We start from the raw sequence: 57,671 nt of genomic DNA, 5'->3' as shown, positions 1-57,671 counted from the left end.
TTCCACGACTTCATAATGCCCCGTAGTTCCCGTTTTCACTTCCTCGTAAGTCGGGTTTTCAACATGTCCTCCCGTATAACCGGATACGATTCCCCCAATACCCGGTTGTTCTTCAAATGGTGTCACCATGCACCAGAAACAGCCTCCAGCAAATGTAGCCTTTTGCATAATGGTCATCCTCTTTCCTTATGTAATAGAAATTAATATACCATATTTCAATCCTGACACTGTGCTTTTTTGATTTGCAAAACCTCCAGGGATTTACGCTTTGTTCAATCTTTTGACCAGCCCTTCTCCTTGAATCTTACGATCGCTTCAACGCGGTTGCTTACATCCAATTTATCAAGGATGACTGATATATAATTACGGACCGTTCCATTGGTCAGATAAAGCTGGCTTGCGATTTCCTTTGTGGTCTTACCATCTGCGATCAATTTGAGCACTTGACTCTCTCTTTCAGTCAAAGGGTTTTCTTCTTCGAATGCCATATCCACCAGTTCGGGAGCATAAATGCGCCGCCCATCCATGATGACACGGATCGAGTTCGCCAGTTCCTCACTAGGGCTATCCTTGAGAAGATATCCGCCTACCTCGGCCTTTCTTGCTCTTTCAAAATACCCAGGACGTGCAAAGGTGGTCAAAATGATGACCTTGCATTGGTGGCCCTGTTCCTTGATCTCCTCCGCTACATCGAGCCCAGTTTTAACTGGCATTTCAATATCGGTTATGCAGATATCCGGCTTTAATTGATTGACGAGATTCATTGCTTCTTCCCCATTGCTCGCTTTCCCTACAACTTCCATGTCACTTTCCAAATCAAGGATGGAACCTAGCGCGCCAAGCAGCATTCGCTGATCTTCGGCAATTACGATTCGAATCAAGGTTAATCCCACCTATCCATTATTTTTTATAGCATTCGGAACCCTTATATAAAGTGTCGTTCCCTCTGTTGATTGAATATCCAGGCTGCCATTAACGAATTCCAGCCTTTCTTTCATTCCTTGAAGTCCATTGCCTTTAATATACTCTGATCGGTTTGAAAGCCCCACTCCATTATCCTGTACTGTAATCGTCACTCCTGTTTGTAATTCTTCGATGACGATATTACAGCAGTCGGCACCGCTATGTTTGACGATATTGGTCACAGCTTCCTTCAGGCACATGCTCAAAACCGTTTCTACAAGCAATGGGGTATCTCGCAATTCCACGGTGCCTTCCAACTTGAATTCTATCTCTGCCGCTTTCAATATTTGCTTGACCCGGATGATTTCATCGCTTAGCTTGGACCCACGCATTTCCGACACCATTTCACGTACTTCCTTGAGTGCCGTCCTTGCCGTTTGACGGATATCCTTGATTTCCTTCTTGGCCGTCTCCGGATTCAAATCGATCAATTTCCCTGCAAGGTCACTTTTCAAGCCAATCAAAGACAGCTTTTGTCCAAGTGTATCATGTAAATCACGGGCAATCCGCTGACGTTCTTCCATTTTGCCAAGCTCTGATATTCGTTTATGGGCGTCCTCCAATTGTTCTTCCAGCATGCCCCGTTTGTTCCGATTATACGTGTTGAAAGGGAGAAGGATCACGCCTACCACACAAATGAGCATAAAGGGAAATTGCGAAAAGAAGGTAGGGTCTTTCATGATGAAACCTATATTGACAGACACGATGGTAGCCAATAGCTGGATTGAATATAATACGAAAAAGCCAACCTTATTTTGAACATTCCCAATAAAGAATGCCAAAAAGAGTGAAAAGTAAATGTAGCTGAAAAATATGGTCATCGATATGGAAATGATTATTTGTATCGCCGTCCACACGTATACGGGCCATCCCTTCGAAACGAATGAGAGACCATATGATATGAAAAACAAAATGATCATGACGATTCCAAAGACTATCTCCAGCATCGAAGAGGATTTGAAGATGAAATAAAAAGGAAGGATACAAAAAATGATCCAGACATAAGGGCTCAGCCCTGTGTTTTTCGGAAAGATATGATACCAACTTTGCATGGCGCCGCCTCTATTTCTTTTTATCCTAGTATATACTAATGAGTTTCATCAAAAAACCATCCAATGGGAATCGAATGGTTTTTTAATGAACTATTTATTTTTCTTGAAGACTTGGACGTTTATTATTGATTTCCACCTTGGATTTTGTTTCATTTAGACGTTCCTTAATCTCTTTAAAACTTACAAACGTCTTGTTTTCTCCATCATAAAGGCGGAAGCGAAGCGATCTTAAACTTGAACTAAGGGTGATTGTCGTTGCCTGCTGCAATGGCAGGGTGGACTCATGGACTTTTTCCAAGTTATAGTTTGGCACTCTTGGACTAAGATGATGCACGTGGTGGAAACCGATATTACCAGTTACCCATTGCAAAACCTTTGGGAGTTTATAATAAGAACTTCCATCAATGGCAGCCTTCACGTAATCCCATTCAGATTCCTCTTCGAAATAAGAATCTTCGAACTGATGCTGTACATAAAACAGCCAGATGCCCAGAGATCCCGTTACAAAAAGCATCGGTACCTGAATCATCAGGAATGCCTGCCATCCGATAGCCAAGCATAAAAGACCATAAATGGCCACGATTGCAGCATTTGTCAAATACGTATTCATTCGTTCTTTCTTTTTAGCGCCCTTTTTATTCAGGCGGTTCGATATAAGAAATAGATAAAATGGACCCAATCCAAACATGACGATCGGATTTCTATATAAACGGTAAGCAAGACGCCCCCAGAATGAAGCGGCGATATATTCATCAACGGTCATGATCCAAATGTCCCCTGTACCGCGTTTGTTTAAATTACTGCTAGTTGCATGATGTATGGAGTGGCTATGCTTCCATTGCTCATACGGAAATAATGTAACGATCCCACTGATTGTCCCCAGGATGCTATTCGCTTTCCTGCTTTTGAAAAACGATTGATGACAGCAATCATGGAAAATGATGAAAATCCTGACTACGAATCCTGAAGCAAGAACGGCCAATGCAAGTGTCAGCCAGTATGAAATGGTTAAGCTTTGATAAGCTAAAAACCATAACAGGAAAAATGGCGGAAATGTATTTATGAGCTGTTTCACGCTTGATTTAGTATTGGATTTTTCAAAAGGGGCAATATCTTTTCTCAATTGTTTTTGATTATGATTATGATTACTCATGATTTCCTCCTCATAATATATAGGAATGGATTGGTTATGCTTACATCTCTTCTTTAAGTATAGGAATTATAACCGATTTTCTATAGTCATAAACGTCAATTCCCTGCCATGACACTTGTCATATACTTGTCTGCATCAAAACTTTTCACACGTATTTTTTCCCCATTCATCATTTTTAAACTGCAAAAAAAACGTGAATTCCCCATCAATCTAATTCCAAGAAATCGCCTGCATTTATTCGATCAAATAAAAAAAGATCCGCCTTTGGCGAACCCATTATATCTTGATGGCATATACCCGTTCAGGTCGTCCTACCGTGCCATATGTTAAATCGGCATCAATTTTTTCCTCTGACATCAAGTGCTCCAGATACCGCCTTGCCGTTGTCCTGCTCACCCCGATTTCCTTCGCCACTATTTCTGCAGTTAACCCCAGGGAGGATTTCCCCAACACAACCATCACCTTCTCCAAAGTCATCCGATCGATTCCTTTTGGCAGTGAAGTTTGTTCCCTCTCTTTTTCTTTCATTTCCTTTCGCAAAAGCTTGTCCACCTGTTGCTGCGTTACAGGAAAATTACCCTTTTCCAATTCAGACAGTTTAATGTGATACTCTTGGTACCGGCATAAGGATTGCTTGAAACGTTCAAATGCGACAGGCTTGATTATATAATCAAATATGCCGATCTTGATGGCTTCCTGGACTTTTTCGATTTCTTTAGCCGCCGTTATCATGATGACATCCATTTGTTTGCTTTGCTGCTTGATTTCTTTCAGGATATCTAGACCATTCATATCCGGAAAATACATATCGAGCAGCAATAGATCCGGCTGCATGATTTCAATGAAGCTTTTAGCCTCGTCATAGCTTGATGCGATCCCGATCGTTTGAAACCCCTCAAGCTTTTCGATGAATAGCTTTTGTATCTCGGCAATCCGAAGGTCATCTTCGACGATCAGAACTTCTATAGCGCGATGGGCCATCATTTAATCCCCCCTCTGTTTTTTGGTATGGCTACGGTAAAAATCGTATATTCCCCTTCTTTCGTAGAAAAAGTGATATATCCCCCTAATCCATCAATTGCTTCCTGAACAAGGCTCAAACCTATACCCGAATTGGTTTGATGGCTTTTCGTCGTAAAACCGTTCCGGAAAATCAGTTCGGTAACATTTGAGCTCATCCCTTTTCCATTATCTTCGACCTCCATGATCAACTCTTTACCCAAGTCCGTGACGAACAATGATACCCTTTTTTCCTTCCTTTCGTTTTCCCGTACAGCTTCGAAGGCATTATTGATGAGATTGCCAATGATCGTCACTAATAAATCGCGATCTATTTCGGACGGAATATCTTTAAAACTGCTTTCTCTATCGATGGTAAAATCAATTTTCAGCTCGCTGGCTAAACTCACCTTCCCTAGGATGAACCCCGCAATGATCGGATCGGGCACTTCCTTCATCAGAAAGTGAATGAAGCCTTGGGTGACATCGACTTCCGTCGATATGAAATCCATTGCTTCTTTATATGAACCTAGTTGGATCAAGCCTAGCAGTGTATAGAGCCGATTGGAATATTCATGTGTCTGGGCCCTCAGCCCTTCTGCATACGCCTTAACATGTGACAGTTCTTGAAGGAGATTGGATAGTTCCGATTTATTTCTCAAACTCGCAACTGCACCGATGATTTCACCCTGTCCATTCAAAATGGGGATCCGGCTTGCCAAAAAAACTTCACCGTCAATCATGAATTCCTGGTCATATTCGGCCCGTGCCGTGCTTACTACATCAAGCAAATGTGTATGCGTTAGGACTTCTTCGATTTTTTGTCCGCGAAGCATGACGTCTTTAGGGATATGAAGGAATTTATGCGCCGTTTCATTGACGACCGTGATCTTCCCATGAACATCAATGGCAATGATGCCTTCATGAATGGATTCCAAAATGGCATGCTTCTCTTGAAACATCCAGGCGATCTCTTTCGGCTCCAGACCCAATATCGCCTTTTTTATATTGAATGAAATGAAAAAGGCCACCAACAAACCGCCGATTAATATCAAAGAGATGATCAAGACGATCTTTCTTTGTATACTGGACACTTCTTTTTCAATATCATCCTGTAGGTAGCCAACGGAGACGACACCAATGACCTTTTCATTGGCGATTATCGGGGATTTCCCCCTTATGGAAGGTCCCAATGTTCCAGTGGATTCCGTGATGATGGATTTCCCATCCCAAACCTCGGCGTTGTCTCCCCCTACCATTTTCCTCCCGATCATGTCGGGATTTGGATGAGACAGCCGTGTTTCATTCTCATCTCCTATTACTATGAATTCCGCATCGATCTGCCTGCGGATTCTTTCCGCGATGGGCTGGATGATTACAGAAGGATGATCCGTTCGAAAAGCTTGTTTAATTTCAGGCAGCAAAGAAATGGTCTGGGCAACCGACAATGCTTTTTCCCCCGTTTCCTGCTTCAGGTTATTTTCCAGGATATTTATGAAAATAACTTCAAAGATTCCACCCATTAAGATGATTAACGTACAGATGCCCAGCATCAACTTGGTGTGTAAACGCATTCAATCACCCCTAATTACATCATATAAAAAATAACCCCTTTAAAAAAGGGGTTATTTCGCAACATTCAGAAAATATCGATTAACCTTCAATATTGATGACAACATCCTTCCCTCTCTTCTTAAGTAATACCGGAATGAGCAGCCATAATGCCGTTACGATCAGGAAGGTCAGCGAAAGCGGCCGAGTGAAAAACAAACTGTAATCCCCATCGGATATCGTCAGTGCCCTGCGCATATTGTTTTCTATCATCGGTCCTAACACCAGTCCTAATACCAACGGGGCAATTGGATAATCATTTTTACTTAAGAAGTATCCCAAGATCCCGCACCCTAGTAATAGCAATAAATCATAAGTCGATACTTGTACCGCATAAACACCAAAAATGGAAATCGCGATAATGATCGGAATCAAATATTTCTTTGGCGTTTCAATGATTTTCGCAAAAACCTTAACGAGCGGGAGATTAAGGATGAGGAGCATCAGATTCCCGATGAACATACTGGCGATAAGTCCCCAAGCCACCTGAGGATGGTCCTCGAATAATAATGGACCTGGCTGAACATTGTACATCATGAGCGCACCCATTAAAATCGCCGTTGTACCGGAACCCGGAATTCCCAGCGTCAATAATGGAATCATCGCTCCGCCAGAAGCCGCGTTATTGGCCGTTTCAGGACCAGCCACACCAGCGATCGCCCCTGTACCGAATCTCCCAGGTTTTTTTGAAATCCGTTTTTCCATAAGGTATGAGAAGAAGGAAGCTAGAGTGGCCCCGGCACCCGGCAGGATTCCTACAAAGAAACCTAAGAGCGATCCCCTCGCAATCGGCCCCGCAGATTCCTTGAATTCCTCTTTGGAAGGAATCAAATTATTGATCTTTGCAATTTCCCCATCACCCTCGTCCTTTTCCAAGATTGTCTTGAATACTTCCCCAAGGGCGAATAGACCAACAGCTATCGTCAGGAATTCGACCCCTTGATACAGCCAAGGAATGTCGAATGTAAAACGGGCGATCCCGGAAACATTATCAATGCCTATCGTCCCGATCAGCAAACCGCAAACCGTCATGATCAGTGCTTTGGTTACGGATTTTCCCGCAAGGCCGCTGACTGCCGCCAACCCTAGAAGCATGAGTGAAAAATATTCCGCGGGACCGAATTTAATGGCAATCGTCGATAATGGCTGAGCCAAGGCAATCATGGCGATAAGGGTGACGATCCCACCGACGAAGGAACCGATCGCCGAAATGGATAAAGCACTCCCGGCTCTTCCCTTCTTGGCCATTTGGTAGCCATCCAATGTGGTGACGACAGAAGAAGATTCGCCAGGTGTATTCAATAGGATTGAAGTTGTCGATCCTCCATACATCGCTCCATAATAAACACCTGCAAGTAAAATGATGGCGCTTGTTGCTGCTTGCTCTGGAGGAAGGCCACCTGTAATCGAAGCGGTTACCGGTATTAAAAGAGCCACACCGCTCATCGGCCCGATCCCCGGCAAAACGCCGACCGCCGTACCGATCAATACCCCGACAAACGCAAATAGTATGTTATACCAAGTTAGTGCCGTTTCAAATCCATGCATTAAATAATCAAAAGTGCCCACTTCACATCCCCCTTCCTTTTATGAAAACCAGATTGGCCAACCCGGCAATGTTCCCTTTAACACATTCACGAATAAATAATAGATGATTCCGGAAAAACCTGCGGAAATGATGAGCGAATTCACCCACTTATTCCGTTCCATCGTTTGAAAGCAAACAAACAAAAACAGAAAGGTCGTAATGACGTATCCTATCGTTTCCATTGTCAAAATATAAATCAAGGTGGAGAGAAGAATGATGATAAATGGTTTATATTGAAGCTTTTCTTTACGTGATTCCTGCCCCTTGCCCCGAAATGCCTCATAGAACAGGCGAATACTTAAAAGAGAAAGAACGAGCCCCAATACAAAAGGGAAAATGTCCGGTCCTACCGAACTTCCATATGAAGAACTGGCCAGTTTCCTGCTTCCTATCATAAACAGCACTCCGACAGCCAGAAAGGCTGCAGAAGCAAAGCGATCAAATTTAACATCCATCACAATCCCCCCATTTCAGAAAATAAGAAGAAGGTGAAAGCACCCCCTTCTTCTCGATTATTTTTCCATGCCTAAAGCTTTCAATAATTGCTGCACCTGTTTCTCCTGTTCTACTAAAAACTTGCTGAATTCTTCACTATTTTTGTATTCTTGTTCCCATCCCTGCACTTCCACTTCCTTTTTCCATTCAGAAGTTTCAACTAGCTTCTCAATGGTTCCGTCCCAAAAGGCTTTCGCTTCACCAGACATATTCTGCGGTCCAAAAACGCCTCTCCAAATCGTGAATTCAGCATCGACCCCTTGTTCCTTTGCCGTAGGTATGTCTTTAAGATCCCCACCTAAACGTTCATTCGAGGTTACGGCCAACACTCTAATCTTTCCTGCTTTTAAAAATTCCCTGACACTGGATGCATCCGTTCCGATCACATCCGCATTTCCGCCAAGCAATGCCGTAATCGCTTCCCCGCCACCGTCGTAAGAAACGTATTTAAGTTCGGTTGGATTCAAGCCATATTCATAGGCTGGAAGAATGGAAATCAAATGATCCATGGATCCCGGTGCAGATCCCCCTGCAAAGGTCAGCTTACGCGGATCTTTCTTCACCGCTTCCAGCACTGATTTCAAATCCTTGAATTCAGAATCCGCCTTTACCACTATCGCCCCATAATCCTTTGTCAGCTGCGCCAAAGGTGTCGTATTTTTATATCCATAAGGACTATTGCCTTCTTTTTTAAGGTTATTGATGATGACAGGCGGTGAATTAACGAACAGCATGTCATTATTATCCGCTTGCTGTGTTGCATAGTCCGCCATGAAGACAGCGCCCCCGCCGCCGGGTTTGTTTTCGACGGTCAATGGCTGGTTCACCAGTTTTGTCTCACTCAAGACCTTTGTAAATGAACGGGCGGTTAAATCCCATCCACCGCCTGCGCCCGATGGAGCAACGACCGTTATCGCTTTTTTCGGATAGCCTGTACTTTCTTTCTTTTCTCCTGATGTATCCGAACTGCTGCATGCACCTAAACTTAAAGCTAACGAACCTGCCAATAGTACCGCTGAAATCTTTTTACGAGAAAACATCGTAATCCCCCTTTGAAAGCGTTTTCTTAATTCTACAAAAATATCTTCGCTTTCAATGATTACCCAACTAAAATGCATAAATTCCAAAACCCTCATAATGTTCATAAAGTTTTATCGCAGGAAAAAGGGAAAAGACTGCTCCTTCAGAGCAGTCCCTGTTTGCAGACAAAAGGGGTTCTATCTAAATAAAACAAAGCGATTGAGACTCCTGCAGGAAAAGCGTGTCCTAGGGACACCCCGCAGGCGTAAAGAACGCCGAGGGGGGACTGCCCGCGGGAAGCGCGGTTCGATTTTACAAACACTTTAAACTGAAGTTTGAGCAGCCCTGCTAGAATAGTATTTTTGATAGATATACGACCATCGTTACCGTTATGCTGCTGAATAAAGTCGACATCAAAACCGCCTGTGCCGCATACTCCGGATGGTTATCATATTCCAAAGCGAATAATGCGCTGTTTCTTGATGTGGGAAATGAGCTTGCGATAAACAACCCTTGGGCGACAGTCCCTTCCAGGCCCAGCATGAGAATGATCAGGAAAGCGATGGATGGCGAGAGTATTAACCGCCCCGCCAAGCTAAGGATCAGAGGAAGCGGGAAATGCGTTATTTTCAAATAGGCACTCTGTGCACCCAATGTAATCAATGCAATGGCAATGAAGGCACTCGCGATATTATCAATCGGGGTCCATAAGAACAGAGGGATTTCGAAAGAAGCTGCCTGTAATATTAAACCAAGCAATAATGCATAAATGACGGGGTTCTTCAAGAACTCGCGAATGGCACCCTTTGCACTTTTTGTATGGACGGAAACCGAATTCATCAATCCATAGGTATAGGTCAACAGATTCTGAAAAATGATCACGATGACTTGGATCGACAGGCCAAGGGGATTACCATTAAAAACCATCTGACTGACAGGTAACCCGAAATTGGCCGAGTTATTCAGGACTACACTATTTTTAAACGTGGCCGAAAGACTTTGGTCAAACCTGGCTAGTTTAGCTACCACTGTACTCACGATGATGAGACTTACTGCTTGAAGAGCAAGGAAGCTGAATATCTGGACGATCATCCCCCCGCCCAATTTGCTTTGATAGATATTGACAAAGCTAATGGCGGGCATGAGCAGGAAGTGATTCAATTTAGAGAGCGTATTCATATCCAACTTGAATTTACGATGCAGAATGGCCCCCGCCCCTATAAGGAAAAAAACCGGTACAATGACATTCAATACGATCAAAAACAGGACACTCACTTAACTTCCTCTCCATTCCTTAGGCAAATTCCTGATGATTTACATCTCCCATCTATCATAATGCCGGGATGGCCATAATTAAAATACCAATAAATTATCGTTATCCATTCAAAAAAGGAATGATAAAAAAGCACAGAGGTTTCTGCGCTTCTCGTTAAATATCCCTCATGAAATCGACGCCTTTGACGAATTCGACAAACTCTTTGACCAGTTTTAATTCCAGCGACTTTTCATGATATAACATCCATGTATTCCTGATAAGGGGATTACCTTGCTTGTCCTTAAGGTCCATTTGACGGAGGTTTTGGTCTTTCTCCAATAAAACACTGGGGAGGATGCCATATCCCAGGCCATTCTTGACCATTTCCTTGCATGTATCCCCTTTGTCCACTTCCATCCCCACCAAAGGAGGCCCGGAAAAATTGTCTCTCCACCAATTATCGATCATTGTCTTCAAAAGGGCATCTGTCCCATAATCGATCCTCGGCAGGAAAGGCAGGTTCCGGACATCGATTTCTTCCTTGGAAGCAATACAAATCGTTTCCTCAAAAAGATGATGCCTTGATCCTGACCATTGATAGTCCCCCCGAACAATCCCGACATGCACTTCTTCCTTATAAATGAGGTTCAGCACTTCTTTACTCCAGCCAGTTGTCACATGGAAATCCACTTTAGGAAATCGCTCGCGAAATATTTTCAGCAGGCCTGGCAACTTATGCAGCGTAATATAGTTGGAAACACCCAGCCGTAATGTTCCACTGATCTCCTGCCCCATATTGAACGCTGTCTCTTTTATCTGCCGGAGCCTGATCAGCATCTCATCTGCACAGATGGCCAAATATTCACCTTGAGGGGTGAACTGCACTCCCCTAGTTCCCCGCTCCACAATCTTCAGATTGAATTCCTTCTCCATTTGTTGAATCCTTTTCGTTAAAGAAGGTTGCGAGATATATAAACTTTGCGCCGTTTTAGTAATATTCCTGTGTTCATGCAACACTTTTAAAATATGCCAATCCCTTTCGTTCATACCTCTTCCCCCGATACGAATTCCCTTGAATGTTTTATAAAAACTGTACCATAAAAGGCCTGCTTGATATATCCTTTTACAAATACAAAAAAGCCCAGGCCAAACCGCCTGTACTTTCCGATAAGCATCCTTCCAGCGAAGGATGCTCAGTCATTCAATAGAATCCTTTCAGGACATGTGTAGATATTCAGCGATTCATTGCGAATGAACCCGACCGTCGTGATTCCCAATCCTTCAGCCAACTCCAAAGCCAATTCTGTTGGAGCGGACTTCGAGAGTATCAGTTCACAGCCGATTTTCGCCACTTTCAAAAGAATTTCCGATGAAATCCTGCCGCTGAACACGATGGCCTTCCCTTCCATCGAAATGCCATTTTTCAAGCAATGCCCGTATATTTTGTCCAAGGCATTATGCCTTCCGATGTCCATCCTGCTTAATACGAGGCCGCCGGCATCACATAAAGCGGCATTGTGGACTCCGCCCGTGTTCTGGAAGGTGACAGCAGAATTTTGTAAATCCTTCATCAAGCGGAAGCAGTCCTCAGGAGTCAGTTTCACCGAAACATCATCCATTTTCTTGGCAGTCAATGCATCATTTACAAAGACGAAACCTTGTCTGCTCATTCCGCAGCATGATGTAATATACCGCTTATTTTGAAAGTCCTGGAAGTAGGGATTCACTTTATCCGTCTTCACATGAACAAAGCCTTCTTTTTCCTGGACCCAGATTTCTTTTATCTCATCATATTTTTTGATGATGCCTTCCGAAGCCAAATAACCAGTCACCATATCCTCGATGTATTCCGGTGTACAAACCATCGTGACGAATTCCTGGCCATTTATTTTGACAGTAACGGGATACTCCGTTACGATCGCATCTTCCGTCCGCTCGATGTTACCTTTGGTTATCCGGATGATGTCCCTCTTGATTTCAATCGCTTTCATGTTCCCACTCCTTTTACTATCCAGGAGCCAATTGACCAAATGTTAAGGAACATGGTCAATGCCCGTTGAGTTTGTCCGCTATATTCTTATCAAATACGAATACGGAAATCGCTATGTTCTCTTTGATTTTAATGTCTGAAAACAAATGGAGCAGTTTAGCTCCAACCAGATCTTCCATTCCATCAGGAGGACTCTCCGAATAAACATCCTGAACCATTTTGGTTCGTGCAGAATGGACCATATCCCTTCCTTCCTCCGATCTTGATATGAACATTTCCGTAGGAGTCAAATTTCCATATAACGTAGAAACGGCCATATTTTCCACGAAAACCGTGTGTATACGTTCTGGTCCTTTACCGAATAGTTCCTTGCGCAGCTTACGAATCATATCATTGAATTCATGGATAACTTTTGACATCGTTGCGTCACTCCATTTCAAGAAAATTAAGTTCTCAATTTTCTTATCATAAATCAACGCGAAGAAAAACGAAAGGAATTTGGGAATGATACCCTCTTTCCAGGATTGTTTCTTTTCAAGATAAAAGGTATAATATCAATGATGAAAGTTGGGAGCATAATAGTGTACTGTTGTGCCCTATCTTTCTTTAATATGATCCAATATGGTATGGATTGGTATATTGGCAAGCTTTGCTATTAAACTATTCCACCATGACCTACATTTCCGTTCAGAGACTGAGGTGTAATCATGGTGGTTTTTTTGCGTCTTTTTGGCTATAAAAAGGGGGAAATATAATGAGCGATTCGAACATCACCATCACAATCAACGGGAAGGCTTATACCGCTAATGAAGGTGCGACAATACTTGAGGTCATCAACCAAAATGAGATGGCCCATCCACAGATTTGTTATGTTCCCGAGGTGGACCCGATCCAAACATGCGACACATGCATCGTCGAAGTTAATGGGAAACTCGTCCGGTCATGTTCGACAAAAGCAGTGGGCGGCATGGATATAGCCTTGGACTCAAGCAAGGCAAAAGAAGCCCAAACCGAGGCCATGGACCGAATCCTGGAAAACCATTCTTTATACTGTACTGTATGTGATAATAATAACGGAAATTGCAAGCTGCATAACACGGCAGAATTAATGGAAATTGAACACCAAAAATATCCCTACACACCAAAAGTGGAATTGGGCGCCGTCGATATGTCCCATCCATTTTACCGCTATGATGCCAATCAATGCATCGCATGCGGGCAATGTGTTGAAGTGTGCCAAAACCTTCAGGTCAACGAGACGCTGTCCATCGACTGGGAAGCAGAACGCCCTCGGGTAATATGGGATGAAGGAACGGAAATCAATAACTCATCTTGTGTAGGCTGCGGACAGTGTGTAACGATTTGTCCCTGTAATGCATTAATGGAAAAATCGATGCTTGGCGAAGCTGGTTTCATGTCAGGCTTGAAAAACGATATGCTGGAACCGATGATAGACCTTGTCAAAGAAGTGGAACCTGGATACAGCGGGATTTTTGCCATTTCGGAGATTGAAGCGGCAATGCGGGAGACACGGACGAAGAAGACAAAAACGGTCTGTACGTTCTGTGGGGTAGGATGCACATTCGAAGTCTGGACAAAAGGCCGTAAAATCCTTAAAGTCCAACCTACTCATGAAGCGCCTGTCAATGCGATATCCACATGTGTCAAAGGGAAATTCGGTTGGGACTTCGTAAACTCGGAAGAACGTTTGACAAAGCCCCTGATTCGGAAAAACGGAAGATTCGTTGAATCAAGCTGGGATGAAGCACTTGATTTGGTTGCGTCCAGACTGGGTTCGATCAAACAGCAATACGGCGGAAATTCAGTAGGCTTCATTTCCTCATCCAAGATCACGAATGAAGAAAACTATGTCATTCAAAAACTGGCACGGCAAATGTTCGAAACGAATAACGTCGACAACTGCTCCCGTTACTGTCAATCCCCGGCAACAGACGGACTGTTCCGTACAGTAGGCATGGGCGGAGATGCTGGTACGATCAAGGATATCGCCGCAGCAGGACTTGTCATCATCGTTGGGGCCAACCCGGCAGAAGGCCATCCCGTGCTGGCGACACGCGTTAAACGGGCACATAAGCTTCACGGACAAAAACTGATTGTAGCTGACATCCGCAAAAACGAAATGGCCGAACGTTCCGACATCCATATCAGCCCAAAACAAGGAACGGACCAAGTCTGGTTGATGGCGGTTACAAAATATTTGATCGATCAAGGCTGGCATGATCAAGAATTCATCAATGAAAATGTTAACTTCTTCGACGATTATAAAGAAGTGCTTGAGAAATATACCCTGGAATATGCAGAAACACACACAGGCATTTCAAGAGAAACATTGATCCAAATCGCTGAGACCATTCGCGATGCAGACGGAACGTGCATTCTTTGGGGAATGGGCGTTACCCAAAACACCGGTGCTTCCGATACTTCGGCGGCAATCTCCAACCTGCTATTGGCTACGGGCAACTACCGCCGCCCAGGAGCGGGAGCCTATCCGCTTCGCGGCCATAACAATGTACAGGGCGCTTGCGATATGGGTACCCTTCCAACATGGCTTCCGGGATATCAGCATGTTACCGATGACGCGGCACGTGCTAAATTCGAAAAAGCTTATGGAGTGAAAATCGCTGGCCAACCAGGCTTGAACAATATTGAAATGCTTAAAGCGATAGAAAAAGGCGACATGAAGGCGATGTATCTTGTAGGTGAAGATATGGCACTTGTTGACGCGGATGCCAACCATGTTGATAAAGTGTTATCGGGATTGGACTTCTTTGTTGTCCAGGATATTTTCCTTTCAAGGACAGCCCAATATGCCGACGTGGTATTGCCCGGAGCTCCATCTCTTGAAAAAGACGGAACGTTCACCAATACGGAGCGCCGTGTACAGCGATTATATAAAGCCCTTCCCACTATGGGAGATTCTAAGGCGGACTGGGAAATCACTCAAGAAATCGCCAACCGCTTAGGTGCGAATTGGAACTACTCTCATCCTAGTGAAATCTATGACGAGATGGCAAGCCTTTCACCGATATTCAGCCAAGCGAATTACGAAGTGCTGGAAGGATGGAACAGCTTCCTCTGGGGGAGCCATGATGGATCAAGCACGCCGCTTCTTTATGTGGATGGCTTCAACTTCCCTGATAAAAAAGCGCGCTTTGCACTGGCTGACTGGGTGGAACCTCATAAATTCCCGGAAGAATATGACCTTCATATCAATAATGGACGCATGCTGGAGCATTTCCATGAAGGCAATATGACGAACAAGTCCAATGGAATCCAATCGAAGGTACCTGATATTTTCGTCGAGGTTTCACCAGAACTTGCCAAAGAGCGTAAAGTCAGTGATGGCGGACTCGTTCGCTTAGTGTCTCCATTCGGGGCCGTTAAATTAAAAGCATTGATTACAGACCGCGTTAAAAATAATGAGCTATTTTTACCGATGAACTCCGTCGATAAAGACTCTTCCATTAACTTCCTGACCGGTCCCATCTATGATCGGCGCACAAGCACGCCTGCTTACAAACAGACGATGGTCCGCATGGAGGTATTAAGCGCAAGCGGAGACATTCCATTACCGGGTACCAATCCACGGAACAAAAAACGTCATCCTCAAAATGGTGTCGAGGTTGAACGTAAGTGGGCCCGTCCAGGGTATGTTCACTTAACGGATAAATAAACAAGGAGGGTGAAGATCATGGCAGCTCCTATAACGGAAATCCATAATCCCATTACTGAGGAAGAAATAAAGATACAAAAAATGGAAGAACTGAAAACGCTGATCACCGATAATGAAGATGCCTTGAACAATATGTTTAAAATCGTCAATGAACTGAATGACTCGGGAGTATTCGAAGCCGCGACCTCCATGCTTCAAGGAAAAGAACAAATTGCGAAAATCGCACTTCAACAAATCACAAGGCAACCTGTAACAAACCTGATCAATACCCTTATGGGAGCCACAGGAGCCTTGATGAACGCCGATGCCGCACAATCCACGAAACTGCTGAACAGTGCACTTGCAGGAATCGATGAAGGAAACAAATTCCTTCAGGCCGAAAAGAAGATCGGCGTTCTGGAATTAATGAAAACATTGAATGACCCAGACATAAACCGGGCAATCGGCTTTGGCGTTCACTTCCTCAAGGGAATGGGCAAGGAATTAAAAGAATAGAAACGGAACAAAGACTCAAGAGAAGTTTCTTTTGAGTCTTTGTTCTATCATAGGGCTTAGTTGCTGCAAAACTGCAGAAAGTGCAGCGTTGGATTGGAGGATTTAATCAATGAAGAAGAAAAAAATTCCCAAAATGTTGATGTGAATATATATAGTCACTCATCAAAATTCAGTCTGTACACCCTTCCCTTATTCACGCCGCTGCTTGTCAGATTCAATGATTGCAAAATCCGTGTTGCACTGGAAGAAGAGGAAATGCTTAAAAAATCCCTCAACTGCCGATTCGTTATAGTCGAGCCAATTAGATAAAAATAATCTCGTAAAGCATGGATATGTGCTGTTTTACTGGATTGTTGGCATTGATTGCAAAGCCATGTGCCATGCCTTCTAAATAGCTGACTGCCCTTGCAATTCTCACATATCACCCCTTGTATCAGGTCCTTTTCAGTAAGATTGTATCGTCCCAGGATGGAAAAGTCCGCATCGATATGGTGTTTATTCATTACACGGACTGCTTTCTTCAAATGTTTTTCACTAAAACTGGGTTCTGTTATGGAATGCTCCATTTGATTAATTTTAGCGGGAAGTGCATCGCGATGGATAACTTTATAGTGGAGTTTATGGTTTTCAGGAGCTGTACGGATGATTGTTTGGGGATTACTGATGACAATCAATGAAAGGATGGGCAGTGAGGGAAAACTGTTTTTCAAGAACCAATTGGTCAATTGTGATTCCTGGCGGCTGACTTGCATGATCATGATTGGGATCTGGAAAGGCCGTTTCTTTTCCTTCTATCGTTCGAATGAGCTGATTGAAATGAGGATCGAAATAAAGCGACCCTGCCATGTTCTTCACTTCAATGATAAGTGCAAATTTCTTGGAGATTAATAAGGTATCCAGCTGAAAAAATCGGGATTGATCCTGCAGCCTTAAATCGTGGAAGATTAAATAGTTTTTCGGTTCAAGAAAGCTTAATGGAAAATCAATCGAACATTCCCCTTTATAGCCCGCTTCCCTTTTTTTGAGATCATTCATGATTAAGGGAACTTTAGGGTGATTCGGAGGAAGCCTGCACGCTAATGCACGTAATTTGCGGATGGCAAGAGGAACTTTTCGCTTTTTTACAATCAATTTCATCGCTCCAATCCTATTTCTCCAAAAGGATTCTACAGCAAAAGATGGAAATTGTACAGTTTATCTGCGATATCGGGAATATATCTTCGAAAATGGAGATATATCTGCGAATTATTCGATTTATCGATTTTTCGACAAAAACGACCAAATAAAAAACCACCAATATATGTATTGGTGGAGACGGTGGGAGTCGAACCCACGTCCAGACATAACGGCACTTAAGCTTCTACGAGTGTAGTCGATATATTCGCATTTCGCGAACTCATTAGCCTATCGACAGGCGGCAGAGCAGCTAGTCTGATTGGTCTCTTCCTTCATCCTCAGACGGTGGATTCCGGCGTATCCCACTTAGAGTGAGTCCCTTACCCTACCACGTGGGCCATGGAGGGAGGAACAGCTATCGACTGTTATTAAGCAGCGAAAGCTAGGTTGTTGTTTTGTTTGCCAGTTATAGGCGTTGACGTTTTAACGAGGCCGATCCCCTCGACTCGCAACTTAAGCTCGAACTATCCCTGTCGAATCCGTAACGTCCCCATGATATAAATGGAGCGTACGAGAGAAGAATAGTCAGCAAGTTGGCTGATATTCAATTGTCATCGGTACAGGATTAATTATAACAGATTGGTTCAAAAAATCAATTGTAAGGTCTTGGCAGTTCTACATCTTCTGACGATCACGGAAAGCACGTTCAATATCACGCTTAGCTTCCTTCTTCTTCAGGTCATCACGCTTGTCATATTGTTTCTTCCCTTTTCCAAGTCCGATTAAAACTTTGGCAAAGCCATTCTTCAAATACATTTTCAACGGGACGATGGTGTAACCTGTTACCTTGGTCTCCCCGATAAGTTTACTGATTTCTTTCTTATGCAAAAGAAGCTTCCGGGTCCGCAACGGGTCATGGTTAAACTGGTTTCCCTGCTCATAAGGGCTGACGTGCATATTATGAAGATAAATTTCGCCATTTTCTATTTTAGCGAAGGCATCCTTCAAATTCACCCGGGCCGCACGGATTGCTTTGATTTCGGTCCCTTTTAAAACGATTCCCGCTTCAAACGTTTGTTCAATAAAGAAATCATGATACGCTTTTTTATTTTGTGCTAGTTGTTTACCTGAGCCTTTTGGCATCTAACTCTCCCCTTTTTACATCCAATCGCGGCGAGAGGATGAAAAAATCATCCCCCGCCTCAATCTTTATCTCTTTTTAGGTTTTCTCTTGCGCTTGGCAGCTGGCGCATTTTCAAAGAATTTCTTCTTCTTTTTCGGTTTTCTTCCAGCAGAAGGAGAATCTCCATTACGGCCGCCGCCTTTTCCTTCATTACGTCCTCCATTGGCGCCTCGGCCGCGTTTGCGTTCACCTGAATTGGCTTTGAATATTTTCTTCTCGCCGGATGGACGCGGACGGCTTACCTTCATTCCGATAATTTCAAAATCGATGGCGCGTTCCTCTTTATTGACGTTGGAAACACGTACGTCGATCTCATCGCCAATCCGGAATACATTACCGGTACGTTCCCCGATCATTGCTAGCTGACGCTCATCGAAGCGATAATAATCATCCGTCATGAAGCTGACATGGACAAGTCCTTCAATCGTGTTCGGCAGCTCGACGAACATCCCGAAATTCGTGACTGAACCAATGATTCCGGTATATTCTTCGCCGATTTTATCCAGCATATATTCCGCTTTTTTCAGATCATCCGTTTCCCGCTCGGCATCGACTGAGCGACGCTCACGTTTCGATGTATGATCGGCAATCTCAGGTAAATTGGCATTCCACTTCTCCTTCGTGGCTTCATCCAGTTTACCTTCCACCAAGTAGGTCCTGATCAACCTGTGCACGATCAAATCCGGATAACGGCGAATCGGCGATGTGAAATGTGTATAAAACTCAGCAGATAAACCAAAGTGGCCTAAGCTCTCCGGATCATATTTCGCCTGTTGCATGGAACGAAGCATGACGGTGGATATGACCGTTTCTTCCGGCTTACCGGCAACCGCCTCAATGATTTCCTGTAACGCCTTAGGATGGACGTCATTGGCCGATCCCCTTACAATGTATCCGAAGTTCGTAATGAATTCGAAGAAACGCTGCAGTTTTTCCGGCTTGGGATCTTCATGAATACGGTAAATGAACGGCACGTCAAGACGGTGGAAATGCTCAGCAACGGTTTCATTGGCTGCAAGCATGAACTCTTCAATCAGCTTTTCCGCAACCGACCTTTCACGTAAAACCACATCAGTCGGATGGCCCTCTTCATCAACGATGACTCTCGCTTCATTGAAATCAAAGTCGATCGCTCCGCGGTTCATCCGGTTCTTGCGAAGGATGGCCGCTAGCTTCTCCATGTCCTGGAACATCGGCACCAGCGCTTCATAGCGTTCAAGCTGTTCTTCATCTTTATCGACAAGGATTTTATTCACATTGCCATATGTCATACGTTCCGTCGTCTTGATGACACTTTCAAAAATGTCATGGTTGACAACCTTGCCATCTGGCGTGATTTCCATTTCACATGAGAGTGTAAAACGATCGACTTGTGGGTTCAAGGAACAAATGCCATTCGATAAACGATGCGGGATCATCGGGATGACCCTGTCCACCAAATACACGCTCGTCCCTCTTTCCAGGGCTTCCTTATCGATTGGAGATCCTTCCTTCACGTAATGACTGACATCAGCAATATGAACGCCCAGCTTGTAATGGCCATTTTCAAGCTTGGAAACAGTGACGGCATCATCCAGATCCTTTGCATCCGCTCCATCAATCGTGACCAAAACATCATTACGCAAGTCCCTGCGGTTGCCGATTTCACTTTCTTGAATGGTATCGGAAACGGCATTGGCCTGCTCCATGACGTCATCCGGGAACTCCATCGGCAAACCGTACTTATGGATCACGGAAAGAATATCCACACCAGGATCATTTTTATGGCCAAGAATCTCGATGACTTCACCTTCGGCACTTATGCGTCCTTCAGGATAAGAAGTAAGCTTGACGACAACCTTATGTCCCTCTACCGCTCCATGTGAAGCATGCTGTGGAATGAAGATATCGTTTGCGATCTTTTTATCATCAGGGATGACGAAACCAAAACTTTTACTTTCGGAGTATGTACCGACCACTTGTGTAATTCCGCGTTCAAGTATTCTGATGACCGTGCCTTCTTGCCTTGAGCCCGATGTTTCCGAAGATACCCGTACCATGACGACATCTCCATGCATCGCTGTGCCCGTTTCATTTGGCGGAATGAAAATATCATCCATTCCCGGGTTGTCTTCAGGTGTGACAAAGGCAAACCCCTTTGCGTGCCCCGTTAATTTACCGCGGAACAGATTCATTTTTTGCGGCAGGCCGTAACGATTGCTTCTCGTCCTGACCACCAATCCCTTTTCTTCCATCTTTACTAAAGCCTTAACGAAATTCTTGAAATCTGCCGAGTCTTCGATTTTCAAAGCCTCTTCCAGTTCTTGTACCGTTAACGGCTTATACGCTTCATCCGTCATGTATGTCAGAAGCTTATTAATATGTTCTTGAATGTTATCTTCCATGAAAACCCTCCTATTCAGGGTATATTTTTGTTATTCGGACCAATCCAGGCTTTCTAAAAATTCCAATACATCTTCATGCAGCTCGTCTTTTTCTTTATCAAGGGTTATGACATGACCGGATTCTTCATACCACTTGATTTTTTTGACCGGTGATTCAATGGAATCAATAATAATATCGGCACTTTTTGGATTGATAACATCATCATGCCGGCCCTGCACGACAAATGTCGGAGCGTAAATAAGATCGACGTGCTCCCGTACATCCGTTATCAATTCCTGAAGGGCTTTCAATGTATTCATCGGTTTATCGGCAAGGAGGTCCATTTCAAGCTCTATTTGCTCTTGAGTTTTTCCTTCATACTTCTTAAATTCTCTGGCGTACTCCAATACTCCTTTAAACATCATTTCTTCACTTTTGATATACATAGGCGCACACATTGATACGATACCCTTTATAGGTACAGTGTAACCTAATTTAAGAGAAAATACGCCTCCTAATGAGAGACCGGCAACAGCAATTTCTTCATGGCCTTTGCTTTTCAGGAAATCGTAGCCCATCATGACATCTTTCCACCAATCTTCCGGACCTGTTTTCACCAGCTCCTCTGGGGGAACGCCATGTCCTTCATAGTGCGGGGCATGGCAGGTGTATCCCTGTTTCTCCAAGTAACGGCCCAGCATCCGTACATCCGCTGAATTCCCCGTGAATCCATGTAAAAGTAAGACAGCCCTTTTTCCGCCTTCAAAAGTAAAGGGCTGCTGCAGCTTGATTTTCATGACCTTAAACTCCTTTATCAGTAAATAGAATTTTTAAAAATCCCTATCCTATAATTAAGTACTAAAATCACTATATCTATTCATCCAACTATTGTGCAAAGAAAAAAGCCCAGCTATTTAGCTAGACTCATTTTTGATCCATTACACATCAAAGTATGCAACAAGTAAAGTTAAAGCAAAGAATAGAATCGCCAATACTATTGTCGCACGATGTAAAACCAGGTCCAAACCGCGTGCCTTTTGCTTTCCGAATAACTGCTCAGCACCGCCGGCAATCGCACCTGATAAACCTGCACTCTTACCTGATTGAAGCAATACCGTCACAATGAGGGCGATACTGACAATCACTAAAAGCGTTATGAGAAATGCATGCATGCAATTACACCTCCTGAAGAACCAATAAACAATTACTTTAACTTTACCACACCCAATAAATATCCACAATCTTTGTTATACTATGATGGTAAGAATTCCTAAAAACCCATAGCCATTTATTTCTTTTTGAATCAAATTTTGAGATAATTTGCATAAATAGAGGAAGAGGTGTCAACATGTTTAAGTCCATACTGCGGATTCTTGATCTCCTGACCATCCTATTCTCGGCAGTTGCCGGCTATTCTTTATGGACAGGCGGAAGCAATTTCATCAGCGTCCTATTAATCATCCTATCACCGCTTTTATTGCTGCTGGCAAAGTATCACGGAAATCGATACTTATTATTTGCTGCATATATCACGACAACCGTTTATTTTACTGCTATTATTTATAATGGACTTTCCAATAGCGGTATCGACTTTTTCCAATCAAGCTTCAATGTCCTCCTGATCGGGGCAGCAGCCGCCTTGCTGAGCGTCATAGCGGCGGTCATTGGGTTCGGGACCAATACCCTTACGATCCTTTGGTTATCGCTTCACGCCCTTGTCACATTCGAGACAATCAGGAAGTCATCCGGTTTCCTTTCCAGCTTTTGGTCTGATCCCGTCGTGGAAACCGCAATCCGTAACGATTATCCATTTTTATTGATGGTCGTCTGGATTGGCTTATTTCTTGATAAATATCAAAGTGAATTAACAAGGGATTACTTATCACGATAATTTTTCAAAACTACTTTTATTGGAAATCTTATATTAAAAGCAAGGGGCCTTTCATATGTTAAAACCTATATTTGCAGCAACCGCTCTATCATCTTTCATTCTGATGGCAGGCTGTTCATCCGACCTGACAAGCGAGAATAAAAAAGAGCAGAAAGAAGAACAACCGAGCTCCCAGGAGACTGAGAAGGAGACTGAGACCGACAAGAATACTGATTCAAAAGAATCGGCCCAGCGCCAGGTGGCAGTTGATGAAACGGCCAAACCCGGACAAGCTGGCCTTCAGACGTTAGCCCATCCGGAAAGCATACCTGTTCTTGTCAATAAACAATACAGCCTGCCTGAAGATTACAAACCTGCTGACCTTATCTACCCAAATGTGGATTTCATCTTTGAAGATAAAATCGAAAAAAGAATGATGCGCGAAGAAGCGGGAAAGGCTCTTGAATTAATGTTCCAAGCTGCCGAAAAAGAGAATATGCACTTTGCCGGCGTTTCCGCTTACCGCTCTCACCAAAGACAGATCGAGGTCTTCAATAACTATGTGGCTAAGGACGGGGAAGAAAAAGCGAAAACCTACAGTGCAATGCCTGGGACAAGCGAGCATGAAACTGGCTTGGCGATTGATGTCACGACCCACGATGGGGCATGCGCTGCCCAAGACTGCTTCGGTGATACGAATGAAGCGGCCTGGCTTGCTGAACATGCACATGAATACGGATTTATCATCCGCTACCCTGAAGGCAAGGAAAACATCACAGGTTATAAATACGAACCCTGGCATATCCGCTATGTTGGTGTCGATACCGCAACTGAAATCTTTGAAGCGAAGATTACTTTGGAAGAATACTATAATGCCGTACCAGTGGAAGCTGTATCGGATAAATGAAAAAAGGTGCCCGGATGCGGCACCTTTTTTTTATTAATCAAACGTTTGATTAAATGGTCTTATCTATCTTGAATCCAGCTGGAATCATGTCTAAGATGTAACAATCCCCATCTTTTCTAAAGGAGAATGATGTAACTTTAAGGTTTAATAACAGTTCGAAATGAACCGGAGGGGACTGTACTTTCATAGTCACTTTCGCTGACTTCATAAGGTTTGGGTAAAGCAATAACCTGAAAATTCGAATCATGCTTTACCTTTGGAAGCTTATATTCAAACACTTTTCTTTCACCGGGGTTAACTGCCACATTTCCTACTAACTGATCATTTTCCAACGGAATCTGCTGCCATTGATTTAATGCAATGATATTGTAATTTTCCTTTTTTTCACCAACATTCCCAACAGATATGAAAACATGTTCACCACTTCTTGCTGCAGACAGGATATTCAGTTCCTCTTTTTGCTTGCTGACAAATATGGTATCGTTTGGGCCTTTTTTAATCGTGTCATCTGGAATTAAACCAGCAGCTGCTTTTGGATTGTCCCCGTTGCTCTTAACCATATAACGCATAGGTAACACTTCTTGCAATGTATGCATTCTTGATATATCTAATTTATCTATTAAATAATTTGGTTTTTTAATTATAAGATAATCTATTTCTTTTGTACTATTGTTAGTGGTAACACTCAGATTAAACTCAATACTTTTATTTGGCTTGGCATTAAAAGTATAAACACTGTATTGCTTTCCTTCAACTGTGAAGGGTGTTTGTTCAAAGTTACTAAGGACTATTAAGGCATATTCTCTTTCCACTTCTATAAAATTTGAGAGAGAAAGAGTATACTCGAGCTTATTATTTTTCGGTTCTAGAGCACTTCCATTATTCATTACTTTTCCATCCGCATCTAACAAGCCGTAGGAGATGGTATTGGAGCCTTCCTTAAAACTAGGCTGTACACCTTTTGTGTTTTCATCAGACATTTTATTGTAAAAAATCCATCCTGAGATTCCAATCAATAAAAGGGACATTGCTATCAAAAGCTGTTTTTTCATATCATCATTGCTCCTAAATAAAGTTAAGGCTAACATCAGTTAGCCTTAACTTTTCTTATATTTAAAATTTATCCTTAGTTTCATGTACTACTGTTTTATAACTCTTCTTTACATAAGTATGATTGCCAAAAGCAGTTGCAGGAATATTATTAGATTTATCAGTATAGGTAGCTCCAGCATATGTTGAATTTTTCTGAGAATCTGTTTTTTGTCCTTTTAATCCTCCCTTACTGCTATATACCCTAACTTTAGCAGAGATAGTATCTTCTTTTACTGCTGCTGATGAAGTAGCGGTTGCGCTTAGAGAACCAAATATTGGATTTCTCGCCTTTACTTTGGAACTACATTTAATTTTTTTACCTGATGTTTCACCTGAAATGCCTGAGGTTAGGCTGCTGACTTCTGATAAACTAGATATGTTAGTAACGGTCGTTTCTGATTCTATTTCTGCTGCAATTGTACTATTTCCAATTGATAAACTAGCAAAAACTGTACCCACGACAAATAATTTCTTAAGCAAAATTATTTGTCATCTCCTTTAATATGTAATAGTAGTTTCATCAACCTATACTTGGTTTATGAAATATTTACCAATATATTTATATTATACCATTTTAATTATATATTGAAATTAAAACTTAATAGTCTTGACATATTATTGTTTTATCCATGCAAGCACATTATAGTAAAAGACTGTATCTCACCCATATTGAATGCACACTTCCCCCTCATAAACATAAAAAAACCTCCCATTCACATTGAATGGGAGGTGAAAAGAAATTACTGTGCAGAATCCATCTTCTCGTCAGAAGCGGAATCCCAAGATAATTACTTCTTCAAATTATAGAAAGATTTCAAGCCGCCATATACAGCCAAGTCACCAAGCTGATCTTCGATGCGAAGAAGTTGGTTGTATTTAGCGATACGGTCCGTACGGGACATGGAACCGGTTTTGATTTGTCCTGCGTTTGTTGCAACGGCGATATCAGCGATCGTTGCATCTTCCGTTTCACCTGAACGGTGGGAAACGACTGCCGTGTAGCCTGCGCGTTTAGCCATTTCGATTGCATCAAACGTTTCGGTCAGTGTACCAATTTGGTTCACTTTGATCAGGATGGAGTTACCGATGCCTTTTTCGATGCCTTCAGCCAATTTTTTCGTGTTCGTTACGAAAAGATCGTCACCAACAAGCTGAACTTTAGATCCGATGCGTTCCGTTAAAAGCTTGTGGCCATCCCAGTCATTTTCATCCAGGCCGTCTTCGATGGAGATAATAGGGAATTCATTCACTAGCTCTTCATAGAAAGCAACCATTTCTTCGGATGTAACACCATTGCGGCCTTCGCCTGCAAGATCATATTTGCCTGTTTCTTTGTTATAGAATTCAGATGAAGCCACGTCCATGCCAAGGTAGATATCTTCGCCTGCTTTGTAGCCAGCTTTTTCAATTGCCTCGATGATGACTTGAAGCGCTTCACGGTTTGAACCGAGGTTTGGCGCAAAGCCGCCTTCATCGCCGACTGCCGTATTCAAGCCTTTGGCTGAAAGGACGGATTTCAAGGCATGGAATACTTCTGCACCCATACGAACTGCTTCTTTGAAGCTAGGAGCTCCTACAGGAAGGATCATGAATTCCTGGAAGTCAACATTGTTATCGGCATGTGATCCGCCGTTAATGATGTTCATCATTGGAGTCGGAAGTTGTTTCGCATTGAACCCACCAAGGTAACGATACAATGGTAATCCAGAAAATTCCGCAGCGGCATGGGCAGCAGCCATTGATACGCCAAGGATTGCATTAGCTCCCAAGTTACCTTTGTTTTCAGTGCCATCCAATTCAATCATAGTAAGGTCAAGGCCTGCTTGGTTCGTTACATCCAAACCGATGACAGCTTCAGCAATGATATCATTTACATTATCGACTGCTTTTTGTACCCCTTTACCCAGGTAGCGAGATTTATCCCCGTCACGAAGCTCAACCGCTTCGTGTTCTCCTGTTGAAGCACCTGATGGTACGATTGCACGTCCGAAGTATCCGGACTCTGTTTGGATTTCTACTTCTATTGTTGGGTTACCACGTGAATCTAGCACTTCGCGTGCATATACATGTTCGATGTACGGCATTATAAATCTCTCCTTTTCCTATTCACAATTTTATTTAGATAATAGGGATTCCCCTGTCATTTCAACAGGTTTTTCGACTCCAAGCAAATCAAGCATCGTTGGAGCTAAATCGCCTAAGATACCACCTGTTCTTAATGTTACCTGATTTTTAGTGATAATGACAGGAACGGGATTCGTAGTATGGGCTGTCATCGGGTTGCCTTCTAGCGTTACCACTTCATCAGCATTCCCATGGTCAGCGGTGATGATCGCTGTACCGCCTTTTGAGACGATTAAATCGACAATCCTGCCTAGGCATTCATCCACTGTTTCAATCGCTTTAATGGTAGGCTCAAGCATCCCTGAATGACCGACCATATCCGGGTTGGCAAAATTCAAGAGAATGGCATCAAAACGGTCAGCCTCAATTTGTTCCACCAATGCATCCGTCACTTCATAAGCACTCATTTCCGGTTGTAAATCATATGTAGCGACTTTCGGAGAATTAATTAAAATCCTCTCTTCACCAGGAAACTTCTCTTCACGTCCGCCGCTCATGAAAAACGTCACATGCGGATATTTTTCAGTTTCAGCGATACGAAGCTGGGTAAGCTGGTTTTGGGAAAGTACTTCCCCTAATGTATTATCAAGATTTGTCGGATTAAATGCAACATATCCGTCAACTGTTTCTGAAAAATGTGTCAAGCAGACAAAATGGAGATGCTTCGGATGTCCAGGACCGCGGTCAAATGAGCGGAAATCCTCATTCGTGAATGTATTGGAAATCTGGATCGCCCGGTCTGGACGGAAGTTATAAAAGATTACGGCATCTTCATCTTTAATCGTTGCCACCGGTTTACCGTCTTCCGCCGTTATGACTGAAGGTATCACGAACTCGTCGAAAATTCCATGTTCATACGAATCCTCGACACACTCCATCGCAGAAGAGTAAGCAGGGCCATCACCATACACCATCGAACGGTAGGATTTCTCCACACGTTCCCAGCGCTTATCACGGTCCATCGAATAATATCTTCCGGAAATGGTCGCAAACTGACCAACACCGATTTCCTTCATTTTCGCTTCCGCTTCCTTAATATAACCCTGTGCCGTTTTCGGTCCGACATCACGGCCATCTAAAAATGCATGTACATATACATTTTTAACTCCTTCTTTAGCAGCCAATTTCAAAAGGGCATACATATGATCGATATGACTATGCACGCCGCCATCTGAAAGAAGACCGAAAAGATGAAGGTCCGTGCCTTTTTTCTTGGTATGGCTCATGGCATCGACCAAAGTTGGGTTTTGTGCAAACTCACCTTCACGGATTGCCAGGTTCACACGGGTCAGGCTTTGATAAACGATCCGTCCTGCCCCGATATTCAAATGGCCCACTTCCGAGTTCCCCATTTGACCGGCAGGCAAGCCTACCGCTTCCCCGCTTGCAGTTAAATGGGAGTGCGGATACTGTTCCCAATATCGGTCAAAGTTCGGTTTTTTCGCATAAAAAACAGCATTACCCTTTTCTTCGTTACGGCAGCCAAAACCGTCTAAGATGATAAGTGCCACAGGCGACTTACTCATAGTGACCAGCCTCCAGCAATTGTAAAAACGAATCGGATTTCAAGCTAGCACCGCCAACCAATGCACCGTCTATATCAGGTTGTGCCATGTACTCTTTAATATTCTCAGGTTTTACACTGCCACCGTACTGAATGCGGATGGCTGCAGCTGCTTCATTTGAAAATTTGTCGGCAACGACTGAGCGGATATGCGCACAAACTTCGTTAGCATCTTGAGCAGATGACGATTTTCCAGTACCAATCGCCCAAATCGGCTCATAAGCAATAACGGCTTGTTTCAATTGATCGTCAGATAATCCTGCTAGGCCTTTCTCAATCTGGCTGCCTACGAAATCATTCGTTTCGCCAGCTTCCCTTTGTTCAAGTGTTTCACCGCAGCAAACGATCGGGGTCAATTGGTGGGCAAAAGCGGCATGAGCTTTTTTATTAACGGCTTCGTCCGTTTCATTGAACATTTCCCTGCGCTCAGAATGACCAAGTATGACGTAGGATACCCCAAGATCCGCCAATGAGATTGGGCTGATTTCTCCTGTGAAAGCACCGCTTTCTTCAAAGTGCATGTTCTGTGCCCCGATTTTCACATCGGTTCCTTTTGCCGCTTGAACGAGCTGATCCAAAAATAAAGCTGGAGCACATACAACCGTATCGATTACATCTTGCTTCGGAATCAAATTGCTCACTTCTTCTAAAAAGGCAGTCGCTTCAGATAGTGTTTTATTCATTTTCCAGTTTCCTGCAATAATCGGTTTACGCATTTGGTTTCTCATCCCTTCTAATGTTGAAATATGTAACGGTTTAATCTTATTTATCGTTCAAGGCTACAACGCCAGGCAACTCTTTGCCTTCCATGAACTCAAGAGATGCACCGCCGCCAGTTGAAATATGGGACATCTTTTCTGCCAGGCCAAACTTTTCTGCAGCCGCGGCCGAATCCCCTCCGCCAACAATGCTGTACGTATCGTTTGCTTCCGCCAAGGCCCTGGCAACGGTTCTCGTTCCATTCGCAAATTTATCGAACTCGAAGACACCCATTGGTCCATTCCAAATGACAAGCTTGGAACTTTTGATTACATCCGCAAATAATTCACTTGTTTTTGGTCCGATATCAAGAGCCATTTTATCATTTGGAATAGCATCGATATCGACATTATCCGTCTCTGCATCAGGTGAAAATTCAGCAGTTACGACTGCATCGATAGGCAAATGAAGTTTTACGCCTTTTTCTTTTGCACTTTCGATGAAAGATTTGGCCAATTCTATTTTGTCTTCTTCCAATAAAGAATTACCGATTTCATGACCTTGCGCTTTAATGAATGTGTAACCCAATCCACCACCAATGATCAAGTGATCGACTTTTTCCAAAAGGTTTTCGATGACGCCTATCTTATCCTTTACTTTTGCTCCGCCAATTATAGCTGTAAAAGGACGTTCTGGGTTGGATAGGGCTTTTCCAAGTACAGAAAGCTCTTTTTCCATCAGCAATCCTGCAACGGCCGGGAGATGGTGAGCTATTCCTTCAGTTGAAGCATGTGCACGGTGCGCAGCTCCGAATGCATCGTTAACATAAACATCAGCCAGTGCCGCAAATGACTTCGCCAATTCTTGATCGTTCTTCTCTTCTCCTGGATAGAAACGAACGTTTTCCAACAACAGGATCTCGCCATTTTGCATGTTTTCAATGATTGATTGAACGGTCTCGCCGTATGCTTCTTCTGCCTTTTGCACATCTTTGCCGCTAAGTTCGCTTAGTCTTTCCGCAACAGGTGCCAAACGCAATTCTTCTACGACTTGTCCTTTAGGACGGCCAAGATGGCTGGCTAAGATGACTTTTGCGCCTTGTTCGGTCAAATAGGAAATCGTCGGCAGTGCAGCCTTGATTCTCGTATCATCCGAAATCTTTCCGTCCTGCATCGGCACGTTGAAATCAACACGGCAAAATACGCGTTTCCCCTTTAATTCAATATCTTTAATCGACTTTTTATTCATAATCCAAGAACCTCCTTAGATATTGTTATCATATTTTTGATTCTTTTAGCCAAAAAGGGAGAGGGTAATTTTCCCAACTCCCCTTTTCTCTTTTTCATTATAGTCGGTTTCCAGGAAATTATCCAAAAACAAGAAATGTAAACGCTTGACTGATTAATGACTTACTAATAATATCATCTTCTGCCAAGTTTTTTTAGAGCTGTGATAAAAAAAACCTCACCTTGGTGAGGTTTTTTATTATTCTAATTACAATCCTTTTTTAGCCAAATAGTCGATCAAGTCAACAACACGGCTTGAATATCCTGTTTCATTATCATACCAAGATAATACTTTAACCATGTTTCCTTCCATTACCATCGTGGAAAGGGCATCGATTGTAGATGATGATGGGTTACCGTTATAGTCAGTTGATACTAGCGGAAGTTCGCTGTACTCAAGGATTCCTTTTAATTCACCTTCAGAAGCCTTTTTGAATGCTGCATTAACTTCTTCAACTGTTGTGTCTTTTTCAAGTTCAGCAACAAGGTCGACAACAGACACGTTTGGAGTAGGTACACGCATTGCCATACCATTCAATTTCCCTTTAAGTTCAGGAAGGACAAGTGCAACAGCTTTTGCTGCCCCAGTTGTTGTAGGAATGATATTCTCGGCAGCTGCACGTGCACGACGGTAATCTTTATGAGGCAAATCAAGGATTTGCTGATCATTTGTATAAGAGTGAACAGTAGTCATCATACCGCGTTTGATTCCGAATTGTTCATGAAGCACTTTAGCAAATGGAGCTAAGCAGTTCGTTGTACAAGAAGCATTAGAGATTACATGATGGTTTGCTGCATCATATTTGTCTTCGTTTACACCCATGACGATCGTGATATCTTCATCAGATGCAGGAGCAGAGATGATTACTTTTTTCGCGCCAGCTTCTAAATGCTTAGCTGCATCCGCACGTTTTGTGAAACGCCCTGTAGATTCCACAACTACTTCTACTCCCAGTTCACCCCATGCCAATTGTGCAGGATCACGTTCAGCCAATACTTTCACTTTGTGACCATCAACAACAAGGTAATCCCCATCAACTGTTACTTTTTCATTAAGTGATCCATGAATTGTATCGTATTGAAGAAGGTGCGCTAACATATTAGCATCCGTTAAGTCGTTAATAGCAACAATCTCTACCCCAGGATTACTCAATGCTGCACGAAATACATTACGTCCAATACGTCCAAAACCATTAATACCAACTTTTACTGCCATGAAAAATTCCTCCTTTTAAGTTCGCAAATATATTAAGGGGTGTAATTCCCCTGAATTAACTCTTGTGCCGCAGCTTCATCCGTGATCAAAACGGTCGATGAAGGTGCGCCTTTCATGTAGGAACGGATAGCCTTTGCTTTAGTTTTGCCACCTGCCACAGTTATCACTCGCTTTTCAGGGCTAAGATCATCTAACTGGATGCCGACCGTCAAAACTTTATGAACAACTTTGCCGTTTTCATCGTAATAATAACCGAATGCCTCTCCTACAGCATTTCCATCTAACAGCTTCTTTAACATTTCTGGCGAAGAATTTCTTCTCTCTGCCATCGCCATGGCATCACCGATTCCATGAATGATCATATCGGCAGACTTGATCTGGGAAATCACTTCTTTAATTGCAGGTTCCTTCTGAAAAGATGCATAAACCTCACCGCTTAATTGATCGGGTACATATAACACTCTGTATGAGGCTTGAGCCTTCTGTGCCATTTTTTCGACAATCGTATTGGCCTGATTCTGCACCGCTTCACCAATTCCCCCGCGGGCTGGGACAAATGTCAATTTCCTGGATGCTTCATCAGGTGACAACGAATTAGCCACTTCGGCCATTGTCGATCCGCCAGTAACCGCAATGATATTCTTTGAGTTCCATTCTCGTTTCATACGGTTTGCACAAGCTTTACCCAATTCTTTTTTCACCCATGGGGTTTCATCACAATTTCCTGAGACAATTATGACTTCATCCACTTGTAACAAATCCTGCAATTGCTTTTCCATTATGTCTATACCCATTACTTCACGCATTATTCCTTCTAACTTATCCAGGATTTCAATCCCTTCATCAGTCAGCGTCATGCCAGAGCTGAAGATGTTAACCAGGTTCTGACTTTTCAGAAAATCAACCTCGCCTCTTAGCGTCCGCTCTGTCAAATTAAGGCTCACGGACAGACTGCGCCTTCCAACCGGCTGCATCATTTTGATATAACGCAGGATATCATATCTTTTTTGCATAACCAAAAGGAAATCGGGCAATAATTTTCTTTGTACCTCGAGTAATGTACGCATATATAAAACTCCTAAAAAGTTAAGTTGGACATTTAACGTCCCGCGTAGTCATTTTCTGTCCCACTTAAAACAAAAAAATATTCCTGCTACATATTTTATTCTAGCAGGAACGGAATGTTTCTTCAAATGATTTGAAAAATTATTTTTCCAAAAGCCTATTTAGAGCTGATTTATCAACGTTTCCGAACTGAACGATTTCATCTTTCCATTCAACGACAGGAATCATCAGCCCGAACTTCTCAAGCAAATCATCATCGGTATGGATATCGATTTCCTTATAGCCAATGCCTGACTCCACTTTCACTTCCTCGAGTACCTGCTTCGCTTTATCACATAACGGGCATTTATCCCTACTATATAAAACAAACGCATTTGATTCCAAAACCAATCATCCTTTTCAATCATATCTTTTTCGTTTAGATGAAGAAGGGATCCCTAATTGTTCCCGGTACTTGGCAACGGTTCGGCGTGCCAGGATAATTCCATGCTCTTCTTTCAGTCGTTCTGCCAAGTCTTGATCCGAAAGAGGCTTTTGTTTATTTTCCCCATTGATGGCTGCCTGAAGGCTCTTTTTCGCTTGCATGCCCGACATATCCTCATCAAGGCCGACCGACTGTAAAGAAGTAGTGAAAAATATCCGCATCTCTATCGTGCCAAATGGAGTCTGTACGTACTTCCCTTTAACCGCCCGGCTTACTGTGGACTCATGTATGCCAAGTTCGTCTGCGATTTCTTTCATCGTCATCGGCTTCAAATAGTTCAGGCCATGATGAAAGCACGCCGGCTGTTTTTCGACGATGCACTGAATGACCTTCAATATCGTTTCTTTTCTCTGTTGGATCCCTCTGGAGATCCATTGGTATTCCTGCCACTTATCCTGGATAAACCGCTGAACTCCCTGATCCTTATGGCTCTTCATCCGGTTTAAATATCCTTTATCCACATTGAGATTGGGCGTATTACCATCATAATTCCCGACAAGCAGCATGCCATCGCGAACTTCCACGACCACATCCGGCACTATATAAGAAGGTTTTTCCTGAAAAAAGAGTGATGCCGGACGCGGGTTTAACGTCTGGACATAATCAAAGACTTCTTGAATCTCCTTCAGTGTAACACCGATTTTCTTACTTAGGTCTTTCCAGCGCTTTTCAGCAAAATCGAGGAAATGGTTTTCTATGATCGATTCTGCCAGCAGACTCCCCCCTTCTGCTTTCACTTGAAGCAAAAGGCACTCTTGAAGATTCCTTGCTCCAATACCATGCGGCTCGAGTTCCTGTAAAATAGAGAGACTCTCTTCCAAAACGGCCGGTGACACGCCCGAGATGCATATATCCTCCAGCTGGGTCCTCAAGTAACCGTTTTCATCAAGGTTGTGAATTAATAGAAGCATTGCCTTCTGCTGCTCACCGGAAAACTGCTGGTGATTCACTTGGGACATGATATGCTGTTCAAGCGATATGGTATCTTCACTGATCTGTTCAATCCAATAGTTGGCATCATACGTATTTTTAAGAGTCCGTTTACCCTTTTTGCGTTCAAAAGATGTTGGCTGAAATAAAGAAGATGTTGGCTGATCTATGGACAGTAATGGGTTCTCCACCATTTTATTTTCTAAAAAAGCCGATAGCTCCTGCGAGGAGTATTGCAGCAATGTAATAGCTTGCATGAGCTCCTGGGTCATTGCCATCTTTAATGTTTGCTGTTGAAAAAGTCCTGCTTTCATATTCATACTCATCGATTCATCCCTCCCCCACTCCATTTTACATTATCAGGAGAAAATTCTACACAAAAACCCATGAAAACGCTTACGATTTTTTTCTGAATAGTTTATTTGTTTTAAATACTATATGTTAGAAACGCAAATTTAACAACTACTTTTATTGAAAAATCACCATTTTTCAATAGTGTTGGCGAATATTTTCAAGAGAGGACCGGCAGTGCAGGATTCGATGGAATATTACGGAAAACGAGCAAATTCAGCAAAAATTTTAACTCTCCTAAAAATGACCAATAAAAAATCCCCCACTTTATTAAGCAGAAGATTGGTAATGCCCTCGGCAGGAATCGAACCTGCATTTCAAGCTTCGGAGGCTTGCGTTCTATCCGTTGCACTACGAGGGCGTAATAGAAAATATTTTTTTAACAGACTTCATTATATGATAGAATCCCCTCCTTTGCAAGGGTTATCAGGTTTAAAACTTTATCATTTGGGTATTATGGGTAATGTGGAAATTCATCCCTGTACGGCATAATATATAAAACAATCTATCAGGAAGGAGCCTTAGCCAGAAAATTGTCGAACAAATTATCCATAATAGGGTTTGTTTTGTTTGACCTAAATTGACCAAAAAGTGTATCATACATACATAAAGAATTTAAATGATTCTCTTAATCGAAGGAGGAAATGAACATGAATTTAATTCCTACAGTTATCGAACAAACAAGTCGTGGGGAGCGTGCCTACGATATTTACTCCCGTTTATTAAAAGACCGGATCATTATGCTAGGAAGTGCAATTGACGATAATGTCTCCAACTCCATTGTTGCTCAATTACTATTTTTAGAAGCGGAAAATCCTGAAAAAGATATCACTCTATACATCAACAGCCCTGGCGGAAGCATCACTTCCGGTATGGCCATTTACGATACTATGCAATATATCAAACCTAATGTATCGACAGTATGCATCGGTATGGCCGCTTCCATGGGTGCTTTCCTATTGGCCGCTGGCGAAAAAGGCAAACGCTTTGCGTTGCCAAACAGTGAAGTCATGATTCACCAACCACTTGGAGGAGCTCAAGGTCAAGCTACGGAAATTGAAATTGCTGCCCGCCGTATCCTTCACTTGAAAGATAAGCTGAACCAAATCTTGGCAGAACGTACGGGACAACCTATCGAAGTCCTTCAAAGAGATACGGAACGTGATAACTTCATGACTTCCGAAAGAGCTCTTGAATATGGCTTGATTGACAAAGTCATCACACGCAGCGTTCTTGATGATAAAAACTCTAAGTAATCCTGCAACAAAAGAAAGGCTCCGGAGATCGCGATAAGCGACTTCCGGAGCCTTTTTTACATGATAAAAGAAAAGGATGCACACTTAGGCATCCCCTTTTTTAACCCTCTTGCTGAACGAACTCTTCCAATGCTTCCAACGCTTCTTTTTCATCGCGTCCTTCGACGATTAACTTCACGGACACGCCAGAACTGATGGCAAGGCTCATTAATCCCATTATACTTTTTGCATTCACTTTCTTTCCTTCTTTTTCAAGAAAAACATCTGAATGAAAGCGGTTAGCTTCTTGTACAAAAAGAGCCGCCGGCCGAGCTTGCAAACCCGTTTTCAATTTTACCTCAACTTGTTTCTCCACCATCTTGATCTCCCCTGTTAGCTTTATTTTTTCGCAGCAATAGCCTCTCCCCCACGGAGCCTGTCAGCTATTTCATCAATCTTTCTCAATCGGTGATTAATCCCGGACTTACTGATGGTTCCCCCGGATACCATTTCCCCAAGTTCCTTTAAGGTTATATCCTGAAACGCTATCCTAAGCTCCGCAATTTCCCGAAGCTTATCCGGTAAAATGCTAAGTCCTACCGTATCCTCGATATAGTGGATATTTTCAACCTGGCGCAATGATGCCCCGATCGTTTTGTTCAAATTGGCTGTTTCACAATTCACAAGCCTATTCACTGAATTACGCATATCACGGACAATCCGTACATCCTCGAACCTTAATAAAGCTGAATGGGCGCCAACTATACTTAAAAACTCGGCAATCTTTTCGGCTTCTTTCAAATAAATGATGTACCCCTTCTTGCGTTCAAGCGTCTTGGCCTTCAAGCCAAACTTATTCATTAGCTCACAAAGGGCATCATTGTGCTCTTTATAAAGTGAGAAAATCTCAAGGTGATAGGAAGACGTTTCCGGATTGTTTACCGAACCCCCTGCAAGAAATGCACCTCTTAGATAAGAACGCTTACAGCATTTCTTCCCAACAATAGTATCGGATATATCATGGAGAATTTCAAAACCATCGCCTAATATTTCCAAATCGGTTAAAACCCGCTGCCCTCCGGATGACATCCTGACAATATATACATTGTTCTTTTTAAGCTTCATCTTTTTACGGACCAACAGCTCGACCTGGACCTCATAACTTTTTTTCAGCAGCGTATATATCCTTCTGGCAATCGCAGCATTCTCAGTTTGAATATCCACAACAAGCTTCCGATTAGAAAATGAAAGGGATCCGTTCATCCGGATAAGCGCACACAATTCGGCTTTACCGCAGCAATCCTTTCCCTCTAATGTTGTAAGCTCTTTTTTTGTTTCTGAAGCAAAAGACATCCATTTCACCCCCAATCGAACGCAGGTATTCTATTTTTATCAATCAAAAAAACGTCCCCGCTTATATCTACGGAACTATGTGGCTTTTTGTTTCATTTACAAGCATATTATAAAGCAAATCCGCCACTTTTTTCGTATCATGGCGTATTACATTCCCTTCATAGCTGAAAATGCGTTCTTGTATGATTTCAAGCCCCATCATTTTTAAACTTTCCACATCATACATGACCGGTTTTGCATATTCAGCTTGATACCGCTGCTGAATCTCGGTTGGTATTTCCTCATTATTAACAAGTATCCTGTCAATATATGCATTTCCCATATGGTCATATATCGCTTTTATATGATCACTCGCGCTATAATCCAGAGTCTCGCCGGCTTGTGTCATCAAATTGCAAATGTACACCTTCTTCGCCTTGGAACGGGCAACCTCTTCTCCTAATCCAGGGACAAGTAAGTTAGGCAGAATGCTAGTATATAGGCTTCCTGGACCTACGACTATAAGATCTGCCTGCTTGATTTCCTGGAGAGTTTCACTAAGCGGCTTTATATGATGAGGAGACAGGAATACTTTTTTTATTTTCTTTCCTGAGAAGGGAATCTTGGACTCTCCAGTAACAACCGTTCCGTCATCCATCTCTGCATGGAGAACCACACTTTGGTTGGCAGCCGGAAGCACTTTACCGCGGACATTAAGGAATTTACTCATTTCCTGGATCGCATGGACGAAATCCCCGGTCAGCGAAGTCATTGCCGCCAGTATCAAATTGCCCAGCGAATGCCCGGACAACTCATTTTTACTCTGAAAGCGATGCTGAAACATTTGTTCAACAAGGGGCTCTACATCCGATAACGCAGCCAGCACGTTACGAATATCACCCGGAGCGGGAATATCCATATCCTCGCGAAGGCGGCCTGAACTTCCACCATCATCAGCAACCGTTACGATTGCCGTTATATCCACCGGATGCTTCTTTAACCCTCTCAACAAAACAGGAAGGCCGGTTCCTCCTCCGATGATCACAACCTTAGGCTGTTTCTTTTTATCTAACATCTGCTTTCCCCTTACTTTTTTCGATATCGCGATGTGATACTTGAACCCTGTAATCCTTTTTGAAGTGGTTTGAAATATACTCCGTCAATGCTACAGAACGGTGCTGACCGCCTGTACACCCAATCGCAACAACAAGCTGTGCTTTCCCTTCACGTTTATAATACGGAAGCATGAAAGCGAGCAGATCGGTCACTTTTTCCAAGAATTTTTGCGTCTCACTCCATTTTAAAACGTAACTCGACACTTCCTTTTCCAAGCCTGTCCTTGGCCTCATATGGTCAATATAATATGGATTTGGCAGGAACCGTACATCGAACACAAGGTCGGCATCTATCGGCAGACCATGCTTGAACCCAAACGACATGACATTGACTGTAAAACCGACACTTTTATCGGCAGAAAACTCCGAAGCGATTTTCTCCCGCAATTCGCGCGGTTTCAGTTGGGAAGTATTAAAGATCAACTGGGCCCTTCCCTTCAATTCGTCCAAAAGTTCCCGTTCCATTTTAATGCCTTCCAATGGCCGGCCTAATGGAGCAAGGGGGTGGGTCCTTCTCGTTTCCTTATACCTGCGTACCAAGGAATCATCATCAGCCTCAAGAAAAAGGATTCTTGGTGATACTGCAGCTGCATCCGTTAAATTATCCAGTGCAAGAAATAAGGAATCAAAAAATTCCCTTCCCCTTAAATCCATGACAAGAGCCACTTTATTCATCTTATTCCCGGAGTCCTTCATTAACTCCAAAAACTTTGGCAACAGCGTGGGCGGCAAATTATCGACGCAAAAAAAGCCGAGGTCTTCAAAACTTTGAACCGCCACCGTCTTACCTGCTCCGGACATTCCGGTAATGATGACCAATTGCGTTTCACTCATCTGCCCTGTACTCATAGTTTCTCCGCCCCCATATATAACATCTTTTTTATATCTAAAAATTAACCTGGATCCAACCGGTAAGAAAGCAGCTTGAACTCTGGCGTATAGGTAAAGGTTCCATAGATGATCCCACTGCCATGAACCATATAGTCCAGGATGTGAAAATCACCTTCGGCCATCATCAGCTTTTTAACATCTTCAACCGGATGCCAGCTAAGTTCCCCTTCTTCACAAACATCCACATTTACACCATCGGAATCCGTTGCAAAGAAAGTGAACATCATCCATTCTGATAAAACTTTATCTCCGTCCTTCATGATGAAGGTGAAAATACCTTTGATGGAAGGGTTTTTTAAATAAACGCCCGTTTCTTCGCGATATTCCCTAATGCAAGCATCGCGTACAGACTCCCCAGGTTCCATCTTGCCGCCGGGAGCTACCCACCATCCGCGTCTAGGCTTTTTCAATAAGAGGATTTGATTATCTCTGATCAATACACAGTTTGTGACACGTTGCACGTTCTTCACCTCGATTGGCTCTGCTCGACTATAGAAACCTTCACCCCCCGTGCTGAAGAGATTCAGTTTATATCCTTAAACCGCCGCTAGATATCCATTTGGCGATTTACAAATGCTAATAGTTCAAACAAGTTGTATTTTTCATCTTCTTACCATTATGAAAGATGTATATGTTTAGTATATCTTATCATTATACTATTTTTAAAATGAGCTAACAATAAAGTAAACTTCCTGCACTGGGGGAATCTTCATTCGCAAGGAATCAAATAGGTAAGCCTTTATCCTGCTTAACTCCTATTCTTCTCCACTTTCGCTTCCTAAATGCAAAGGAACGACTTGCTTCACATTAAAAACCGCTTGGATACATCCTAAAAATTGGAACTAAAGATATAGTCTCAAAGCAGGAAAACAAAAAAAAGACACAGAAACTTATTCTGTGTCCTTAAACGTTTATAATTAAAGGGGGTCAACTTCTATCCCCTACTATACCGAATCATTATTTCACGCATGTTACAACATCGTTAAAACGGAATTACGATTGTATATTCTTGTGAAATCAAGCCTTTGGCTGCAATTTTTCTTGAAGTTCCTCAACAAAATGCTGAGCGGATTGGGCGGCAATGCTTCCATCGCCTGTAGCTGTAACGATTTGGCGCAATGTTTTTTCACGAACGTCACCTGCAGCGAAAATACCAGGTACGCGTGTTTCCATCCGATCATTCGTTTCAATATAACCTGTTGAATTCAAGATGCCCAAGTTTTCAAATGGTTTCGTTAGCGGAAGCATTCCGATATAAATGAATACACCGTCTGCATCCATCACTGTCTCTTCTCCGTTTTCAGTGGAAACTAGTGTGACACCGCCGACCTTGCCGCCTTTTTCATTGATTTCCTTCAAAGTGTGATTCCAGATGAAGTTAATTTTCTCATTGGCAAATGCACGATCTTGAAGAATCTTTTGAGCACGAAGTTCGTCACGTCTGTGAACGATCGTCACTTTTGAAGCAAAGCGGGTTAAGTACACACCCTCTTCAACAGCAGAGTCTCCGCCGCCGATAACGAACAGTTCTTTTTGCTTGAAGAATGCACCATCACAAACTGCACAATACGATACACCGCGGCCGCCCAATTCTTTTTCGCCAGGAACGCCGATTTTCTTGTATTCGGCACCAGATGAAATGATGATTGAACGTGCTTTGAATTCCTTTGAACCGGCTTTGATCGTTTTATACTCTTCACCGTCAATGATTTCCTTAACATCCCCATAGGCATACTCCGCACCGAATTTCTTTGCATGGTCAAACATTTTCGTTGAAAGTTCAGGTCCGAGTATAGTGTCGAATCCAGGATAATTTTCAACTTCCTCCGTATTGGCCATTTGCCCGCCCGGTACTCCGCGTTCTAACATCAATGTTGAAAGGTTCGCACGTGATGTATAGACAGCCGCCGTCATCCCTGCTGGACCAGCTCCAATAATAACAACGTCATAAATTTTTTCAGACATGTTTTCACTCCTCCATATTCCATTACAAATGGAACCTTCACTACGGTTAGTGTTCCCTACCTATTATCCTATATAACAAATAATTTTTCGTCCAAATATCTGCTCATCCGAGTAAGTTTTGAACCAACTTCACGTACTTCGATAAGGTGGACACCGAAATGAAATGTTTGTCTGCGATTGCCTGTTTGCTCGCCTTCTCACTTTTAAGCTGAGTCCACACATACTCCACCGCAGATGCCCATCCTGCAGGATTATTTAGCTTCTGCTCGGATTTCACCGCTTCGATGAAAACGGAAAACCACATTAAATAGAGCCCGGCTTCATTTAATTGTATCGGTTGGAAATGCTGATATAATAACTCAGCTGTGCGATCGGCAAAATCAATCGGTGTTAACTGGCGATCTTTAGCAGGAACTTGAACAAGTTCGGCATAATCACGTTCCAATTCAGTGAAATTCTGGTTTAGGTTGAGGACCTGGTTTTTCAATAGCTTCTGTTTATGAACCGAATGTTTCAGAAGGAAAATGGCAAAAAGCCTTTCTTCGATGAATTCACTTTCCAGCCTTTTTATAATAGAAGGAAAATGGTGTTCAAAACCATCTGAAGTTGCATTCATATCTCCCCAAGGCTCCATGCCTTCCTTTTCCGGGTTCATTTCCACGACCCTTTTCCATGCCTTTTTGGCAGCCTGTTCATGGCCTAAGTGATAAGCGGAAATGGTAAGCCAATAGTAGAAGGTTCCATCTCCTTCGAACCCTTGCTTTTGAAGTCCTTTCAGCCAATTATATGCAGAAGCATAATTGCCGATCAGAGCGAAGGTCGCTCCAAGCTTGAAACGATGTTCGGATAGCATCGGCCTAATTTTCTCCAGCATCTGTATGAGCTCTTCAACCTTTGCCTCATCCTGTTGATAATGATGAAATACAACAAGGTTACAAAGCGCATGCAGGTTTCCCGGACTTTTTTCCAGTACCTCATCAAGTGTTGCAAAAGCTTCATTCACTTGACCAAGATAGAAATAGGCAAGTGCCAGGTTATTATAAGCGGACCAGTAATCCTCATACTCGGCAATCGTTTCTTTCAGCACTTCGATCGCCTTCGGGAAATTGCCTGATTCCAGGTACTCTCGGGCTTGTTCCTGTTTGGTAATGAGCCCATCATGCTTAAAGGGGTTTTCTTCTGACTCATCCGACTCAAAAGTTATCAATTCAAGCAGATCCTCCGCGTCATCGCTGAACTCCCCGTCTTCTTCTTTATCAAGGTAAGCACTGGCGTGACGATAAGCCTCCTTGAACATGCCTAAGTGGGCATAATTATTCGCCAGGAAGTAATGACATTCCGACATATAGGGATCCATCACATCCAAGATGTTTTCCAAAAGGTTGTTTGAATAATTATATTCACCGATTTCCGAGCAAGTGATTGCCAATTGACAAGCTATCATCGGTTCAGCAGGTTCAAGTTCCAGCGCACGTTCCAGGTATTTCTTTGATTTAGGTAATTCCCGTCTATGATAAGCTTTTAAACCCTTGGTGAAATAATACTCACCTGTTGGGTGAAAGGTTAGAATTTTTGCCTGTTGGCCAAATTTAGAGTCTTTACTCATGTAATCCTCCATCTACAAGTTGATTAACCATAGTATTATAACATATTGGAGAAAATTTGCCGAACAATTCAAGAAAATGGAAAACGGGTACCATCATGCTATTTTCAAGAAAAATTAAAGCATTTTCCTTGTCATACGGGGACTCAAGATCACTGCTCGCGATCGTAAATACATATAAAAGCCCTCCTATTGACGGAGGGCTTTCACCATTCATTCGGTTTCTTTCGGTTCGTCCTTATCGGCATGTCTAGCCTTCAATACATCAAGCACCGCTTGGAAAGGCAGCTCCTGCTCTTGAAGAAGAACGAATAAGTGATAGAGGAGATCGGCACTTTCCATCGAAAGTTCCTCTGCATCACGGTTCTTAGCAGCAATGATCACTTCCGACGCTTCTTCACCGACTTTCTTCAGTATCTTATCCACGCCCTTATCGAATAGGTAGGTCGTATATGAACCTTCAGGCATTTCCGATTTTCTTTTTTCAATCAGTCTTTCCAATTCCGTCAAAAAAGTCACATTCGCCTTCACGTCTTGTCCGGCTTCACCATTTTGGTAAATCGTTTCGCTAAAACAGCTTGTTGCCCCTGTATGGCACGCAGGACCTGCAGGCACGACCCGAACGACCAATGCATCTTGATCGCAGTCATACTTCATTTCGGTGATTTTCTGGATATTGCCGCTGGTTGCTCCTTTATGCCATAATTCATTGCGCGAACGGCTGAAGAAAACCGTTTCCCCTTTTTCAATCGACAATTGCAGAGATTCTTGATTCATGTAAGCAAGTGTCAGCACTTCGCCTGTTCCTGCATCTTGAATGATTGCCGGTACCAGACCTTTTTCATCGTATTTAATAGTTTCAAGATTCATCGTACAACCACTCCTTGTTGTTTAAGAAACGCTTTGACTTCTTTAACGGATGTTTCTTTATAATGAAAAATCGATGCCGCTAATGCTGCGTCGGCTTTCCCTTCTTGGAAGGCTTCCTGGAAATGTTCAGCGTTGCCTGCCCCGCCAGAGGCGATGACCGGAACTGAAACGGCTTCAGATACCGTTTTTGTCAAAGCGATATTAAACCCTTGTTTCTCGCCGTCACAATCCATGCTTGTCAACAAAATTTCCCCAGCACCGCGGGATACGGCTTCCTTCGCCCACTCGGTCACTTCCCATTCAGTCGGTTTCCGGCCTCCGTGGGTATATACGCGCCAAGACCCAAGCCCTTCATCATATCGGGCGTCTATGGCAACCACGATACATTGGGAACCAAAATAATCAGCACCTTCATTAATTAAATCCGGACGCAGGATGGCTGCTGTATTTAAGGATACTTTATCGGCACCAGCCCGCAGGATCTTCTTCATATCCGCCAATGAATTAATGCCGCCGCCCACCGTGAACGGGATTGCCAAGCTGCCCGCTACCGCTTGAACGACGTCGACGATCGTTTCCCTGCCTTCATGTGATGCGGAAATATCCAGGAAGACAAGCTCATCGGCACCTTCTTGGTCGTAAAAGGCTGCAAGTTCAACCGGATCTCCAGCATCCCTAAGGGAAACGAATTGTATGCCCTTGACTACGCGCCCATCTTTTACATCGAGACATGGAATAATTCGTTTAGTGAGCATTTAACCACGCACCTTTTCTAGTGCATCTTCTACAGTAAAGCGGTTGGTATAAAGTGCCTTGCCAATGATAGCCCCTGCAATTCCTTGGGCTTCATACTCCTTGAGGGTGATAAGGTCTTCGAGTGAACTAATGCCTCCTGAAGCAATCACGTTTTTACCAGTTGCCTCCGCCATGGCCAATATACCTTTCACATTCGGGCCTGAAAGCATGCCATCCGTCGCGATATCAGTCACGATAAAGGTCTCGGCACCAGCATCGGCCAGTAGTTTGCCAAGATCTACCGCAAGGGTTCCGGACGTTTGAAGCCAGCCATGAGTGGCAACCTTACCATCCTTCGCATCGATCCCGATTGCAATATGGCTTCCATACTTCCTAATCATATCTTTAGTGAAATCAGGGTCTGAAACGGCCGAGCTGCCTAGAATGACACGTTCAACTCCATTATCCAGATAATGGGCTATATCCCGTTCCGTTCGGATGCCTCCGCCGATTTGAATGCGGGCGCCTAACTCACTTGCCGCTTTAATTACGTATGAATCATTGATTCTTACTCCCTCTTTAGCTCCGTCAAGGTCGACCATATGTATCCAACCGGCTCCTTGGTCCGCAAAGCTTTTAGCCATATCGAAGGGGGAATCACCATAAACGGTTTCCTGATCGTAATCTCCCTGGATTAAGCGGACGCATTTGCCTCCGCGCATATCAATCGCCGGGTAAATAGTAAAGTTGCTCATGCTTCTTCCTTCCCTTCTACTAATGACAGATAATTTCTCAAGAGTGACATGCCCATATTCCCGCTTTTTTCCGGATGGAACTGCATGCCGAATACATTCCCTTTACCGACGATCGCCGGCACTTCCACATCATAAGTCGCCGAAGCGGTCACGAATGATTCATCTGTATCGACGTAGTATGAATGGACGAAATAAACATGCTCCTCTTCCAGCCCCTCATTCACTGGTGATGCGTGTTTGAATTCAAGTCGATTCCAGCCCATGTGAGGCACTTTATAAACCTGGTCATTCGCATCCACTCCCTTAAAACGAACGACTTTTCCCGGGATGAGGGATAATCCTTTTGCCGGTCCATTTTCCTCACTTTCATCAAAGAGAAGCTGCATACCAAGGCAGATGCCTAATAGATACCCCCCATCCGCTACATATCCCCGCAGAAATTCATCCAGCTTTTGTTTTTCCAAGAGACTCATGGCATCCCTGAAAGAGCCAACGCCGGGAAGTATGATTCCTTTCGACTTTGAAAGTTCTTTTGGGTCATCGGAAATGAATGAATCGGCACCAAGGCGCTCAAGCCCTTTACTTACAGAAAATAAATTCCCCATGCCATAATCGACGATCCCGATCATTTACAACATTCCTTTCGTCGAAGGGATGCCTTTGACACGTGGATCGATTGTCGTAGCTTCATCCAATGCACGTCCAAGCGCTTTGAATATTGCTTCGATCATATGATGTGTGTTGTGACCGTAATGAACGACTACATGAAGGTTCATCCTGGCTTCAAGAGCGAATTTCCAAAGAAACTCGTGCACCAGTTCAGTATCGAAAGTACCGACCTTTTGCGAAGGAAACTCAGCCCGGAACTCCAGATGCGGACGATTGCTTAAATCGATGACAACCTGGGCGAGTGCTTCATCCATAGGTACGAATGCATTTCCGTAACGCTTTATCCCGCGCTTGTCTCCAAGGGCCTCCAATAACGTCTGACCCAAACAAATGCCAATATCTTCAGTTGTATGGTGATCATCCACGTCTGTATCCCCATTTGCATCTACTGTCAAATCAAACTTCCCGTGTTTCGTGAACAAATCCAGCATATGCGTCATAAACGGAACGCCGGTCTTAATGGAGGAATTACCTTCCCCATCCACATCAAACTTCAAACTTATTTCCGTTTCATTCGTCTTTCGCTCCACACTAGCAAAACGTTCCATTACAGCTCCTCCTCAACGGGGTAAGACCCCTTTTCCCAAGATGTAAAAGCATGTCTAAAGTCTTTATTTCATTGATTTAACTGATTTCACTTATTTAATCTTCAGGACCTTTTCCCGATTCATTCACACCACGTGATTCAATGGCACGGGCATGGGCCTCAAGTCCTTCCATTCGGGCAAATGCTGCGATTTTTTTTGCATTTTTGCGGAAGGCCGTTTCACTATACATGATGATGCTCGATTTCTTTTGGAAATCATCCACATTCAGCGGGCTGGAAAAACGGGCGGTTCCATTGGTGGGCAACACATGATTGGGGCCTGCAAAGTAATCCCCGACGGGCTCCGAGCTAAAGCGGCCAATGAAGATTGCACCGGCATGGCGGATTTTAGCCATGATTTCAAGTGCATCTTTGGTCACAATTTCCAAATGTTCCGGTGCAAGTTCATTAATCGCTTCAACAGCTTCTGCCATATTCCCGCATACAACGATTCTTCCATAATCCCTTATCGATGCTCCAGCAATATCATTACGTGGAAGCAACGCCACCTGCTTGGTCACTTCTGCTGCCACTTCTTCTGCAAGAGACGTAGAAGTCGTGACCAAAACACTGCAAGCCCGGGCATCATGCTCAGCCTGTGATAACAAGTCTGCCGCTACTTCTTCAGCGATGGCCGTTTCGTCCGCCAATATCGCTATTTCACTTGGACCTGCTATCATATCAATGGCGACATCCCCGAATACTTCGCGCTTCGCTAACGCCACATATATATTTCCCGGACCCACTATTTTATCCACTTTCTTAATTGTTTCCGTCCCATAAGCGAGGGCAGCTATGGCCTGAGCCCCGCCAACTTTATAGATTTCCTTAACTCCGGCAATTTTGGCTGCTGCCAAAACCGCTGGCGATAATTTCCCATCTTTCCCTGGAGGAGATACCATAACGATCCGTTCCACCCCCGCGGCCTTCGCAGGCAGGGCATTCATCAATACTGACGAAGGATAGGCCGCTGTGCCTCCAGGTACATAAACACCTACTGCATCAAGAGGTGTCAATTTTTGTCCTAGCATCGTTCCCGTATCATCAGTCGTAAACCATGAATTTCGAATTTGTTTCTCGTGAAACATTCGGATATTATTCGCAGCTTCTTGAATAATCTCAAGCTGCTCAGCAGTCAATGCCGCTGACACTTCTTCCATTTCCTGCTCCGATACAAGCAAGTCCCCTGGACTGACGCCATCGAAACGTTCGGTATAGGTACGTATAGCTGCGTTTCCGCTTTTCCTGACATCATAAATAATATCCTGAACCGCTTTTCTTTGATCGGCAGTACCTGCTTCAACCGAGCGTTTCAGGGAAATCCCTTCAGCAAACCGTTCTATTTTCATACCTTCACCTCATTAGCGATTCTTTACTATTCAATAATTTCTGCTAGCCGTTCCACGATTTCAGTAATCCTTGCTTCTTTAATTCGATAGCTGACAGGGTTTGCCACCAGCCTCGAAGTCACATTGGCGATTTTCGCATATTCCACAAGACCGTTTTCCTTCAATGTCCGCCCAGTTGAAACGATATCGACGATTCGTTCAGCTAAACCTATTAACGGTGCTAACTCTATAGACCCATTCAACTTTATAATCTCGACTTGCTCCCCCTGCTCGCGAAAATAACTGGAAGCAACATTCGGGTATTTACTGGCTATTTTGGGGGCGATGTCACTTATTTTCGTACCAGGCAGTCCAGCTACAGCCAAGTAGCAGGCACTGATTTTCAAATCAAGTAACTCATAGACATCACGTTCTTCCTCTAGCATGACATCCTTCCCTGCAATTCCAATGTCAGCGACGCCGTGTTCCACATAGGTTACTACATCCATCGGTTTAGCTAAAATGAACCGCAGATTCTCTTCTTCCACTTCAAGAATCAATTTCCGGGAATCATCAAACTCGGGAGGGAGACGAAAACCGGCCTTTCTTAATAGCTCTGCCGCTTCTTCAAATATTCTACCTTTCGGCATGGCAATCGTTAAAAAGCTATTATTCATCTTTTCCATTCCCCCCATTCCCCACGAATAAATGAACTTCAGAAAATGTCCGTGTAAAAGCATCGACATTTTGGACGACTGTAATATCTTGAATCGTTACCAATTTCCCTTCGGAGCGTTTTTCCCTTGCAAAACCGATCGCTTCCAATCTTCGTTCGGGACTGAATAAAATACATTCTGGCGCGACAGGCTGAATCGGCTCCCCAAGAGCTTCTGCAAGACGATCCACCCGGATCGCAAAACCTGTGGCCGAAGCATTCCAGCCGAACTTCTCAAGCAGATTATCATACCGGCCGCCATTGCCGATTGGAAAACCGACTTGTCCGGCATACACTTCAAATAAAGTTCCCGTGTAATAACTCATATGACTGACCAATGTTAGGTCGAAGCTCACATATTGTTCAACGTCAAATTCTTTTAGCTGCGCAGACAATTCCTTCAGTTCAGCCAAAGAATCTTGCCCTTTATTATTTTCAACCAACCCTAGCGCCTTTTCCATGGTTCCTTCACTGCCACGTAAGGAGGTAAATTCGATAAGCCGTTGTTTATCAATGGATGAAAGCGGCAGTGATTTAACATGCTCGCGATATCCAACATAATTTTTTTCATACAAAAACTTCCTTAATATAGAGGCCCTTTCCTCCGTACCTAGAATGCTCAAGAAAAACTCTTGCAGAAATCCGATATGTCCAATGGAAATTTTAAATTCCTGAAGCCCTGCAGCCTTTAGAGCATCCGCAAGCAGGGCAATCATTTCAGCATCGGCACTTATTGACTTATTTCCGATACATTCAATGCCAATCTGTTCGAATTCTGCCGGCCTGCCTCCTTCACGCTGCTGTGCCCGGTATACATTCGCGGAATAGGCCAGGCGAAGCGGAATTTGCTGTTTTAACAGTTTGGATGCTGCGACCCGTGCGATGGGCGCTGTCATCTCGGGACGGAGTACGAGCGTATGCCCCTGGGAATCAAGAAGTTTAAACAACTGTTGATCCAATATTGCTGAAGCCTCGCCAATTGTTTCATAATATTCCAAAGCTGGCGTTTCAATAAATTGATAGCCCCACTTCTTGATTTCATCACTCATTTTATTTCTGGCCGACACTTTCGTTTCATACAGCACCGGCAATGTATCTCTCATGCCTAATGGCTTTTCAAACATAAATGGCTTTGTCACGACTGCACATCCTTTTGAAATATTGATTACTATCTATATATCCAATCGGTCCGCCTATAGGCAAAAACCGATGCACCCATTCCCTATTTTGTTTATCCCTTTATCTTTCCAAGGTTTTCACGCTTAAATCCAAATTTCGGATAACATATAAAAATAGTATCAAATAAAATGACATAATCCTATAAATAATCACAATAATCTATTAAATCACTTTAGTTCGCTAATATGGTAGCAGGTTGAAGTTATTAATAGTTTACCCCTGCCCCCAACTCACGTCAAGGAAAATATGCCTAATCCCATTCCTTCCATACCACGTCGGTTTTGGATATTCTTCATGTCGGTTTAAGCCAAAATGGAAGGAGTCGTCCCTTTTCACCGGATAGTTATTCCTATCTTTAGCCATTCATTGTTATTAATGTGTACCTTTTGGTTTAGATGTTTTATAATATTTAGGAGTTTTGCAATATTAGGTAAATTTAAGGAGGTATGGGAATAAAGTTTTTTGTGGCACTGATCGTTCTTTTTTCACTGGGTTCAAGCGGAACGAAGGTTTTTGCGGCAACTAAGATCAACCAGGATGAGATTAATGCATACCTTTCTGAAGTTAGAATGACGCAAGAAGAATCGGAAGAGTATCTATCCTATTACACGACTTAACATTGAATGAACTGAAAGCGGCAGAAGAGTTGCGTGAAACATTAGGACCTGCCGTCACTCCTGAGACCATACAGAATCTACTTAAACATATGAATTGACAGAAGCTGAACTTACTGAATTATTGATGGAATACGGCGAACGGGAAGAGGGTGATTCATCATCGATACCTTCCACTTCATTTACGACATTGAGGATATCATCGATTTAGAAATGGATTATGATTAGGAAGAGATCAGCGATTTAATGGATGGTCTCTTTACTGAGATCGGCCTTACAGACGAAGTGCTCTACAGGTTCATGAACCACCTTTTGCCTATCGTCGAAGACCCTTCTTTAGAATCTCGTTTAATGGCGATCTCCGATAGGATGAATCAACTAGAGTATTTTGAAACAATTGATGAATTATCTGCAGAACAAGTGGCAGAATTGTCCTTCCCTGTGAAAAGGATAATTCCGTTTTATCCGGTCACCGAGATACAATTTTCAGAGATCTAGGTGAAGTCGGCAAGGGTGACTTGCTGATTGCCAAAACAGAAGCAGGTACGTTTACATATAAAGTGAGGAAGGTCCGTATCGTCGATGCAGATGACCGTACCGTGATCGTTCCCAAGCCTAAAGCCACACTTACAGTAACAACCTGCTACCCTTTTTCATATATTGGTAGTGCACAGGAACTGTACGTATTGGTTGCCGATTTATTGAAATCGGAATAGATAAATGAGATGCGGGGCTGAAGCTGTTCAGCTCCCTCTTCATAAATCTTTAATAGATGATAGGAGGACAAGGTCAATATGGAAAAACAGGAACAGGAAAGGTTTTTTCGAATTTTAAAAGAAACGTATGAAGCGACAGTTAACCAGGAACATATATCAATCAACGAAGTGATAGACCACCTAAAGAATGAACTGACTCCGTTATACCCAAAATGCCATTAAAAAGGACCTGCCGCATATAGGGCAAGTCCTTTTTTCATAAGGAAGTTTGCTGCTCTCTCTCAAGCATTTCCTCTTTGGTATATATGATTTTCATTGGATTCCCCCCAACGAAAGCTCCCTCCGGAACATCCTTATGGACAAGCGTCCCCGCAGAGACAACCGCCCCATTACCAATTGAAAGTCCTGGTAGAATGGTCGAATTCGCGCCAATCAATACTTCATCGCCAATGACTACTTCTCCTAAACGATATTCATGAATCAAATATTCATGAGCAAGTATCGTCGTATTATAGCCAATGACAGTATTTATTCCGACCGATATTTTTTCCGGAAACATCACATCCGGCATGACCATCAAGGCAAACGAAGTATGCTTCCCGACCTTCATATGTAAAAAAGTCCTGTATAGCCAATTCTTCATGCCCAGAAAAGGCGTGTAACGCGCTAGCTGTATCACCACAAAATTCTTGACGACTTTCCAGAATGGAACCGTCTTATATACATGCCATAGTGAATTGGCCCCTTCAACTGGATAGCGGGACGTGCGTCTCATTTTTTTCTAGCCTCCGTGAGTTTTTCACCCTCAACGATATTCAATAAATCCGCCATCTGCTCAAGCATATAATCAGGGTGATAGCTTTCCAGGAATTCACGTCCTTTAATTGACCAGGAGACCCCTGCCGTTTTTGTACCTGTATTTTTCCCGCCCATAATATCATGATAACTGTCGCCAATCATGATCGCTTCTTCAGGAACCGAACCGAGTTGATTTAAAGCTTTTACCAAAGGCTCTGGGTCCGGCTTTGCCCTTTCCACCTCATCCAGTGTGACCACCACTTCAAAGAACTGATCCAGTTTGCTTAAACGCAGGCCCTTTTCGACGACATCACGCTTCTTTGTCGTAACGACTGCCAATTTATAACCGCTCTGCTTCAACGTTTGAACGGTTTCGAACACCCCGTCAAATTGTGTGACAAGCAAATCATGGTTCCTCCAATTATGCTCCCGATAGTATGCGATCATTTCATCCACACGTTTTGGATCAATGGAAGAAAACGTATCGACCAAAGTCGGTCCGATAAATGGAATGATATCTTCCCGATTGTACTTTCCAGGACAAAAGTGGTTTAAAGTTTCTGTAAAAGAGGCGATGATCAATTCATTTGTATTGATCAACGTACCATCAAGATCAAATAATAATGTAGTTATGTTACTGTTCATATACAGCTTCCTTTCTCTGTACCCTAGCAGTCCGGTTCCATATATACGCAACGACCATCGTTAAAACAATGGCAGTGAGCAGCCGAATAAGTAACAGCGGCAAGACCGAAATCCCCAGCGGAATAAAAATCAGTGTGTCTTCTACAACAGCATGGCAGGCAACTAAAAAGATGAATGCAATCGTCATATCTTTCTTCGAAACATTATCCTCTTTAGCCGCTTGAATCATTACGCCTGCGCCATATGCCAAACCGAGAGTCAGGCCTGTAACGAAAGGCATGGAAGCATTCGGCTTCATCCCCAGGACCTTCATGAAGGGAGCAAGGGCTTTCGAGAAGGCTTCCAGCCACTTTAAATCCTTCATGATTTGAACCGCCACCATGAGCGGAATAACGATGACCGCCAGCTGGCCAATTCCTGAAAAGGCCTGGATGACCCCATGCAAAAGGATTGCTCCCGTTCCGTTAATCTCTGCAGCCTCCCCGATAGCCGTTCCTTGGGCCATTTCAGATCCGCCCTGCCAAACAAGATTGATGACGACCGCGGACAAAAGCGCGAGCCCGATCCGTACTGTTAGGATGACCCACAGCTTGACACCGGTTTTCATCGCCACACCTGACTCGATCAATAAATTATGTGAAAAAGATAGCATCATAGCGATGATAAAAACTTCTTTCACAGTCAAATCAAGCGTTAATATGCCAGCAATCGCTGCGTATAAATTCAGGAAATTCCCTAATACAAGCGGAATTGCTGCATCCCCCGGAAGACCGATGAGATTCATCAAAGGCGCTATCAAGTTGATGATGTACGGCAATACAGGCGTATATTGAAGCACAGTGACGATCAGAGTAACCGGAAATATCACTTTCCCCAAAGACCAGGTTGTATTCAAGCCCGAAAGAAGTCCCTTTTTAACCGAATCCACTATCACTATGCCCTCTCCCCTTTCACATATTACCTATGCATCTAAATATCTTTTGTCTGCATGCCCGCGAACCCTTCTATAGACCACTAAAACAATGGCTACAATTATCAACACAATTGAAATCACTTGTGCGATACGCAGTGACTCCGTCAGCATCAAACTGTCCGTCCGTAATCCCTCAATGTAATAACGTCCGATGGAATACCATATTACATAGGTTAAAAACAGTTCCCCCCTGCGCAAGTTCACTTTCCGTAAACTTAAGAGAATAATGACTCCGAGAATATTCCAAATCGATTCATACAAGAAGGTCGGGTGATAATACGTACCGTTTATGTACATTTGATTTATGATGAATTCAGGCAAATGCATATTTTCAAGGAATGACCTTGTTATTTCTCCGCCATGCGCTTCCTGATTCATGAAGTTACCCCAACGGCCAATCGCCTGCCCTAACAATAAGCTTGGTGCAGCAATATCCACCAGCTTCCAAAATGAGACCTTCTTGACCTTTGCAAAAACGATCGCAGTCAGCACCGATCCAATCAACGCACCATGTATGGCAATTCCGCCATTCCATATTTTTATGATATCCCCCGGGTTTTGTGAATAGTACTCCCATTGGAAGATCACATAATAAATACGGGCACTAATGATCGCGATCGGGACAGCAAACAAAATCAAATCGGTAAATATTTCCTTATCAAGACCTCTTCGCTCCGACTCCCTTAATGCGATAATAAGACCCAATAACACACCGAAACCGATGATTAGCCCATACCAATGTACCTGAATGGGACCTAGATCAATCGCTATCGGATTCAGCGGCTGTATTCCTTGTTCCATTTCGTTCCCTCTTTTCCTATAACCTTTTAAAATTCATCATGTTCCGGATCTGCAATGGCATGGTTCAAGCGATCTGAAAACTGTTCTGCAGCATTTACCCCCATTCGTTTCAGGCGGTAATTCATGGCTGCCACTTCAATGATAACAGCTAAGTTTCGCCCTGGACGGACAGGTACGGTAATTTTCGTCACTTCCGTATCGATGATTTTCATTTTCTCTTCATCAAGGCCAACCCGGTCATACTGCTTATTTTTCTCCCATAGTTCCAGATTGATGACGATTGAGATCTTTTTATTGCTGCGGACTGCACCAGCTCCAAAAAGTGTCATTACATTTATGATTCCCAATCCCCTTATTTCAAGAAGATGTTCGATTAAATCCGGGGCATTCCCGACTAGCGTATCTTGATCTTCCTGCCTGATTTCGACGCAGTCATCGGCTACGAGACGATGACCCCGTTTCACTAATTCCAGGGCTGTCTCACTTTTACCGACTCCGCTTTTACCGGTGATCAACACACCCAACCCATAGATATCCACCAATACACCATGAACGGCAGTGGTTGGCGCCAACCTGCTTTCAAGGAAATTGGTCAGACGGCTGTATAACCTTGTCGTCTTCATGTTGGATTTCATCACAGGAACGGATTCCCGCTCAGAAGCTTCGATCAATTCTATCGGCACTTCCTGACCACGCGTAATGATGATGCCTGGAGTAAAGTCCCGGCACAACTCTTCCATCCTCTGTATTCGATCCGGTTCATTCAACCGATTAAAAAAGGACATCTCCGTCATACCTAAAAGCTGTACTCGATCTGCGGGATAATAATCAAAAAAACCGGCTATTTCAAGTCCGGGACGAGATAAATCACTCGTGACGATCGGTCGGTTAATTCCTTCTTCCCCACTGATAAGTTCTAGACCGAACGCTTCTACTATATCCTTTGTACGGACTTTTGCCATATATCTTTCCTCCTTTTGGAGCGATGCTATTTTTTGAGATACTTTTTCTATTTTAGCATTTTTCTGTTAATAACCAAACAATGCATTATCGATTTATCGTTTTTTTATTCACTCCACCCGGATGGGCCGCATGAACAGGAAAGAGATGAGGATGAACATACATGAATCCTTACATCAAAATAAAAGAAAGCCCGCCATTTTTATTGGCCGGCTCAATTTAAGGGACAAAAGGGTTAGGAAAACGTATATTTCATCAAATGATGTTCGCGAGCCAACTCCCAAGCAACCCTTAGGTATGGTATCAATACAAATTGGATGTTGATTTCCGCTCCAGGCACTCAACCTTGTATTTAAACTCGGAAAAAGCCAAAAAAAAACTGCAGGCAAACTCGTTTTCCATTGAGTTTGCCTGCAGTTTACGCCGCCTGTGAACTTTCCCTTTCAGGAAACCGTTATCGCTGCAGTCTTCGTTTCTGCAAAAACATGAAGTACAGGAACCTCTTCTTTGACCGTCTTGAACTTAAGGACCTTCTGAACCACATCACTTTTCTCTTCGATGATGGTCATCCCTTCCAAAGTTACATTAAAGCTTCCTAAATTGGATTTCAACTCTCCTTCGATCGCCTTGCCTGGAGGCAGGGTCAGCTGGACTTTTCCAGTGACTGACTTAGCATGGATCGAATCGCAATCCATCCCCGAATTTGTACAGATGACTTCACCATTGAACGTTTGAACATCCAATTTTTTGAAGTACCCATCGGCATTAATCGCTCCATTTAGGGTCTCGGCTTCCAAGTCATTAAAATTGGTATCTGAAATGGTAATCATCCCGTTACCAGTTTCAAGCTCACAGAAATCACCCGTACCTTGCATGATATGAATGGCACCATTCGCCGTTTTCGCTTTAAAGTTCTCAGATTTCAATGATTCAGCCGTGATTGCGCCATTGAACATCCTTACATGAATGTCCTCATATTCCTTTCTTGGAATGTACATGGTCGTATCAACCTTTATGGATTTTTCACGAACCTTGAACTTCAATTTACCATTTTCAATCGTGAAATCGACTTCTTCCAAAAAGTTTTTCCTGGCTTCTTCTATATCTTCCACACGGTATACCTTAGCTTGGCATTCCACCCGGACATCATCATGGTCCCATGCGGCGATTTTTATTTTCCCATTCGCAATATCTACATCAACTACATTCAGGAAATCTTGATCATGCTGGAAAATATGACTGACCTCCACAGATTTCCCGAAATTGAAATCAAGATCCGTTTCTTTGATTTTCTTAAAAGCACTTTCAACGAAATCCATAATCTTTTCTTTCGATGACTGGATATTCTTCTTAAACGTATCCTGATTGCTTCCTTCACTTTTCTTATCCACGACTACCGTCGATAATTCATTTTGCAATTTCTGCTCTTTAGCTTCACTTTCCTGACTGGCTTTATCTAATTCTTCCAATAGGCCCATGGCTTCTTCCGCCGATAACTTTCCATCCTGAATCATTTCTAAAATTTTCTTTCTTTCCTCCTGCATGAACATTCCTCGCTTTCTTCTATCATTTTATTCATACATACGCCTAGATATCTAAAAAGTTTCATAAATACCAGTTTTCCCATCATTCGACAAACGATAATGACAATTTCCGAAAAGGAAGATGTCTGATTTCCCCGGAAATATCTTGTTTTCCCATTCTTTAATCAAATGATTGATTAAATGCACACCGTCATTTTTCTACAAAAAAACAAGCCTGATGGCTTGTTCTTTTAAGCATGTTCATGCTCTGTTTCTTTTTCTTCAATCCAATTTTCCATACGAATTTGATCACGGGTGAGTACAGGTTTTAAGTATTTTCCCGTATACGATTCGGAAACTTCACATATTTTTTCGGGTGTTCCATAAGTGACGATCGTACCGCCCTTATCTCCGCCTTCCGGTCCAAGGTCAATAATATGGTCCGCCGTCTTGATGACATCCAGATTATGTTCGATAACCAATACTGTATCCCCATTGTCAACCAGCCGCTGAAGCACCTGGAGCAGCCTTGCTATATCGTGGACATGAAGTCCGGTAGTCGGTTCATCCAAGATATAAAATGAGCGCCCAGTGGAACGGCGATGCAATTCAGAAGCGAGTTTCACCCTTTGCGCTTCACCGCCTGATAAAGTGGTGGCAGGCTGCCCAAGCTTGATGTAACCCAAACCAACGTCATAAATCGTTTGTAGCTTCCGTTTGATTTTCGGGATATTTTCAAAGAAACTAACGCCTTCCTCGACTGTCATATCGAGGATGTCTGATATGTTTTTCCCTTTATATTTGACTTCAAGTGTTTCCCGGTTATAACGCTTACCATGACAGATTTCACACGGGACATATACATCTGGGAGAAAGTGCATTTCAATCTTGATAATGCCATCACCACGGCATGCTTCACAGCGGCCGCCCTTCACATTGAAACTGAACCTGCCTTTTTTATAACCGCGTATCTTCGCTTCATTAGTCGAGGCAAATACGTCACGAACATCATCGAATACACCCGTATAGGTAGCTGGATTCGATCGTGGGGTCCTGCCGATTGGTGATTGGTCAATATCAATGACTTTATCTAAATG

Annotated in this window: 59 protein-coding genes, 1 tRNA gene, 1 other RNA gene and 1 pseudogene (2 of these 62 only partly in view); 9 read left to right on the top strand and 53 right to left on the bottom strand. The window is 43.2% G+C overall.

Annotated elements, in window-relative coordinates:
- From msrA to J7I96_RS07165, 13 genes are all read right to left on the bottom strand, one after another.
- On the bottom strand, positions 1 to 168 hold the beginning of the coding sequence (gene msrA / locus J7I96_RS07225) for a peptide-methionine (S)-S-oxide reductase MsrA (RefSeq protein WP_214773035.1). Its footprint begins 354 nt before the window's first position; only the first 168 of its 522 coding nucleotides appear in the window; it begins with the start codon at positions 166 to 168; its stop codon lies beyond the left edge, outside the window.
- A gap of 104 nt (positions 169 to 272) precedes the next feature.
- The gene (locus J7I96_RS07220; RefSeq protein ID WP_214773034.1) at positions 273 to 881 is read right to left on the bottom strand and encodes a response regulator transcription factor; all 609 of its coding nucleotides are present in this window, start codon (positions 879 to 881) and stop codon (positions 273 to 275) included.
- Between the two features lie 12 nt (positions 882 to 893).
- Positions 894 to 2,015 (bottom strand): sensor histidine kinase, encoded by a 1,122-nt coding sequence (locus tag J7I96_RS07215; RefSeq protein ID WP_214773033.1) that lies wholly within the window; start codon positions 2,013 to 2,015, stop codon positions 894 to 896.
- Between the two features lie 94 nt (positions 2,016 to 2,109).
- Positions 2,110 to 3,168 carry a Delta(5) desaturase DesA gene (desA, locus tag J7I96_RS07210; RefSeq protein ID WP_214773032.1) on the bottom strand — a complete coding sequence of 353 codons (1,059 nt, stop codon included), beginning with the start codon at positions 3,166 to 3,168 and terminating at the stop codon, positions 2,110 to 2,112.
- A 276-nt stretch (positions 3,169 to 3,444) separates the two neighbouring features.
- Positions 3,445 to 4,152: a response regulator gene (locus J7I96_RS07205; RefSeq protein ID WP_214773031.1), complete on the bottom strand. Its 708-nt coding sequence runs from the start codon at positions 4,150 to 4,152 to the stop codon at positions 3,445 to 3,447.
- Entirely contained in the window at positions 4,149 to 5,741 is a 1,593-nt protein-coding gene (locus tag J7I96_RS07200) for an ATP-binding protein (protein ID WP_214773030.1), read from the bottom strand. The genes J7I96_RS07205 and J7I96_RS07200 overlap by 4 nt, the downstream gene beginning before the upstream one ends.
- 79 nt (positions 5,742 to 5,820) lie before the next feature.
- Positions 5,821 to 7,347, bottom strand: a complete 1,527-nt coding sequence (locus J7I96_RS07195) for a tripartite tricarboxylate transporter permease (protein WP_214773029.1) — start codon at positions 7,345 to 7,347, stop codon at positions 5,821 to 5,823.
- Positions 7,348 to 7,365: 18 nt separating this feature from the next.
- Positions 7,366 to 7,821 carry a tripartite tricarboxylate transporter TctB family protein gene (locus tag J7I96_RS07190; RefSeq protein WP_214773028.1) on the bottom strand — a complete coding sequence of 152 codons (456 nt, stop codon included), beginning with the start codon at positions 7,819 to 7,821 and terminating at the stop codon, positions 7,366 to 7,368.
- 57 nt (positions 7,822 to 7,878) lie between these two features.
- The gene (locus J7I96_RS07185; RefSeq protein ID WP_214773027.1) at positions 7,879 to 8,901 is read right to left on the bottom strand and encodes a tripartite tricarboxylate transporter substrate binding protein; all 1,023 of its coding nucleotides are present in this window, start codon (positions 8,899 to 8,901) and stop codon (positions 7,879 to 7,881) included.
- Positions 8,902 to 9,229: 328 nt separating this feature from the next.
- On the bottom strand, positions 9,230 to 10,156 hold the full coding sequence (locus tag J7I96_RS07180; RefSeq protein WP_095390834.1) for an AEC family transporter: 927 nt from the start codon (positions 10,154 to 10,156) through the stop codon (positions 9,230 to 9,232).
- A 154-nt stretch (positions 10,157 to 10,310) separates the two neighbouring features.
- Positions 10,311 to 11,183, bottom strand: a complete 873-nt coding sequence (locus J7I96_RS07175) for a LysR family transcriptional regulator (RefSeq protein ID WP_214773026.1) — start codon at positions 11,181 to 11,183, stop codon at positions 10,311 to 10,313.
- A gap of 146 nt (positions 11,184 to 11,329) precedes the next feature.
- On the bottom strand, positions 11,330 to 12,127 hold the full coding sequence (gene fdhD, locus J7I96_RS07170; protein ID WP_214773025.1) for a formate dehydrogenase accessory sulfurtransferase FdhD: 798 nt from the start codon (positions 12,125 to 12,127) through the stop codon (positions 11,330 to 11,332).
- Positions 12,128 to 12,182: 55 nt separating this feature from the next.
- Positions 12,183 to 12,545 carry a Na-translocating system protein MpsC family protein gene (locus J7I96_RS07165; protein ID WP_048688083.1) on the bottom strand — a complete coding sequence of 121 codons (363 nt, stop codon included), beginning with the start codon at positions 12,543 to 12,545 and terminating at the stop codon, positions 12,183 to 12,185.
- A 335-nt stretch (positions 12,546 to 12,880) separates the two neighbouring features.
- Here J7I96_RS07165 and fdhF point away from each other — a divergent pair, with 335 nt between their 5' ends.
- Positions 12,881 to 15,820: a formate dehydrogenase subunit alpha gene (gene fdhF, locus J7I96_RS07160; RefSeq protein ID WP_251029112.1), complete on the top strand. Its 2,940-nt coding sequence runs from the start codon at positions 12,881 to 12,883 to the stop codon at positions 15,818 to 15,820.
- An 18-nt stretch (positions 15,821 to 15,838) separates the two neighbouring features.
- A complete protein-coding gene (locus J7I96_RS07155) occupies positions 15,839 to 16,315 on the top strand; it encodes a helical membrane plugin domain-containing protein (RefSeq protein WP_214773024.1) in 477 nt (158 codons plus the stop codon).
- A gap of 155 nt (positions 16,316 to 16,470) precedes the next feature.
- On the opposite strand, the gene J7I96_RS27955 is transcribed toward J7I96_RS07155, so the two are convergent.
- The 7 genes from J7I96_RS27955 to secG all read right to left on the bottom strand — a co-directional run bounded on the left by J7I96_RS27955 (position 16,471) and on the right by secG (position 22,150).
- Positions 16,471 to 17,040 carry a hypothetical protein gene (locus J7I96_RS27955; RefSeq protein WP_251029111.1) on the bottom strand — a complete coding sequence of 190 codons (570 nt, stop codon included), beginning with the start codon at positions 17,038 to 17,040 and terminating at the stop codon, positions 16,471 to 16,473.
- Positions 16,973 to 17,452: a nuclease-related domain-containing protein gene (locus J7I96_RS27950; RefSeq protein ID WP_251025345.1), complete on the bottom strand. Its 480-nt coding sequence runs from the start codon at positions 17,450 to 17,452 to the stop codon at positions 16,973 to 16,975. Before J7I96_RS27950 ends, J7I96_RS27955 begins: the two co-directional genes overlap by 68 nt.
- 169 nt (positions 17,453 to 17,621) lie before the next feature.
- Positions 17,622 to 17,983: a transfer-messenger RNA gene (ssrA, locus tag J7I96_RS07145) on the bottom strand.
- Positions 17,984 to 18,106: 123 nt separating this feature from the next.
- A complete protein-coding gene (gene smpB / locus J7I96_RS07140; RefSeq protein WP_214773023.1) occupies positions 18,107 to 18,574 on the bottom strand; it encodes an SsrA-binding protein SmpB in 468 nt (155 codons plus the stop codon).
- A gap of 66 nt (positions 18,575 to 18,640) precedes the next feature.
- Positions 18,641 to 20,998 carry a ribonuclease R gene (rnr, locus tag J7I96_RS07135; protein ID WP_214773022.1) on the bottom strand — a complete coding sequence of 786 codons (2,358 nt, stop codon included), beginning with the start codon at positions 20,996 to 20,998 and terminating at the stop codon, positions 18,641 to 18,643.
- Between the two features lie 30 nt (positions 20,999 to 21,028).
- On the bottom strand, positions 21,029 to 21,775 hold the full coding sequence (locus tag J7I96_RS07130) for an alpha/beta hydrolase (protein ID WP_048688071.1): 747 nt from the start codon (positions 21,773 to 21,775) through the stop codon (positions 21,029 to 21,031).
- Between the two features lie 141 nt (positions 21,776 to 21,916).
- Positions 21,917 to 22,150, bottom strand: coding sequence for a preprotein translocase subunit SecG (gene secG, locus J7I96_RS07125; protein ID WP_034309999.1), 234 nt, complete (start codon positions 22,148 to 22,150; stop codon positions 21,917 to 21,919).
- 176 nt (positions 22,151 to 22,326) lie between these two features.
- Between secG and J7I96_RS07120 the strand changes: the two genes are divergently transcribed.
- Both J7I96_RS07120 and J7I96_RS07115 read left to right on the top strand, forming a co-directional pair.
- Complete coding sequence (locus J7I96_RS07120; protein WP_214773021.1) at positions 22,327 to 22,869, top strand: hypothetical protein; 543 nt, start codon at positions 22,327 to 22,329, stop codon at positions 22,867 to 22,869.
- 55 nt (positions 22,870 to 22,924) lie between these two features.
- Positions 22,925 to 23,755, top strand: a complete 831-nt coding sequence (locus J7I96_RS07115; RefSeq protein ID WP_214773020.1) for a M15 family metallopeptidase — start codon at positions 22,925 to 22,927, stop codon at positions 23,753 to 23,755.
- 137 nt (positions 23,756 to 23,892) lie between these two features.
- Here the strand turns inward: J7I96_RS07115 and J7I96_RS07110 are convergent, their stop codons facing one another.
- The 11 genes from J7I96_RS07110 to J7I96_RS07060 form a co-directional block, all read right to left on the bottom strand.
- A complete protein-coding gene (locus J7I96_RS07110) occupies positions 23,893 to 24,807 on the bottom strand; it encodes a hypothetical protein (protein WP_098864841.1) in 915 nt (304 codons plus the stop codon).
- 61 nt (positions 24,808 to 24,868) lie between these two features.
- Positions 24,869 to 25,327, bottom strand: a complete 459-nt coding sequence (locus J7I96_RS07105; protein WP_214922674.1) for a hypothetical protein — start codon at positions 25,325 to 25,327, stop codon at positions 24,869 to 24,871.
- 308 nt (positions 25,328 to 25,635) lie between these two features.
- Positions 25,636 to 26,931, bottom strand: coding sequence for a phosphopyruvate hydratase (eno, locus tag J7I96_RS07100; protein ID WP_034309992.1), 1,296 nt, complete (start codon positions 26,929 to 26,931; stop codon positions 25,636 to 25,638).
- A gap of 30 nt (positions 26,932 to 26,961) precedes the next feature.
- Positions 26,962 to 28,497: a 2,3-bisphosphoglycerate-independent phosphoglycerate mutase gene (gpmI, locus tag J7I96_RS07095; RefSeq protein ID WP_214922675.1), complete on the bottom strand. Its 1,536-nt coding sequence runs from the start codon at positions 28,495 to 28,497 to the stop codon at positions 26,962 to 26,964.
- The gene (tpiA, locus tag J7I96_RS07090) at positions 28,490 to 29,251 is read right to left on the bottom strand and encodes a triose-phosphate isomerase (protein WP_214773016.1); all 762 of its coding nucleotides are present in this window, start codon (positions 29,249 to 29,251) and stop codon (positions 28,490 to 28,492) included. Before tpiA ends, gpmI begins: the two co-directional genes overlap by 8 nt.
- 46 nt (positions 29,252 to 29,297) lie before the next feature.
- Positions 29,298 to 30,482 (bottom strand): phosphoglycerate kinase, encoded by a 1,185-nt coding sequence (locus J7I96_RS07085; protein WP_214773015.1) that lies wholly within the window; start codon positions 30,480 to 30,482, stop codon positions 29,298 to 29,300.
- A 246-nt stretch (positions 30,483 to 30,728) separates the two neighbouring features.
- Positions 30,729 to 31,736: a type I glyceraldehyde-3-phosphate dehydrogenase gene (gene gap, locus J7I96_RS07080; RefSeq protein WP_076368241.1), complete on the bottom strand. Its 1,008-nt coding sequence runs from the start codon at positions 31,734 to 31,736 to the stop codon at positions 30,729 to 30,731.
- A 32-nt stretch (positions 31,737 to 31,768) separates the two neighbouring features.
- Positions 31,769 to 32,803 carry a sugar-binding transcriptional regulator gene (locus J7I96_RS07075; protein ID WP_034309980.1) on the bottom strand — a complete coding sequence of 345 codons (1,035 nt, stop codon included), beginning with the start codon at positions 32,801 to 32,803 and terminating at the stop codon, positions 31,769 to 31,771.
- A 139-nt stretch (positions 32,804 to 32,942) separates the two neighbouring features.
- Positions 32,943 to 33,185 (bottom strand): glutaredoxin family protein, encoded by a 243-nt coding sequence (locus J7I96_RS07070; RefSeq protein WP_054398717.1) that lies wholly within the window; start codon positions 33,183 to 33,185, stop codon positions 32,943 to 32,945.
- A gap of 15 nt (positions 33,186 to 33,200) precedes the next feature.
- Complete coding sequence (gene rpoN, locus J7I96_RS07065; protein WP_311315158.1) at positions 33,201 to 34,541, bottom strand: RNA polymerase factor sigma-54; 1,341 nt, start codon at positions 34,539 to 34,541, stop codon at positions 33,201 to 33,203.
- 314 nt (positions 34,542 to 34,855) lie between these two features.
- A tRNA-Arg gene (locus J7I96_RS07060) sits at positions 34,856 to 34,927 on the bottom strand.
- Between the two features lie 289 nt (positions 34,928 to 35,216).
- Here J7I96_RS07060 and clpP point away from each other — a divergent pair.
- On the top strand, positions 35,217 to 35,822 hold the full coding sequence (gene clpP, locus J7I96_RS07055) for an ATP-dependent Clp endopeptidase proteolytic subunit ClpP (protein ID WP_214773013.1): 606 nt from the start codon (positions 35,217 to 35,219) through the stop codon (positions 35,820 to 35,822).
- Positions 35,823 to 35,922: 100 nt separating this feature from the next.
- Here clpP and J7I96_RS07050 read toward each other — a convergent pair whose 3' ends face one another.
- From J7I96_RS07050 to J7I96_RS06980, 15 genes are all read right to left on the bottom strand, one after another.
- Positions 35,923 to 36,180: an HPr family phosphocarrier protein gene (locus J7I96_RS07050; protein ID WP_048688029.1), complete on the bottom strand. Its 258-nt coding sequence runs from the start codon at positions 36,178 to 36,180 to the stop codon at positions 35,923 to 35,925.
- 20 nt (positions 36,181 to 36,200) lie between these two features.
- Positions 36,201 to 37,154: a DNA-binding protein WhiA gene (whiA, locus tag J7I96_RS07045; RefSeq protein ID WP_034309971.1), complete on the bottom strand. Its 954-nt coding sequence runs from the start codon at positions 37,152 to 37,154 to the stop codon at positions 36,201 to 36,203.
- A gap of 67 nt (positions 37,155 to 37,221) precedes the next feature.
- Positions 37,222 to 38,208 (bottom strand): gluconeogenesis factor YvcK family protein, encoded by a 987-nt coding sequence (locus J7I96_RS07040; RefSeq protein ID WP_214773012.1) that lies wholly within the window; start codon positions 38,206 to 38,208, stop codon positions 37,222 to 37,224.
- Positions 38,198 to 39,097 carry an RNase adapter RapZ gene (gene rapZ / locus J7I96_RS07035; RefSeq protein WP_214773011.1) on the bottom strand — a complete coding sequence of 300 codons (900 nt, stop codon included), beginning with the start codon at positions 39,095 to 39,097 and terminating at the stop codon, positions 38,198 to 38,200. The genes J7I96_RS07040 and rapZ overlap by 11 nt, the downstream gene beginning before the upstream one ends.
- A 44-nt stretch (positions 39,098 to 39,141) precedes the next feature.
- Positions 39,142 to 39,600, bottom strand: a complete 459-nt coding sequence (locus J7I96_RS07030) for an NUDIX hydrolase (protein ID WP_034309963.1) — start codon at positions 39,598 to 39,600, stop codon at positions 39,142 to 39,144.
- Between the two features lie 556 nt (positions 39,601 to 40,156).
- The gene (trxB, locus tag J7I96_RS07025) at positions 40,157 to 41,104 is read right to left on the bottom strand and encodes a thioredoxin-disulfide reductase (protein ID WP_034309960.1); all 948 of its coding nucleotides are present in this window, start codon (positions 41,102 to 41,104) and stop codon (positions 40,157 to 40,159) included.
- A 103-nt stretch (positions 41,105 to 41,207) separates the two neighbouring features.
- Complete coding sequence (locus J7I96_RS07020) at positions 41,208 to 42,710, bottom strand: tetratricopeptide repeat protein (protein ID WP_214773010.1); 1,503 nt, start codon at positions 42,708 to 42,710, stop codon at positions 41,208 to 41,210.
- Between the two features lie 210 nt (positions 42,711 to 42,920).
- Entirely contained in the window at positions 42,921 to 43,577 is a 657-nt protein-coding gene (gene hisIE / locus J7I96_RS07015) for a bifunctional phosphoribosyl-AMP cyclohydrolase/phosphoribosyl-ATP diphosphatase HisIE (protein WP_214922676.1), read from the bottom strand.
- Positions 43,574 to 44,332, bottom strand: coding sequence for an imidazole glycerol phosphate synthase subunit HisF (gene hisF / locus J7I96_RS07010; RefSeq protein WP_063595784.1), 759 nt, complete (start codon positions 44,330 to 44,332; stop codon positions 43,574 to 43,576). The genes hisIE and hisF overlap by 4 nt, the downstream gene beginning before the upstream one ends.
- Positions 44,333 to 45,067: a 1-(5-phosphoribosyl)-5-[(5-phosphoribosylamino)methylideneamino]imidazole-4-carboxamide isomerase gene (gene hisA / locus J7I96_RS07005; protein ID WP_214773008.1), complete on the bottom strand. Its 735-nt coding sequence runs from the start codon at positions 45,065 to 45,067 to the stop codon at positions 44,333 to 44,335.
- The gene (hisH, locus tag J7I96_RS07000) at positions 45,064 to 45,696 is read right to left on the bottom strand and encodes an imidazole glycerol phosphate synthase subunit HisH (RefSeq protein ID WP_054398702.1); all 633 of its coding nucleotides are present in this window, start codon (positions 45,694 to 45,696) and stop codon (positions 45,064 to 45,066) included. Before hisH ends, hisA begins: the two co-directional genes overlap by 4 nt.
- Positions 45,697 to 46,284, bottom strand: coding sequence for an imidazoleglycerol-phosphate dehydratase HisB (gene hisB, locus J7I96_RS06995; RefSeq protein ID WP_048688005.1), 588 nt, complete (start codon positions 46,282 to 46,284; stop codon positions 45,697 to 45,699).
- Between the two features lie 94 nt (positions 46,285 to 46,378).
- Complete coding sequence (gene hisD, locus J7I96_RS06990) at positions 46,379 to 47,671, bottom strand: histidinol dehydrogenase (RefSeq protein ID WP_214922677.1); 1,293 nt, start codon at positions 47,669 to 47,671, stop codon at positions 46,379 to 46,381.
- A 26-nt stretch (positions 47,672 to 47,697) separates the two neighbouring features.
- Positions 47,698 to 48,327, bottom strand: a complete 630-nt coding sequence (gene hisG, locus J7I96_RS06985) for an ATP phosphoribosyltransferase (RefSeq protein WP_063577570.1) — start codon at positions 48,325 to 48,327, stop codon at positions 47,698 to 47,700.
- Positions 48,320 to 49,504, bottom strand: coding sequence for an ATP phosphoribosyltransferase regulatory subunit (locus tag J7I96_RS06980; RefSeq protein ID WP_214773005.1), 1,185 nt, complete (start codon positions 49,502 to 49,504; stop codon positions 48,320 to 48,322). Before J7I96_RS06980 ends, hisG begins: the two co-directional genes overlap by 8 nt.
- 486 nt (positions 49,505 to 49,990) lie before the next feature.
- Between J7I96_RS06980 and J7I96_RS06975 the strand changes: the two genes are divergently transcribed.
- The 4 genes and pseudogenes from J7I96_RS06975 to J7I96_RS06960 all read left to right on the top strand — a co-directional run bounded on the left by J7I96_RS06975 (position 49,991) and on the right by J7I96_RS06960 (position 51,096).
- On the top strand, positions 49,991 to 50,161 hold the full coding sequence (locus J7I96_RS06975; RefSeq protein WP_214922678.1) for a hypothetical protein: 171 nt from the start codon (positions 49,991 to 49,993) through the stop codon (positions 50,159 to 50,161).
- 243 nt (positions 50,162 to 50,404) lie between these two features.
- Positions 50,405 to 50,656 (top strand): hypothetical protein, encoded by a 252-nt coding sequence (locus J7I96_RS06970; RefSeq protein ID WP_214922679.1) that lies wholly within the window; start codon positions 50,405 to 50,407, stop codon positions 50,654 to 50,656.
- Positions 50,590 to 50,874: pseudogene (locus J7I96_RS06965) on the top strand (sortase); the annotation flags it as partial. The gene J7I96_RS06970 and the pseudogene J7I96_RS06965, both read left to right, overlap by 67 nt.
- 78 nt (positions 50,875 to 50,952) lie before the next feature.
- Entirely contained in the window at positions 50,953 to 51,096 is a 144-nt protein-coding gene (locus tag J7I96_RS06960; protein ID WP_214922680.1) for a YwzD family small protein, read from the top strand.
- Positions 51,097 to 51,130: 34 nt separating this feature from the next.
- Here the strand turns inward: J7I96_RS06960 and J7I96_RS06955 are convergent, their stop codons facing one another.
- The 7 genes from J7I96_RS06955 to uvrA all read right to left on the bottom strand — a co-directional run.
- Positions 51,131 to 51,649: an acyltransferase gene (locus tag J7I96_RS06955; RefSeq protein WP_214922681.1), complete on the bottom strand. Its 519-nt coding sequence runs from the start codon at positions 51,647 to 51,649 to the stop codon at positions 51,131 to 51,133.
- Positions 51,646 to 52,317: a pyrophosphatase PpaX gene (gene ppaX / locus J7I96_RS06950; protein ID WP_214773001.1), complete on the bottom strand. Its 672-nt coding sequence runs from the start codon at positions 52,315 to 52,317 to the stop codon at positions 51,646 to 51,648. The genes J7I96_RS06955 and ppaX overlap by 4 nt, the downstream gene beginning before the upstream one ends.
- A complete protein-coding gene (locus J7I96_RS06945) occupies positions 52,307 to 53,251 on the bottom strand; it encodes a nucleoside recognition domain-containing protein (protein WP_214922682.1) in 945 nt (314 codons plus the stop codon). The genes ppaX and J7I96_RS06945 overlap by 11 nt, the downstream gene beginning before the upstream one ends.
- Positions 53,252 to 53,278: 27 nt before the next feature.
- Positions 53,279 to 54,091, bottom strand: coding sequence for a prolipoprotein diacylglyceryl transferase (gene lgt / locus J7I96_RS06940; protein WP_214772999.1), 813 nt, complete (start codon positions 54,089 to 54,091; stop codon positions 53,279 to 53,281).
- A 26-nt stretch (positions 54,092 to 54,117) separates the two neighbouring features.
- The gene (hprK, locus tag J7I96_RS06935) at positions 54,118 to 55,053 is read right to left on the bottom strand and encodes an HPr(Ser) kinase/phosphatase (protein ID WP_214772998.1); all 936 of its coding nucleotides are present in this window, start codon (positions 55,051 to 55,053) and stop codon (positions 54,118 to 54,120) included.
- 441 nt (positions 55,054 to 55,494) lie between these two features.
- Positions 55,495 to 56,595, bottom strand: a complete 1,101-nt coding sequence (locus J7I96_RS06930; RefSeq protein WP_095390852.1) for a DUF4097 family beta strand repeat-containing protein — start codon at positions 56,593 to 56,595, stop codon at positions 55,495 to 55,497.
- A 230-nt stretch (positions 56,596 to 56,825) separates the two neighbouring features.
- On the bottom strand, positions 56,826 to 57,671 hold the final stretch of the coding sequence (gene uvrA, locus J7I96_RS06925; RefSeq protein WP_214922683.1) for an excinuclease ABC subunit UvrA. Its footprint extends 2,034 nt past the window's final position; only the last 846 of its 2,880 coding nucleotides appear in the window; its start codon lies beyond the right edge, outside the window — the gene reads right to left on this strand; it ends in the stop codon at positions 56,826 to 56,828.

It is taken from the genome of Bacillus sp. ISL-78 (assembly GCF_018613455.1).
GTDB classification, from domain to species: domain Bacteria; phylum Bacillota; class Bacilli; order Bacillales; family DSM-1321; genus Peribacillus; species Peribacillus frigoritolerans.
The sequence above is the reverse complement of the archived record's forward strand: the minus strand, read 5'-3'. Positions and strand labels throughout refer to the sequence as shown.

Coding starts and splice junctions, on each gene's coding strand:
- hprK (WP_214772998.1), bottom strand. CDS start 55,053: ATGGCAAAAGTCCGTACAAAGGATATAGTAGAAGCGTTCGGTCTAGAA.
- desA (WP_214773032.1), bottom strand. CDS start 3,168: ATGAGTAATCATAATCATAATCAAAAACAATTGAGAAAAGATATTGCC.
- J7I96_RS07085 (WP_214773015.1), bottom strand. CDS start 30,482: ATGAATAAAAAGTCGATTAAAGATATTGAATTAAAGGGGAAACGCGTA.
- hisB (WP_048688005.1), bottom strand. CDS start 46,284: ATGGAACGTTTTGCTAGTGTGGAGCGAAAGACGAATGAAACGGAAATA.
- J7I96_RS27950 (WP_251025345.1), bottom strand. CDS start 17,452: ATGAAATTGATTGTAAAAAAGCGAAAAGTTCCTCTTGCCATCCGCAAA.
- J7I96_RS07130 (WP_048688071.1), bottom strand. CDS start 21,775: ATGAAAATCAAGCTGCAGCAGCCCTTTACTTTTGAAGGCGGAAAAAGG.
- hisA (WP_214773008.1), bottom strand. CDS start 45,067: ATGAGCAACTTTACTATTTACCCGGCGATTGATATGCGCGGAGGCAAA.
- J7I96_RS07110 (WP_098864841.1), bottom strand. CDS start 24,807: ATGAAAAAACAGCTTTTGATAGCAATGTCCCTTTTATTGATTGGAATC.
- J7I96_RS07120 (WP_214773021.1), top strand. CDS start 22,327: ATGTTTAAGTCCATACTGCGGATTCTTGATCTCCTGACCATCCTATTC.
- J7I96_RS06955 (WP_214922681.1), bottom strand. CDS start 51,649: ATGAGACGCACGTCCCGCTATCCAGTTGAAGGGGCCAATTCACTATGG.
- hisF (WP_063595784.1), bottom strand. CDS start 44,332: ATGCTCACTAAACGAATTATTCCATGTCTCGATGTAAAAGATGGGCGC.
- rapZ (WP_214773011.1), bottom strand. CDS start 39,097: ATGAGTACAGGGCAGATGAGTGAAACGCAATTGGTCATCATTACCGGA.
- J7I96_RS07020 (WP_214773010.1), bottom strand. CDS start 42,710: ATGAGTAAAGACTCTAAATTTGGCCAACAGGCAAAAATTCTAACCTTT.
- J7I96_RS07050 (WP_048688029.1), bottom strand. CDS start 36,180: ATGGTGGAGAAACAAGTTGAGGTAAAATTGAAAACGGGTTTGCAAGCT.
- tpiA (WP_214773016.1), bottom strand. CDS start 29,251: ATGCGTAAACCGATTATTGCAGGAAACTGGAAAATGAATAAAACACTA.
- J7I96_RS07190 (WP_214773028.1), bottom strand. CDS start 7,821: ATGGATGTTAAATTTGATCGCTTTGCTTCTGCAGCCTTTCTGGCTGTC.
- lgt (WP_214772999.1), bottom strand. CDS start 54,091: ATGGAACAAGGAATACAGCCGCTGAATCCGATAGCGATTGATCTAGGT.
- eno (WP_034309992.1), bottom strand. CDS start 26,931: ATGCCGTACATCGAACATGTATATGCACGCGAAGTGCTAGATTCACGT.
- J7I96_RS07115 (WP_214773020.1), top strand. CDS start 22,925: ATGTTAAAACCTATATTTGCAGCAACCGCTCTATCATCTTTCATTCTG.
- J7I96_RS07215 (WP_214773033.1), bottom strand. CDS start 2,015: ATGCAAAGTTGGTATCATATCTTTCCGAAAAACACAGGGCTGAGCCCT.
- gpmI (WP_214922675.1), bottom strand. CDS start 28,497: ATGAGTAAGTCGCCTGTGGCACTTATCATCTTAGACGGTTTTGGCTGC.
- gap (WP_076368241.1), bottom strand. CDS start 31,736: ATGGCAGTAAAAGTTGGTATTAATGGTTTTGGACGTATTGGACGTAAT.
- whiA (WP_034309971.1), bottom strand. CDS start 37,154: ATGTCTTTTGCTTCAGAAACAAAAAAAGAGCTTACAACATTAGAGGGA.
- J7I96_RS06960 (WP_214922680.1), top strand. CDS start 50,953: ATGGAAAAACAGGAACAGGAAAGGTTTTTTCGAATTTTAAAAGAAACG.
- smpB (WP_214773023.1), bottom strand. CDS start 18,574: ATGCCAAAAGGCTCAGGTAAACAACTAGCACAAAATAAAAAAGCGTAT.
- fdhD (WP_214773025.1), bottom strand. CDS start 12,127: ATGAAAGCGATTGAAATCAAGAGGGACATCATCCGGATAACCAAAGGT.
- J7I96_RS07200 (WP_214773030.1), bottom strand. CDS start 5,741: ATGCGTTTACACACCAAGTTGATGCTGGGCATCTGTACGTTAATCATC.
- J7I96_RS07175 (WP_214773026.1), bottom strand. CDS start 11,183: ATGAACGAAAGGGATTGGCATATTTTAAAAGTGTTGCATGAACACAGG.
- fdhF (WP_251029112.1), top strand. CDS start 12,881: ATGAGCGATTCGAACATCACCATCACAATCAACGGGAAGGCTTATACC.
- J7I96_RS06975 (WP_214922678.1), top strand. CDS start 49,991: ATGGGAATAAAGTTTTTTGTGGCACTGATCGTTCTTTTTTCACTGGGT.
- secG (WP_034309999.1), bottom strand. CDS start 22,150: ATGCATGCATTTCTCATAACGCTTTTAGTGATTGTCAGTATCGCCCTC.
- J7I96_RS06970 (WP_214922679.1), top strand. CDS start 50,405: ATGGATGGTCTCTTTACTGAGATCGGCCTTACAGACGAAGTGCTCTAC.
- J7I96_RS06930 (WP_095390852.1), bottom strand. CDS start 56,595: ATGCAGGAGGAAAGAAAGAAAATTTTAGAAATGATTCAGGATGGAAAG.
- J7I96_RS07155 (WP_214773024.1), top strand. CDS start 15,839: ATGGCAGCTCCTATAACGGAAATCCATAATCCCATTACTGAGGAAGAA.
- clpP (WP_214773013.1), top strand. CDS start 35,217: ATGAATTTAATTCCTACAGTTATCGAACAAACAAGTCGTGGGGAGCGT.
- J7I96_RS07205 (WP_214773031.1), bottom strand. CDS start 4,152: ATGATGGCCCATCGCGCTATAGAAGTTCTGATCGTCGAAGATGACCTT.
- hisH (WP_054398702.1), bottom strand. CDS start 45,696: ATGATCGGGATCGTCGATTATGGCATGGGGAATTTATTTTCTGTAAGT.
- rpoN (WP_311315158.1), bottom strand. CDS start 34,541: ATGAGTATGAATATGAAAGCAGGACTTTTTCAACAGCAAACATTAAAG.
- J7I96_RS07165 (WP_048688083.1), bottom strand. CDS start 12,545: ATGTCAAAAGTTATCCATGAATTCAATGATATGATTCGTAAGCTGCGC.
- hisIE (WP_214922676.1), bottom strand. CDS start 43,577: ATGAATCTTGAAACTATTAAATACGATGAAAAAGGTCTGGTACCGGCA.
- J7I96_RS07185 (WP_214773027.1), bottom strand. CDS start 8,901: ATGTTTTCTCGTAAAAAGATTTCAGCGGTACTATTGGCAGGTTCGTTA.
- ppaX (WP_214773001.1), bottom strand. CDS start 52,317: ATGAACAGTAACATAACTACATTATTATTTGATCTTGATGGTACGTTG.
- rnr (WP_214773022.1), bottom strand. CDS start 20,998: ATGGAAGATAACATTCAAGAACATATTAATAAGCTTCTGACATACATG.
- J7I96_RS07040 (WP_214773012.1), bottom strand. CDS start 38,208: ATGTTAGATAAAAAGAAACAGCCTAAGGTTGTGATCATCGGAGGAGGA.
- J7I96_RS07075 (WP_034309980.1), bottom strand. CDS start 32,803: ATGCGTACATTACTCGAGGTACAAAGAAAATTATTGCCCGATTTCCTT.
- hisD (WP_214922677.1), bottom strand. CDS start 47,671: ATGAAAATAGAACGGTTTGCTGAAGGGATTTCCCTGAAACGCTCGGTT.
- trxB (WP_034309960.1), bottom strand. CDS start 41,104: ATGTCTGAAAAAATTTATGACGTTGTTATTATTGGAGCTGGTCCAGCA.
- hisG (WP_063577570.1), bottom strand. CDS start 48,327: ATGAATAATAGCTTTTTAACGATTGCCATGCCGAAAGGTAGAATATTT.